Source organism: Streptomyces sp. NPDC031340 (assembly GCF_055569945.1).
Genome location: NZ_JBVIIE010000058.1, coordinates 1 through 53,259, shown reverse-complemented (window position 1 = coordinate 53,259; position 53,259 = coordinate 1). Strand labels below are relative to the sequence as shown.

The following is a 53,259-nucleotide window of genomic DNA, read 5'->3' as shown; positions in this document are numbered from 1 at the left end:
CTGTCCTCCCTCGCGGGCCCCCCCGTAGAAACCCCCCCCCCCCCCCCCCACACCCCCCTCCCCCCCCCCCCCCCCCCCCCCGGGGCCGAGGGTCAGCGGCCGGGGGTCAGGCGGTGGACGGTGTCCAGTCGCCCAGCCAGTCCGCCACCTCCTGGTCGGCGGCCTGCGCGTCGGTGAGCTGCGGCCGGTCGCCGCTCGCCGCGCCGGAGCCAGGGCCGCTGTTCTTGTACTCGGCGAACCGGTCGTCCTTCCAGGAGAAGCCGCTCATGTCGGTCCACGGGGCGGTCCTGATCGCGGCGCTCAGGACGGTGTCGCGGACCGTGGTCTGCGGGTCGAGGCTCGCGTCGCCGCCCGCGTGCCAGGGCCGGCCGAGGTAGAAGCTGCGGTCGGAGACGTCCCCGTTCACCGTGGACCCGGCGATGAGGATGCCCTTGCGGCCGGCGGCGGTGCTGGGCGCGGTGACATAGCCGGCGGAGGTGCCGTTCCAGCGCTTCTTCAGGGTGATGACCGACTTGTGGATGACGGCGGTGGCGCGGCCGAAGATGAAGTCGACGTTGCCGACCACGTAGGAGTTGGTCATGTAGACCCGGCCGAGCCTGTCCTTCGCCGCGGTGTCCAGCAGCAGCGTGTCCTGGTCGCCGCTGACCACGACCGAGTCCAGGAACACCTTGTCGGAGGCGGTGCGCAGGGCGACGGCCTGCTGGGCGATGTTCTGGTGGGACGCCTCGTCGAAGTCGTTGGTGATGCTGAGGTTGCGGGCCTGGAAGTCGTCGGCCTCGACGGCGACGGTGGCGCTGCCGGAGGTGCCGTAGGTGCCGGAGCCGTCGGGCTTCTGCGTTCCGGAGGCGTTGTCGTAGACGATGACGGTGTCCTTGCGGCTGGAGCCCGTCCCCTGGATGGTGACGTGCGGCTTGTTCGCGGGGACCTTCACCGTCTCGCGGTACGTGCCCGGCGCAACGGCGATGACCACGCGGGATGCGTTGTTCGCGGGGACGGCGTTCACGGCGGCCTGCACGGTGGTGTACTGCCCGCTGCCGTCCTTGGCGACGGTGAGCGTGGTCGTGGCGGCGGCGGTGGCGGTGGCCCGGATACCGGGCTGGGCTCCCTGGGCCAGGGCGCCGGCCGCGGTCAGGGCGAGGGGGAGTGCGACGGCGAGGACGTTTCCAGGACTGCGGTGCCGAACCATGCGGAACTCCGTTCCGTGCGGGGGATGGGGACCGCTGATGGGTCGTCACCCCGGCCGGAAAGGTTGCCGCACGGAGGCGACCGGGCCGCGCGCGCGGGGCGGCCCGGTCACGCCGCGCCGACCACGCCGCCCACCTCACGCCGCCCACCTCACGCCGCCCACCTCACGACGCGCCGGTCACGCCGACGCGGCCGGCCACCGCTCAGGGGGCCTCGGGCGGAGCCGTCGGCGCGCCCGGCAGCCGGACCCTCGCCACCGTGCCGCCGCCGTCCGCGCGGGACAGGGCGACCTCGCCGCCCGCCTGCTGGACCGTGCGGGCGACGATCGACAGGCCGAGGCCCGAACCGGGCAGCGCGCGGGCGCTCGGGGAGCGCCAGAAGCGGTCGAAGACGTGCGGGAGTTCGTCCTCCGGGATGCCGGGACCGTGGTCGCGGACGGTCAGCACGCCGCCGCCGAGCCGCACGTCGACCGTGCCGCCCTCGGGGCTGAACTTCACCGCGTTGTCGAGGATGTTGACGATCGCCCGCTCCAGGGCGGAGGGCTCCGCCATGACGTACCAGGGCTCCAGGTCGGCCGTGATCGTCAGCTCCGGCCCGCGCAGCCGCGCCCGGCGCAGGGCCGCCTCCACGGTGTCCCGCAGCGCCACCACCTGGACCCGCTCGCCCCGCTGCCCCTCCGACCGGGACAGCTCCTGAAGGTCGCCGATCAGCGAGGCCAGTTCCGTCATCTGCGCCTTCACGGACGCCAGCAGCGCCTTGCGGTCCGCCTCCGGGAGGGGGCGGCCCGTCTCCTCGCTGCGGGTGAGCAGCTCGATGTTGGTGCGCAGCGAGGTGAGCGGGGTGCGCAGCTCGTGGCCGGCGTCCGCGATGAGCTGCTGCTGCAGCTCGCGGGAGCTGGCCAGCGAGGAGGTCATGGTGTTGAACGAGCGGGACAGCCGGGCGATCTCGTCCTCGCGGTCGTCCTCCACCGGGATGCGGACCGTCAGGTCCTCGGTGCGGGCGACGTGTTCGACGGCCTCGGTGAGCTTGTCGACGGGCCGCAGCCCCGCACGGGCGACCGCGAGCCCGGCCGCCCCGGCGCCGAGCACGCCGACCCCGGAGACCAGCAGGAGGATCAGGGCGAGGTCGTTGAGGGTGTTCTGGGTGCTCTTCAGGGGGACGGCGGCGACGAACCCGACGCTGGGTCCGGTCTCCCCGCCGGCGGTCCTGGTGGGGCCCAGCGGGCGGACCATCACGCGCACCGCGTTGCCGTTCTCGTCGGTGCCGTCGCGGAAGTAGATCCGGCCGGTGTCGGCGTTCTTGATCTGCTCCTTGTCGGCCTGGGTGACCTTGACGGCCCCGGTGGAGTCGTCGGTGACGCAGACCTTCCCGGTCTCGGTGACCACCTGGGAGTAGTTGTTCCGGAAGAAGCCGGTGCCGTTCGGGGTGGTGGAGCAGTTGTTGAGGGCCAGTTCGGCCTGCGTGATCTGCTGCGGCCCCCGCATGCCCCGCTGCAGGTCCTGGTTGAGCTGCTCGTACAGCTTCCCCTGCACGATGAACCAGCACGTCACCGACACCGCCGCGACCGCGAACGCCACCGCCGCCGCGACCAGCAGCGCCAGCCGGGAGCGGATCGGCAGGGACCGGAACCGGCGGACGACCTTGCTCACTCCGCCCCGCCCTGCCGCAGCACGTACCCCACCCCGCGCACCGTGTGGACGAGCCGCGGCTCGCCGCCCGCCTCGGTCTTGCGGCGCAGGTACATGACGTAGACGTCCAGCGAGTTGGAGCTCGGCTCGAAGTCGAAGCCCCACACCGCCTTCAGGATCTGCTCGCGGGTGAGCACCTGGCGCGGGTGCGCCATGAACATCTCCAGCAGGGTGAACTCGGTGCGGGTCAGCTCCACCGGCCGCCCGCCCCGGGTGACCTCCCGGGTGGCGAGATCCATCCGCAGGTCGGCGAAGGTCAGCGCCTCGTCCTCCTGGTCGGCGCCGGCGGCCGCGGCGTAGGAACTGCGCCGCAGCAGGGCGCGGACACGGGCGAACAGCTCGTCCAGCTCGAACGGCTTGACCAGGTAGTCGTCGGCTCCGGCGTCCAGCCCGGTCACCCGGTCGCCCACGGTGTCCCGGGCCGTCAGCATCAGGATCGGCGTCGTGTCGCCCGCGCCGCGGATGCGCCGGGCGGCGGTGAGGCCGTCCATGCGGGGCATCTGGATGTCCAGCACGATCAGGTCGGGCCGGCAGGCCGTGGCCTTCTCCAGCGCGTCGGCGCCGTCCACGGCGACCTCGGTGCCGTACCCCTCGAAGGCGAGGCTGCGCTGGAGTGCTTCGCGCACCGCCGGCTCGTCGTCGACGATCAGGATGCGCTGGGGTTCACGGTCGCCATCGGCGGGGCTCATGGGCTCGGATTCCTCGGGTGCGGTGGAACGACGGGAGCTGGACGCCTTCAGCGTCGCATGTTTCCCGGCCGGCGCGGAAAGGGCGGAGCGCGGGCGGAGCGCGGCCGGGATCAGCCGCGGGCGCCGCTGCGGCGCCGGGCGCGCGCGGCGCCGGCGCGGCGGCCGGCGGCCGGGGCGACGGCCATCTCGGGCGCCCGGACGGCCGGCGCGTGGAGGTCGTACGCCACCTCGAGGGCCAGGGTGAAGTCGGCGGCGCCGGTGCCGGCGCCCGGGTGCGGAACCTGCTTGATCATGACGTGCTCCCTCACTACGAACGGTGCCGGCCGGTGAGCGCCGGCCGGCGGGCGGTGTCAGACGGAGCCGCCGGCCCGCAGCGTGGCCAGGTCGGACTTGACGGTGTTGATCGGGATGGCGAAGCCGAGGCCGACGCTGCCGGCGCTTGACGAGGACGACTGGGAACTGGCCGAGTACATCGCGGAGTTGATGCCGACGATGGTGCCGTTCATGTCGATCAGGGCGCCGCCGGAGTTGCCGGGGTTGAGCGAGGCGTCCGTCTGGATCGCCTTGTACGTCGTCGTGGACGAGCCGGTGTCGCCGTTGAACTGCCGGCCGCCGAACTCGAACGGCCACTGCCCGTTGCCGCCGCCCTGGCTCTGACTCTGGCTCTCGTCGGTGGAGACGGTCACGTCACGGTTCAGGGCCGAGACGATGCCGCTGGTGACGGTGCCGGTCAGGCCCTCGGGGGAGCCGATCGCCACGACCGTGTCGCCGACGCTGACGCCGCTGGAGTCGCCCAGGGTGGCCGCCGTGAGGCCGGCGGCGTCCCGCAGCTTGATCAGGGCGAGGTCCTTCTTGCTGTCGGTGCCGACGACCTGCGCGGTGTACGACTTGCCGTCGCTGGTCTTGACCTTGATCGAGGAAGCCCCCGAGATGACGTGGTTGTTGGTGAGGATCTCGCCGTCGCTGGTGATGATCACGCCGGAGCCGGTCGACTCCCCGGAGCTCGAGGTGGCGTTGATCTCGACGATGCTCGGGCTGACCGCGGCGGCGATCGCGGCGATGTCGCCCTTCTTGGCGGCGGGCACCACGCTGGTGCTGCTGGTGGTGGCCACGGTGTCGTTGCCGCCGGTCAGCTCCTGGATGCCGTAGGCGGTGCCGCCGCCGATGGCCGCGGCGACGATCGCCACGGCGGCCAGCAGGGCGACCGGCCCCCGGGCCCGCTTCTTCGGCGCGGGAGCGGGCCCGGGCTCGGTGGGTGCGGCAGACGCCGGGTACGCCCCGTGGGCCGCGTGCTCGCCAGGTCCGGCGGCCGGGGGTGCGTCGAGGAGGGCGGTGCCGCCGCCACCGGTGCCGCCGCCGGTGCCGCCGCCGGTGCCGTCGCCGCCGTACGAGCCGCCGGCTGTCGCGCCGGCTGTCGCGGCTGCCGGCGTGGTGGCCTGGCCCGGCCACACCGTGGTGCCGGGCTCGACGGTGACCGGCCGGACCGGCGGCTGCGCCGGCGGCGGCGGCCACTCGGGGTTCGCGGGCGAGGAGGCGTGCTGCTGGGGGTACGCGTGGCGTTCGCCCTGGTACGGGTCGTCGTACTCGCCGCCGCGGCGGATGCTCTCGGTCATGGAACGAGCTTGTCGCTCGACCATGAGAGCCCCCTGAGCGTCCGCTGAGAAGCCCGGCAGAACCTCGTATGCCCGATATAAAGACGCTTCTCGCGGCCCGGGGGACTCTCTCAGCAGGCTCTCAGAAAGCCACGCTCACTCATTCACGCGCAGCCGCAGGACCGCCGGACGACCAGCCGGGACGGGAACACCTTCAGCCGCTCGCGCCGCGACCCCGCGACCCGCAGCCCGTCGTCCAGCACCAGGTCCACGGCGGCCCGGGCCATCGCCGAGCGGTCCGAGGCGACCGTGGTCAGCGGCGGGTCGGCGAGCGCCGCCTCCTTGATGTCGTCGAAGCCGGCCACCGCCAGCTCGCCCGGCACGTCGATGCGCAGCTCGCGCGCCGCGCGCAGCACGCCGATCGCCTGGTCGTCGGTGGAGCAGAAGACCGCGGGCGGGCGCCGGGGCCCGGAGAGGATGTCCAGGGCGATCCGGTAGGCGTCGTAGCGGTTGTACGGTGCCTCGAACAGGCGGCCCTCGGTCGGCACGCCCGCTTCCTGCATCGCGCGCCGCCAGCCCTCGACGTGGTCGGAGACGGGGTCGCCGACGGCGGGGGTCTCGGCCGTGCCGCCGACGCACGCGACGTAGTCGTAGCCGTGTTCCAGCAGGTGGCGCACGGCGAGCTGGGCGCCACCCAGGTCGTCGGTGACGACGGCGACGTCGTCGATCGCCTCGGGCCGCTCGTGCAGCAGGACCACCCGGGCGTCCCACGCCTCGATCTCGGCGGCGGCGAGGTCGTTGAGCGCGTGGCTGACCAGGATCAGGCCGGAGACCCGCATCCCGAGGAACGCCCGCAGATAGTGGACCTCGCGCTCGCTGACGTAGTCGGTGTTGCCGACCAGTACCATCTTCCCGCGCTCGGAGGCGGCCTGCTCGACCGCGTGCGCCATCTCCCCGAAGAAGGGCTGGCGCGCGTCCGGGATGATCAGCCCTATGAGGTCCGTGCGCCGGGACGCCATCGCCTGGGCGACCCGGTCGGGCCGGTACCCCAGCTCCTTGATGGCGGCGAGAACACGCTCGCGCGTGGCCGGGGCGACCGGCCGGGGTCCGTTGTTGATGACATAGCTGACGACGGCAGTGGACGTCCCTGCCAGCCGTGCTACGTCGTCCCGAGTCACCTTGGCCACTCGCGGAGTCTACGCGGAGAGACCGGGACCGGGCAGGGCGAGAAGGCGCTGAGCCGGGCTTTTGCGGGCCCGTTCGGCGCTTCCGGTGCGGGAGCTGTGCCCTGCCCGGGCGTCCGCTATGCCTCCGCCCGGACCTCCACGGCGTCCAGCGCCGCCGTCTCGTCCGTTTCTTCCGTCTTTGACCGCTCCGCCCGGGCCTTGGCCTCCTCGGCGGCCCGGTCGACCTTCTCCGGGGTAACGAATCGATAACCGACGTTCCGGACGGTCCCGATCAGCGATTCGTGCTCGGGTCCGAGCTTGGCGCGCAGGCGCCGTACGTGCACGTCGACCGTGCGGGTGCCGCCGAAGTAGTCGTAGCCCCACACCTCCTGGAGGAGCTGGGCGCGGGTGAAGACGCGGCCCGGGTGCTGGGCGAGGTACTTCAGGAGTTCGAACTCCTTGAAGGTCAGGTCCAGGACCCGGCCCTTGAGCTTGGCGGAGTAGGTCGCCTCGTCGACCGACAGGTCGCCGTTGCGGATCTCCATGGGCGAGTCGTCGTTGACGATCTGCTGGCGGCCCATGGCCAGCCGGAGCCGGGCCTCGACCTCGGCCGGCCCGGCGGTGTCCAGCAGGACGTCGTCGATGCCCCAGTCCGCGGTGACGGCGGCGAGGCCGCCCTCGGTGACCACCAGGACGAGCGGACAGCCCGGCCCGGTGGACCGCAGCAACTGGCACAGGCTGCGCACCTGTGGGAGATCGCGGCGGCCGTCGACGAGGATGACGTCGGCGCCCGGGGTGTCGACGAGAGCGGGTCCCTCCGCGGGGGCGACGCGCACGTTGTGCAGCAGCAGGCCGAGGGCGGGAAGCACCTCCGCCGACGGCTGGAGGGCATTGGTCAGGAGCAGCAGAGAACTCATACGTCTGGTTCCTCCTCGGTCCCTGCGAGGACGTTTGCGGTGCGGAACTGCTCTGCGATCCCGGGGCCCGTACACCGCGGTCACCTGTGGATTCCCGCTTCGTATACAACGCTTCCGAAAGCACAAAAGGACCCGGGGGCTACGCTGCCCGAGTCCTCTGTCCAGCAGAATAGCCCACATGAACACCGGTCCGGCAGGTCATGTGGCGCGATCCACCCTTGGTCCGCATTCCGAGACGGGCAGACGGGAACCTTTGCGTACGTTTCTGCACACGGTCGACGGGATTGCCATCGATTCCGTATACGATCCGGCCGCCGTCGTATACGACGCCTCCCGGCCGTCCGCCGGTGACCTGGTGTTCGTGGTGGCGCACGGCTTCACCGGCGACGCGGACCGGCCGCACGTGCGGCGGGTGGCCGCGGCCCTGGCCCGCCACGGCGCCGTCGTCACCTTCTCCTTCCGCGGCCACGGCGCCTCCGGCGGCCGCTCCACGGTCGGCGACCGCGAGGTGCTCGACCTGGCGGCGGCGGTGGAGTGGGCGCGCGAGCTCGGGCACACCCGCGTGGTGACCGTCGGCTTCTCCATGGGCGGCTCGGTGGTGCTGCGGCACGCGGCGCTGCACGGGGGGACGGACGCGGTGGTCTCCGTCAGCGCGCCCGCCCGCTGGTACTACCGGGGCACCGCCCCGATGCGCCGCCTGCACTGGCTGGTGACCCGCCCCGCGGGCCGTCTGGTGAGCCGCTACGGCCTGCGCACCCGCATCCACCACCGCGACTGGGACCCGGTCCCGCTGTCCCCGGTGGAGGCGGCGGCGAAGATTCCCCCGACGCCGCTGCTGATCGTGCACGGCGACCGGGACGGCTACTTCCCCCTCGACCACCCGCGCACGCTGGCCGCGGCCGCCGGCGACGACGCCGAGCTCTGGGTGGAGCACGGCATGGGCCACGCCGAGAACGCGGCCGGCGACGAACTGCTGTCCCGCATCGGGGACTGGGCGGTCGCCCGGGCGGGCTAGCCTGAGGTGTCCACCGCCGACTGATTGAGGAACGGATGCCAAAGGTCACGGTGCGCTACTGGGCCGCCGCGAAGGCCGCGGCCGGGGTCGCCGAGGAACCGTACGAGGCTCAGACGCTGGCCGGGGCGCTCGACGCCGTGCGCGGGCGACACCCCGGCGAACTCACCCGCGTGCTGCGGCGATGCTCGTTCCTCGTCGACGGTGATCCCGTAGGCACCCGCGATCATGAGACGGTACGGCTGGCCGACGGCGGCACGGTCGAGGTGCTCCCGCCGTTCGCAGGAGGGTGACGATGACCGACCAGCAGCCGTACGACCCCGGGTACCAGGGGTACGACCCGTACCAGCAGGGTCAGCAGCCGCATGCGCAGCCGCAGCAGCAGCCGCAGGCTTGGCCCGGGCAGCAGGGGTACCAGGGCGCCGCCGGGTACGAGGACCCGGACGCGCTGCAGTACACGCAGCAGTGGCAGGGGCAGACCTGGGAGACCCAGCTGCAGCCGCCCGTCGCCGCGGTGGACGCGGCCGAGACGGCGTACCTGCCCCCGCAGGCGCCCGACGGGCACCCGCCGCACCACCCGGCGCCCCAGGACCGGGCAGCGGCCGGGTACGGCTATCAGCAGCACCAGGCCCATGCCCAGGCTCCGGCGTGGGACCGTCAGCCGCAGCCGCAGCCGCAGCCGCAGCCGCAGCCGCAGCCGCAGCCGCAGCCGCAGGCCGCCCAGCCCGTCGGCCTGGCCGGACCCGCTGGCCACGCCGGACCCGCCGCGCCCGAGCCGGAGGGCGCCCCCGGCTACGGTCCCGCCACCCTCGCCGGCAACTCCCGCATCACGGACGCCCAGCGCGCCCGCCTGGAGGGCCGCTCCCCGGTCATCGAGCCCGGCGGGCAGCCGGCCGCGCTGACGGCGCTGCTGGGGCTGCTGCTGTCGGGAACGGCGGCGATCGGCTCCTACGCCCTCCTCGTCCCGCTCGTCGCCCTGCAGGCGGTCACCGCGGCGGGCTGGTTCCGGCTCAACGGCATGTGGCCGGCCCGGCAGGGCATCGCGCTGGCGTTCCTCGGCGCGCTGGTCGCGGACGCGGCGCTGCTCGCGGCGGGCCGCGAGCACGGCCCGGCCACGATACTCGGCACCATCGGCGTGTGGGTGCTGCTCTCCCTGGTGCTGCAGCTGCGCTCGCACGCGGACCCCGACGAGCGGATGTACGGCCTGATGGCGACCGTCGTCTCGGCGGCGCTGTCCATCCTGGCGGCCGGTTACCTCGCGGCCGGTGCGGACGCGGTGTCCGTCGGGGCGGCCGCGGTCGCGGTGGCCGTGCTGGCCCGCGCCCTGCCGCTGCCCACGCCGGTGTCGGTGGCCGTCTCGCTGCTGGCGGCGGCGGGCGCGGGCATCGCGGCCGGCGCGATCACGGACCTGGGCGCGAAGGGTGCCCTGCTGGGCGCGGGCGCCGCGGCGTGCGCGCTGATCGGGCACCGGGTGGCGAGCTACGACTACCCGTCGCGCTTCGTCCACTTCACGGCGGGCGTCGCCCTGCCGCTGACGGCGGCGGCGCCGGTGGTTTATGTGCTCGGACGGGCGCTGGGGTAGCGCCGCCCCCCTTGTCACAGCTGATCCACAATTGGCGGGCGCGCGCCCGTCCCAGGGTTAGTCTCGCGCCAGACGGCCATCCGGGTCGTCGGTGACCGGCCTGGTGGATGACCGCCGAAGTGGGGGAAACACACGGTATGCGCGCCCTGCGAATACTTCTGATCGTCGTCGTGATCCTGGGCGGCCTGTTCGTGCTCGTGGACCGGGTGGCGGTCTACTTCGCCGAGAACGAGGCGGCGGACAAGCTCAGGACCACCGAGAACCTGGCCTCCACCCCGGACGTTTCCATCAACGGCTTCCCGTTCCTCACCCAGGTGGCGTCCGGGGAGCTGGACGACGTCCAGGTCGGCATCAAGGGCTACCAGGCGGACACCGGCTCCACCGCCGCCGGCGCCCCGAAGACGATCCGCGTCGACGACATCGACGCCCACATGAAGGGCGTGCGGTTCTCCGGCGACTACAGCTCCGCCACCGCGGCCACCGCCACCGGCACCGCCCTGGTCTCCTACGACGAGCTGCTGAAGGCGGCCAAGTCCGAGCCGACGCAGATCATCCCGGGCATCACCGCCCAGGTCGTCGGGCTGTCCGACGGCGGCAACGGCAAGATCAAGGTCGAGGTCAAGGTGCGGGCGGCCGGTGCGGAGCAGACGTACCCGGTGCTCAGTTCGGTGACCGTGGAGGGCTCCACGGTCAAGGTGCACGCCGACTCGCTGCCCAAGCTGGTGGTGCAGCTCGCCGAGTCCCGCATCCGCGCGATAACCGACTTCCAGCAGACGATAGACCAGCTGCCCGGCGACGTCAGGCTCGACAAGGTCGAGGCGGCGAAGGATGGCGTGGAGATCACCGTGAAGGGTTCGAACGTCAAGCTCGCGGGGTAGTGACGCGGGGCCTCGCGCGGCCGGAACGCGGGGCCTCGCGCGGCGGAACGCTGGACCTCGCGGGGACGGGACGAGCGACCATGCGGACCCACGCCGTCCGAAGGGCGAGACGCGGCCGTCCGCCGCACGGCCGCGACGGCGGACGCACCGGGTCGAAGGCCGTACGGCGGCCGCCCCGGCGCCGGTCCGCCCCGACAGTAATCTCACATCCCGGACGATGACGTCTCATCATGCGACACGCCGGTGACATGTCCCGCAGTCCGTCCCTACGATCGTCACCATGAAGCGACAGGCGGATCTCACGAAGCGGCGGGCAGTAGACCTGTGCCGCGTCGCCGCCATGCTCTGTCGCACCTTCTGAGCGGAGAGCCCAGACCTCCGCGTTCCCCCGCCCTGTGTCCAGGGCATCCGTGCGCCGCCGCCGCGACGAAGCGGGCGTGCGCACGCCTTGCAACCCGTACTTGCACTCGCACTCGCACGCCCCGCCGCAACTGCCCCGGAGGAGACACATGAGCCGCAGCGACGTCCTGGTAGACGCCGACTGGCTGCAGGACCACCTGGACGACCCGACGATCGCCATCGTCGAGGTCGACGAGGACACGTCCGCCTACGAGAAGAACCACATCAAGAACGCGATCCGGATCGACTGGACCCAGGACCTCCAGGACCCGGTCCGCCGTGACTTCGTCGACCAGGAGGGCTTCGAGAAGCTCCTGTCGGAGAAGGGCATCGCCAACGACCACACGGTCGTCCTCTACGGCGGCAACAACAACTGGTTCGCCTCGTACGCCTACTGGTACTTCAAGCTGTACGGCCACGAGAACGTCAAGCTCCTCGACGGCGGCCGCAAGAAGTGGGAGCTGGACGCCCGCGAGCTGGTCGACGGCTCCGAGGTGCCCGAGCGCGCGAAGACCGAGTACCAGGCCAAGCCGCAGGACGCCTCCATCCGCGCCTTCCGCGACGACGTCGTGGCCGCGATCGGCACGCAGAACCTGGTCGACGTGCGTTCGCCCGACGAGTTCTCCGGCAAGCTGCTCGCCCCGGCCCACCTGCCGCAGGAGCAGTCGCAGCGCCCGGGCCACGTCCCGAGCGCCCGCAACATCCCGTGGTCGAAGAACGCCAACGACGACGGCACGTTCAAGTCGGACGACGAGCTGAAGGCCCTCTACACCGACGAGAACGTGGACCTCGCCAAGGACACGATCGCCTACTGCCGCATCGGCGAGCGCTCGGCCCTGACCTGGTTCGTCCTGCACGAGCTGCTCGGCGTCCAGAACGTCAAGAACTACGACGGCTCCTGGACCGAGTACGGCTCCCTCGTCGGCGTGCCGATCGAGCTCGGCGCCGCCAAGTAGGACCGCCCCCTTTCAACCGCCCCCCTTTCAAGACCTCTGGAGAAGCACATGTGTGGAGCGAAGGCCGGCGGCCCGGACGCCTCGACGATCAAGCCCGGTGAGACCACCATCCAGGGCCAGGTGACCCGCGACGGCGAGCCCGTGACGGGCTACGTCCGCCTCCTGGACTCGACCGGCGAGTTCACCGCGGAGGTCCCCACCTCCGCCACCGGACAGTTCCGCTTCTACGCGGCCGAGGGCACCTGGACCGTCCGTGCCCTGGTGCCCGGCGGCACCGCCGACCGCACGGTCGTCGCCCAGCAGGGCGGCCTGGCGGAGGTCGCGATCGCGGTCTGACACCGCGCGCCGGAGCTGGGGCCGCACCCCTCGGGTTGGACGCCTGGGTGCGGCCCTTCGGCGTGTCCGGAGCCGTGTCCGGACCTACCCTGGAGACATGTACGCGCGCCGACGGCACGTCTACTTCGCGATGATGGGCATCTGCGTCGCGCTGTTCGTCCTGGCCTGGGGCGTCGTCCGCATCTGGTCCGTCCCGGCGGCCGTGGCGATGTGCGTGGTGGCGATGGTCATCCCCCCGGTCGCCGCGATGGTCGCCAACCGCCGCGGCCCGGAGGACCGCTGGTGGGACGACCCGTCCGGCGACCCCACGTCGGACGAGTGGTGGGACGAGCTGGACGGCAAGAAGCGTCCGCGGTGACGGCCGGTCCGGCGGCTCAGTAGACGAGCGCCTGCGTCTCGTCCGCCAGGGCCTCCTGGACGAAGACCTGGGCGCCCGCGATGCGCACGCCCTCGATGACGTCCCGCTCCGTGATGTCCCGGCGGGCCGCGCACTGCGTGCACAGCGTGACCTTGCCGCCCGCGAGCAGGGAGTCGAGCAGGTCGGGCAGCGGGGCGGCGTGCGGCAGTTCGAACTCGGCGGCCCGGCCCGGCAGGGCGAACCACGCCGACTCACCGGTCAGCCACAGGGAGACGTCGACGCCGCTGGCCACGGCCACCGCCGCCACCGTGAACGCCTGCGAGCAGCGTTCGGGGGCGTCGGCCCCCGCCGTCACCTTGATCACGAGTTTCTTCGCCATGGCCGAATCGTAATCAACGCCCCCACAACTCGAGCCGCGGGTCATGAGTCTCCTGTGAGCACGCACGCATGTGGCATGCGCGCTTCACGTTTCTTGTGGGGGACGTCTTGGAAGTACCCGAAGAGGGACCCGACGCGCCGGTTGCCCCGGTCGCGTCCGCAGTGCCCGGGCTGCCCGGCGTGCCAGGTGACGCGGACCCGGGTGCGCCCGGCGACGCGGACCCGGGTGCGCCCCGGCCTCGCCGCCGTCGCCGCCGTACGGCCCTGCTGATCGCGGGCGCCGCGCTGCTCGGCGTCGTCGCCGGCGCCTGCACCGGCTACCTGATCCAGGCCGACCGCGAGCCCACCGCGCTGCCGTCCCTGTCGCAGCCGGAGCTCGCGCAGGCCGGGGGGCCCGCCCCCGAGCCGCTGCCGGCCTCGCTGGACCGCCGCCTGAAGACGGAGGGCGACCTGCGGAAGCTGCTGCTGAAGAAGCCGCGCGGCGCCAAGGACTCCGAGTGGCTGGCCCGGTCCGACGGCTGGCTGGACGCGGCCGACTACGCCGAGGAATTCCAGAAGCCGGCCGCCGAGTTCGGCAAGCTCATCGGCGACGAGTTCCGCCGCGCCGCCGTCACCGGCTGGCGGAGCGGCTACCAGGCCGTCGAGATCCGGCTGGTTCAGTTCCGGCAGGAGGAGAACCCCGCGGCCTTCGACTCCGTCGAGGACCACCAGTTCTGGGCGGAGAACAAGGACGACGTCGACAGCAGCTGGCCGGTGCCCGGCACGGGCGGAGGCATGGCGTACTCCCACGCCCGGCCGGAGACCCAGGTGGGCTCCGTGTCGCTGTACATGGCGGAGGCGCACGCCGTCCGCGGTGACATCGCCATGGAGATCTGGGTGTACGACACCCGGCCGATCCCGAAGGCGAAGATCCTGGACCTGGCCGAGCGGCAGATGGAGCGGCTGTGAGCGACAACCAGTACCGGCCGGACGCCGAAGCGACCCCGTCCGAGCCCGCCTCGATCGAGCCCGCCCCGTCCGGAGGCCCCGGACCCGACTCCGCCCTGGTCGAGCCTGCCCCGGCCGAGCCTGCCCTGGTCGAGCCTGCCTCGGCGGAGCCTGCCCTGGTCGAGCCTGCCTCGGCGGAGTCCGCTTCGACGGGGCCCGTCGGCGCCGGTTCCGCCCCGGCCGGGGACGTTCCGGCCGAGGGCGCCGTGCTGCCCGGCCCGCTCGCCGGGAAGGCCCGTCGGCGTGGCCGGATCGCCGCCGTCGCCGGGGCCGTCCTGCTGGCCGCGGCCGTCGTCGCCGGCGTCGGGTACACCGTCGTCACCGTCGAGGACGCCGACCGGGACGCGGGCGCCCCCGTGTGGAAGTTCCCGAAGACGAAGCCCGCGGACACCGAGACGGCGGACGCCGAGGGGCTCGCCGGGATGCTCGTGCCCTACGGCGCGGACGGCTGGAGCCGCGGCCCCGACATCGGCGAGTTCGGCTCCGACACGCAGCTGGGCGGCGCCCGGGCCACGGCCCTGCGCAAGGAGTGGCTGAGCGGACTGCCGCGCTCCCAGCGCCGGGAACTGGAGCGGCGGATCGACAAGCAGCGCATCCAGGGCATGGCGATGCGCAGCTACGTAAGCACCGACGAGAGCGCCTCCGTCTACACCAGCCGGGCGTCCACCGTGAGCATCCAGCTCGTGCAGATGGACAACAAGGCGGCCCTGCGCGACGTCGCGGAGTTCCAGAACGGGCTCCTCGACGCCCTCGGCGTCTTCCGCGACGGCCCGCACGTCGAGGGCCACAAGAACGCCCGCTGCTTCCTGTCGCCCCAGGACAAGGAAGAGAAGCTCGACACGATGTACTGCTCCGCCTACCAGGGAGACGTCCTGGTCACCCTCAGCGCGGACGGCGCCAGGCCACTGCAGGCCCGCGGGGTGGCGAGGCTGCTGAAGGAACAGCTGGACCGCATCGCCGAGCCGGGGAAGGCCGTATGAGCGACCAGACCGAGCCCACCGAGCCCACCGAGCAGACGGAACAGACGGAACAGACGGAACAGACGGAACAGACGGAAGTGACCGAGCAGCCGGACGCCACCGAGCAGGCCGAGAAAGCCCAGCAGTCCGAGCAGTCCGAGCAGTCCGAGCAGGCCGAGCAGGCCGGACCGGCCGGACCGGCCGAGCCGCTGCCGCCCCTCACCGCGCCGCCCACGGCGCCCGCGCCGGAAACGCCGCCCCTCCCCGCACCCCCCGTGCCGCCGGCGCCCCGCAAGGACCGCCGTGTGCTGCGGGCCGTGCTGCGCTGGACCGCCGCCGTCGCCGTGTTCGCGGTGGCCGGGGCGGGAACGGCGTACGGGATCACGTCGATGGAGCGGACGGACGTACCGGGTCTGGCGACCGCGTCCGACGGGCGCTGGGACTACCCCACGCTGACCAGGCCGCCGCTGCCGTCCGGCAGCCCGGGACCGCTCGCCCCTTCGAACAAGGCCGGCGCGCACTACGCCGACCTGCGCGCCCTGGTGCTGCCCGCGCCGAAGGGGGCGACCGAGGACCCGGAGCTGCGCGGGAAGGACGGCTGGCTGGCGACCGGCGACTTCCTCGCGGAGTACGCCGAGAAGGAGGACCGCGCCCAGCTGCGGCGGAAGCTCGTCGACCACGCCCTGCGGCACATCGCGGCCCGCGGCTGGACCACCCCGGACGGCACCAGCACCCGGATCTACCTGCTCCACTTCGGCACGGCAGCCGTCGTGGACGACCTGGTGGGCGACGACGTAGCCCCCTACAGCGCCCCCGGCTTCCGGGTGCGCGGAGCGGACGCGTCCGCCTTCGACGAGGACTTCCCGGGGACGGCCCAGGTCGAGGGCGTCGAGCGCAGGTCCTACGTCGAGCACGCGCCCTACGGCGCCGAGCAGGTCCGGCAGGCCTACCTGTCCGCCGGGGACGTCCTCGCGGTGATCGTGCAGTCCGGGAAGGGCGGCGCGAAGGCGGTGCCGTTCCAGCAGACGGTCACCCTGCAGAGCCAGCTGCTCGGCTGAGCCCCGCGACGGCGTACCTCACGACGGGAGCCGGGGCCCGGCCGCGTAAGCTGGGCTCCGGTCCGTCTGTGCCGCCACCCCGGCTCGTCCCAAGGAGCACCTCGTGCTTGAGGCATTCTACGAAGCCCTGCTGATCCTGGTCTGCGTCGGCGTCCTCGCCTTCGCCGGTCTGACCGTGAAGAAGCTGTACCAGGGCCAGCGCTGACCCACGTCTAGGAACTCCTCATGATCGAGATCCCGTCCGACCTCCACAAGGACCTCGTCCCCCTCGCCTTCCTGCTCGGCAACTGGGCCGGCGCGGGCGTGCACGACTTCCCCGGCTCCGAGAAGTGCAACTTCGGGCAGGAGGTCACCTTCACGCACGACGGCAGGGACTTCCTGGAGTACCACTCCCGCACCTGGGTGCTGGACAACGACGGGAACAAGGTCCGTCCCCTGGAGTCCGAGTCCGGCTTCTGGCGCGTCGACGCCGGCCGCAAGGTCGAGGTCACGATGACCCGCGACGACGGCGTCATCGAGATCTGGTACGGCGAGCTGGCCGCCCAGAAGCCGCAGATCGACCTGGTCACGGACGCGGTGGCGCGCACGGCGGCCTCCCGCCCCTACAGCGGCGGCAAGCGCCTGTACGGCTACGTCAAGAGCGACCTGATGTGGGTCGGCGAGAAGCAGACGCCCGACGTCGAGCTGCGCCCCTACATGTCGGCGCACCTGAAGAAGGTCGTCACCCCCGAGGAGGTCGAGCGCTGGGCCAAGGCCCTGCCCGACGATCTGCCCGACGACGGGATCGCCTTCTTCAAGTAGTCCTAGACTTTCCGGTGTGGTGAGCACCGACTGGAAGAGCGACCTGAGGCAGCGCGGCTACCGGCTGACGCCGCAGCGCCAGCTTGTCCTCGAAGCAGTGGACACCCTGGAGCACGCGACCCCCGACGACATCCTCATCGAGGTGAGGAAGACGGCGTCGGGGGTCAACATTTCCACCGTCTACCGCACCCTGGAGCTGCTGGAGGAGCTGGGGCTGGTCTCGCACGCCCACCTCGGGCACGGGGCGCCCACCTACCACCTCGCCGACCGCCACCACCACATCCACCTGGTCTGCCGCGACTGCCAGAACGTCATCGAGGCGGACGTCCAGGTGGCGGCCGAGTTCACCGCGAAGCTCCGGCGGGAGTTCGGCTTCGAGACGGACATGAAGCACTTCGCGATCTTCGGCCGCTGCAAGGACTGCTCCCTGAAGGGTTCAACTACCAAGTCGTAGGCTTGTGTCCATGAAAAGCCCCCTGCTGTCCCTGCCCGGCGCCGTCCCCGCCGAGGGTGTGGACGAAGGCGTCGCCGCCCACTACGGCGACCTGTTCCGCGAGCAGCGCGCCCTCGCCGACGGCACCGGCTTCGTCGACCTCTCCCACCGCGGCGTCGTCACCGTCACCGGCGAGGACCGGCTGAGCTGGCTGCACCTGCTGCTCACCCAGCACGTCAGCGACCTGCCGCCCGGCCGGGCCACCGAGGCGCTGGTCCTGTCCGCGCACGGCCACATCGAGCACGCGCTCTACCTGGTGGACGACGGCACGACGGTCTGGGCCCACGTCGAGCCCGGCACTCAGGAGGCGCTGATCGCGTACCTGGAGTCGATGAAGTTCTTCTACCGGGTCGAGGTCGCCGACCGCACGGACGAGTTCGCGGTCGTCCACCTGCCGGCCGGCTCGATCGCCGAGGTGCCGGAGGGCGCCGTCGTGCGCGAGACCCCGTACGGCCGTGACCTGTTCCTGCCCCGCGCCGACCTGGAGTCCTACGCCGCGCAGGCCGGCCCGCCGGCCGGGATCCTCGCCCACGAGGCGCTGCGCGTCGAGCAGCACCGCCCGCGCCTCGGCTTCGAGACCGACCACCGTACGATCCCGCACGAGCTGGGCTGGATCGGCACCGCGGTGCACCTGCAGAAGGGCTGCTACCGCGGTCAGGAGACGGTCGCCCGCGTGCAGAACCTCGGCAAGCCCCCGCGCCGCCTGGTCTTCCTGCACCTGGACGGCAGCGAGGTCCACCTGCCGCCGCACGGCACCGAGATCCGGCTCGCGGACGAGGGCCCCGACGGCCGGAAGATCGGCTTCGTGACCACGTCCGCCCGCCACCACGAGCTGGGCCCGGTCGCGCTGGCCCTGGTCAAGCGGAACGTCCCGCTGGACGCCCGGCTGGTGGCGGGGGACACGGCGGCCGCCCAGGAGACGGTCGTGGAGCCGTAGACCCGTGGGGACCGGCGGCCCCGCAGTCCTCGCCGGTCCCCTCGGATCAGATGTCCAGCAGGACGGTGAACGGGCCGTCGTTCGTCAGCGACACCCGCATCCGCGCGCCGAAGCGGCCCGTCGCCACCGTCGCGCCCAGCGCGCGCAGCTGGGCGACCACCTCGTCGACCAGCGGCTCGGCGACGTCGCCGGGGGCGGCCGCGTTCCAGGTGGGGCGGCGGCCCTTGCGGGCGTCCCCGTACAGGGTGAACTGGCTGATCACCAGGAGCGGGGCGTCGATGTCGCTGCACGACTTCTCGTCGTGCAGCATCCGGATGGACCACAGCTTGCGGGCGAGCTGGGCCGCCTTCTCCTTGGTGTCCTCGTGCGTCACGCCGACCAGGACGCACAGTCCCTCGCCGGTGATCTCCCCGACCGTCTCGCCGTCCACGACGACGCTCGCGCCGTCCACCCTCTGCACCACTGCACGCATGGGCCCCATGATGCCGTGCGGCCCTGAGCGGCCCGCACCGGGCTTCCGGGCGGCTTCGGAAAGCTTCTCGGGGGACCTGTTTCTGACCTCAACCACCTCATGTGGGGCCGATCGGGGGCACTCGGTCACATAGCGGCCACTCGGGGTGGCACGATGCTCCCACACGCCGGTCGAGGGGACGGTAGAGGCACATGAGAACTCCGAGTACCGGGCAGCCGTCCGGGCCCGTCGCGCTGACCGACGCGACGGGCCCCGGCACGCTCCGGCCGCCCGCGCAACGCACCGACAGTCCGGGTCCGTTCCTGCCCGCCGCCGCGGAGCACGACCTGACCGTGCTCAGCCTGCCCGAGCTGCGCGCCCTGCGCCGGGACGCGCAGCGCGACGAGGCCGACCTCAGCTACGTACGGCGGCTGCTGCAGGGCCGGGTCGACATCCTGCGGGCGGAGCTGGCCCGCCGGTCCCCCGCGGGCGCGGGCTCCGTCGTCGAGCGGCTGTCCGAGATCCTCGCCGACGGCCCCGCCCGGCACCGTTCCTCGGCCCGCCACGTGACGCTGGGCACGCCGCACGGCGAGGAGTACCGGCGGCTGGCCGCCGACATGCTCGCCGAGGTCGAGCTGTCGGACCTGGGCGCGCGCACGGACCAGGAGCTGCAGACCGCGATGCGGCGGCTGGATCGCTACGAGCAGCAGGTCTCCCGGCGACGGCAACTGCTGCAGCGCACCGCGGACGACTGCGGCGGCGAGATCGCCCGCCGGTACCGCGAGGGGGAGGCCCAGGTGGACGACCTGCTGACGTGAGGGCGGACCCGCTCGACGGCGCGCCCCAGGACGTGCTCAGGGCGTGCTCAGACACGTACTCAGGGACCCCCTCAAGGCCCCGTTCAAGGTCCCGCGGGGCGAAATCCGCGCGACACCTCCGCCGCCGTACCCCTACCGTGCTGCCATGAGCCGAGCCGCCGACATCGACGTGCGCCCCGTCACCGAGGCCGAGTACCCCGAGTGGCTGCGTGCCGTGCGGGGCGGGTTCCTGCTGGGGCCGACCCTCTCCGAGGACGAACTCGAGGCACGCGCCACCCAGTTCGAGCCCGGCCGTTACCTGGGCGCCTTCGACGGGGACCGCTGCGTGGCGACCTTCCGGTCCTTCACGCAGGAGGTCACGGCGGTCGGCGGCGCCCCGGTGCGGGCCGACGCGGTCTCCGCGGTCACCGTCACCGCCACCCACCGCCGCCGCGGCCTGCTCACCCGGATGATGACCCAGGACCTCGCGGCCGCCAAGGAGCGCGGGGACGTGGTCGCCACCCTGATCGCCGCCGAGTACCGGATCTACGGCCGCTTCGGCTTCGGCCCCGCCGTCCACGAGACCCACTGGACGGTCGACGTCCCGCGGGCCGGCCTCGACGCCCGCGGGCCCGTCTGCGCGGACGGCGGCCGCGTCGACCTGGTGGACGGCGAAGAGGTGCGCAAGCTCGGCCCCGAGCTGCACGAGCGGGTGCGCCGCGCCACGCCGGGCGCCGTCAGCCGCAGCGACTGGTGGTGGCAGCTCAACACGGGCGCCGTGCGCGTCGACCCGAAGTGGACCGAGCCGTTCTGGGCGGTCCACCGCGCGGCCGACGGCACGGTCGAGGGCCTCCTGGCGTACGAGGTGGACGACCGGTGGGGCGACGCCAAGCAGCCGCTGAACACGGCGAGCGTACGGTCCCTGATCGCGTCGACCCCGGCCGCCGAGCGCGCCCTGTGGCACTACCTCTGCTCGATCGACTGGGTCACACAGGTCAAGAGCGGCTCCCGGGCCCCCGACGACCTGCTCCCGCTCCTGCTGCCCGACCCGAGGGCCGCCCGCATCACTACGCACGCGGACTGGCTGTGGGTGCGCATCCTGGACGTGGAACGCGCGCTCCGGGCGCGGACGTACGAGGGGACCGGCTCGCTGGTGCTGGAGGTGATCGACCGCGCCGGCCTCACCGGCGGCCGTTACCGGCTGGAGGCGTCCGCGGCGGGCGCGTCCTGCACGCCCACCCGCGACCCGGCCGAACTGACGCTGGACGTCGCCGAGCTGGCGACCCTGTGGCTGGGCGACGAGTCGGCGGTGCGGCTGGCGGCGCTGGGCCGGGTGCGGGAAGAACGAGCGGGCGCCGCCCTGGTGGCCGACGCCCTGCTGCGTACGTCCAGGCGACCGTGGTGCCCGGACATGTTCTGAGGCTCCTTTCGCCGGCGACGGTGGACTCATCCGTAGCGTGCTCTTCAGTTGTGGCTGTGCTGTTGAGTTGTGGCTGTGCGGGTGCAGCTTCCGCTGCTGTTCGGTTGTCGGTGTTCGGTTGTGACGGTGCCGTCGTGCGGGCCGACCGAGCTCCCGGCTCCCCTCCGGAAGGGAGCGCGGTCAACCGGATCCGTGGCGGCCGAGCCGGTGCGGCGCGGCCGGGACCGTCCGGACGGGGCGTGATCCTCGTGACGCGGTGTCCCGGAATCCTTGGCCAACAGTCCGGAAGCTTGACCATGTTGCTCAAGTTGGCGACCAACTTGTCTTCAGTTATCTCCGCTTGGAAGCGTCTCATAACCACCTTCGCATGAACTGCCGCAAGATGGCGGGAAGTTGTAGTGTTCTTGTGTGGACCCGAAACACGCCTCAGCCAATGGGCGGGAAAGGTCACAGCGGCCACAGAAGACACACCGTGAAGTGGCCGACGAGTTGCGTGCCCGCATCCGCTCGGGCCGGCTCCGCGCGGGTCAGCGCATGCCCACGCAGGCGAAACTGGCCGACGAGTTCGGCGTCGAACGCGGCGCCGTACGCCAGGCCCTGCGCATCCTGCAGTCGGAGCACCTGCTGACCAACGTCTCCAAGGGCGCTCCGGCCACTGTCGCCCCGGATCCGGGCCTCACCAGGGCCCTGACCGGCCCCGCGGCACTGCCGATGCCCACGACGGTGGCCCTGGCCCCGCGCATCGCGGCCGCCTTCGCCGCCCCGCACGTCGAGATCGACGCACTGTGCCTGACCTCGGTGTCCCTCACCCTCGCCATCGGCGAGCCGCTGCGCCGGATCCACGCCGGACAGCTGAAACCGGCCAAGGTCGACGTACGGGTGCTGCTGCCCAGCCGCGACATCGACCTGGCCTTCCCGACCCCGGTGGACCCCTCCGCCGACGGCCGGCTCCAGCGCCGCTGGCTGGCCCAGCGCAACGCCCAGGGACAGGTGCTGAAGCACAACCTGCTGGCCCTGCGCTCCACCCACGGCATCGACGTGCGCGTCGCCTTCCGCGCGCTGCCCTTCACCCCGCCGGTGAAGCTGTACCTGCTCAACGGCGCCGAGGCGCTGTTCGCGTACTACACGCTCACCCGGCGCGAGGCGGAGATCGACCAGGAACACCTGGAGATGTACGACGCCGAGGGCACGCAGTCCATGCTGTTCGCCTTCGAGCAGGGCAGCGGCCTGCGCGACACGACGTTCGTCGAGCAGTCGCACCTGTGGTTCAACGCACTGTGGGAGACGATCAGCTCGGAGCTGCTGCTCACGGGCTGACGTCTCCCACGGACGGCCGTACCGGGCGCTTCTCTCACAGGGCGGGCCCCGCGACCAGCAGGGCGAGCAGTACCGCCCCGACGGAGCTGACGGCCGGGTTCTTCGCCTTGATCCCCGTGGTGAGCAGGAGCAGGCCGACGACGCCGACGGCGCCGTACTTCAAGGTGACGAGCTGCTCGAAGCCGACGACGAGGACCGCCGACAGGAGGGCGAGGGCAGGCATGGTGGTTCCCCCTTCAGGCGTGGGCAGGACGGGCGTGGGGGTGCGAGGCGGATGAAGTCGGACGGACGGGGAAGCAACGGGAAGCAATCCCTCCGCCAACTCAACCAAGTTGGTAACCAACTCTGCCTATGTTGTCCCCACTTGGCAGCCAGTCATAAACAACTTTCAAACAACTCCCCGTAGATGGACCTGAGTTGTACCGTTTGGTCGTGACACAGGAGAACGTGGCGGAGAACGTGGCGGAGAACGTGGCGGAGAACGTGGCAGTGAACGGCGACAGGAAGCTCTCCCCGCAGGAGATCGCCGGCATCCTCCGGGACCGGATCCGCAGCGGTGACCTGAAGGCGGGGGACCGCCTGCCCACCCAGGCGGAGCTCGCGGTCGAGTTCGGCGTGGAGCGGGGCACCGTGCGCCAGGCCCTCCGGGCACTCCAGGAGGACGGCCTCCTCAGCAACGTCAGCAAGGGCAGCCCGCCGAGGATCGCGGAACCGGCGCCCGACCGGAGCGAACCCCAGCCCACGATGGTGGGGCTGGCCCCGCGCCTCGCCGAGGCCTTCTCGGCCCCGCGGGTCCGGGTGGACGCCGCCTGCCTCACGGCGGAGACGCTCATGCTGGCCCTGAGCGAGCCGGTCCGGCTGATCCACGAGGGCCGGATCCGCCCCGAGTCGATCGACGTACGCATCCTGCTGCCCAGCCGCAAGATCGACCTCGCCTTCCCGGTGCCGGTGGAGGGCCGCGGCGAGGACGACGCCGTGCACCAGCGCTGGCTCGCCCAGCGCAACGCGCAGGTGCAGGTCCTGCGGCACAACCTGTGGACGCTGCGCTCCTCGCACGGCATCGACGTGCACGTGACCTTCCGCGCGCTGCCCTTCACCCCGCCGGTGAAGCTGTACCTGCTCAACGGTACCGAGGCGCTGATCGCCTACTACATGATCACCAGGCGGGAGGAGGAGTGGGACAGCGGCACCCTGGAGATGTACGACGCCCTGGGCGGCAAGTCGCTGCTGTTCTCCTTCGAACAGCGCGCCGGCCGGCGGGACGCCGCGTTCGTCGAGCAGTCCCAGAAGTGGTTCGACGCCCTCTGGGAAACCATCACGACGGACCTGACACTCTCCTAGTGACTTCTGATACGGCGCACACCGAACCGGTGACGGCGGAGGCGGAGAACCTGCGCGAGCTGATCACCGAGGCCCGCTTCGTCCTGTTCGACTTCGACGGCCCCGTCTGCCGTCTGTTCGCGGGGCACACGGCGGAACGCGTGGCCAAGGAACTGGTGGACTGGCTCGAGCGGCAGGGGCTGAGAGGGCTGCTGACGGAGGAGGAACGGGTCCACCCCGACCCGATGGCCGTCCTGTACGCCGTCAACGGGAGACATCCGCACAGCGACCTGGTGACCGAGCTGGAGGAACGTCTCACCCAGCAGGAGCTGAAGGCGGTCGGCTCCGCCATGCCGACGGCCTACGCGGACCCGCTGATACGCACCTGGACCGCCGTGGGCGCCAGGCTGGCGGTCGCCACCAACAACTCGCCCCGCACGGTGGCCGAGTACCTCGCCGGCCGCGGCCTGGCCGACTGCTTCGCCCCGCACGTCTACGGACGCACCGGCGAGCTCGACCTCCTCAAGCCCCACCCGCACTGCCTCAACCGGGCGCTGAACGCCATGGGCGCCGCCCCCTCCACCGCCCTCATGATCGGCGACGCCCCCACGGACCTGCTGGCCGCCGAGCGGGCGGGAGTACCGTTCCTCGGCTACGCGCGCAATCCGTACAAGGAGAAGCAACTGAGGGCCGCGGGCGCCCGAACCGTCGTGTCCTCCCTGGAACCCGTACTACGAGCCCTGCGCGGTTAGGGCCTGTCCGGCGGATCATGCCGGAGACGCGGGGTCTGGCACGCCCATCTGCGGCGTTGTCGTCGGTTGTCGATGCTCCGCATCGACGCCCTCCTCCGCCGTGCAGCTGAACGCACCAGACCCCGCTCACCTGGGTTGGAAGGCGCCGCCGGTTTCCTCCGACCTGATCCGCCGGACAGGCCCTAGGCCTGAGTCATCAGGAGCACGAAGACCACGGCACCGGCCGACAGGCAGGCGGTGTTGCGCGCGCGGAAGCCGGCGCCCAGCAGAAACAGGCACAGGACCCCGAGGGGCCCGAACCGCGACGTCAGCAGCTGCTCGGCGCCCAGTGCCAGCACGGTGCCCACCAGTTGGAAGAAGACCACGGGACCCCACCCCTCTCACTTCTCTTCACTTCTCTGACAACCGATCAACAACCGTTCCAATTGGACTGGTTGCTTTGAATTGGATGTGCCCTGGCTGCGTGATCCCTTAACTGCCTTTCACATCTCGCCCACATGGCCGTCCAATCCGGCCGCCAATGTGACCGAAAGCGTTTTGCTCCGCGCTCGAAGAGGTACGGTCGCGGTGTGAGCACAGGGCGTGGCGACAGCGGGGCGAAGGGCTCCAGCTCCCTTCTGGAGGACTTGCGTGCCCGTATCGCCGACGGCACCTACGCCCTGGGCGGCCTCCTGCCGACGCAGCGGGAGCTGGCCGACGAGTTCGGGATCTCGCGCGACACCGTGCAGCGGGTGCTGCGGGAGCTGAAGAACGAAGGCTGGATCGAATCCCGCCAGGGCAGCGGCTCACGGGTCGTCAAGAGCCCCATACACTCCGGCAGGGAGCCACAGACGGCGCCACGGCTGCGGGCGGCGCTCGGGCCGTTCATCGCCCGGGCCTTCGCCCAGCCGGTCGTCCGGCTGGACGTCTTCACCCTGACGTCCGAGAGCCTGGACGCGCACGTCCGGCTGCAGGCCGAGCGCATCCGCACCGGGGAGATCGCCACCCCCGAACGCATCGAACTGCGCATGCTGCTGCCCTCCGAGACGCTGGAACTGCCGTATCCGCGCGCCATGACACCGGCCGGGGGCGGGACCGCGGCGGAGGAGCCGGCCGCGCTCCAGGAGCGCATCCACGAGCGGCTGCGCGGCATCACCCGGCGGCACACCACGTCGTTGCGGTCGGCGCTGCGGGACCTCGAGACGGAGGGCGTGGTGCCGTCCGTCGACGTGCAGGTCCGGCAGGTCCCGCTGGTCCCCGCCTTCAAGCTGTACCTGCGCCGGGGCGCGGAGGCGCTGTTCGGGCCCTACGAGGTGGTCGAGCGCCCGATCCTGCTCGACGACGGGACCGAGATCGGCGCCCTGGACGTCCTGGGTCTGGGCTCGACGCTGACGCGCCACGTGAACGACGAGGGGGACCCCAACTCCACCGGGTCCGTCTTCATGGAGAGCATGCAGGCCTGGTTCGACTCCTGCTGGGAGCGGCTCGCCGCCGCGCCGTGAGCCGCCGGCGTTCGCGGGAGCGGGGCCGGCGGCACGCCGCTGCCCGGTCTCACCGTGCCCAGGCACCTCACAAGTCGACGTGGTTGGTCATCCTCACGGCTCCCGGGGCACTACAGTGTGCGCACCCCGTCGCGACGCAGGGACATCGGTGCGTCGTAGAGCCATTCAGGAGTGATCTTTGGGCGGTCCACCCAGGACGTCCGCTCTGGTGCGTGACGCGGCGTTCGACCGCCTTGTGTCGTACGCCACGGCACAGGGCGAGGCCAGCCGAGGCCACCACAACCTCAACCACGTGGTGCGGCCCCCCGGGGACGTCTTGGCGATGTTCCCCGCCCTGGCAGGACACGACCGGGTGACCGTCAGGCGGCGGATCCGGACGGCGCTGCCCGTGGTGATCAGGACCTGGCAGGACGAGGCGGAGATCCTCGGCGCGGTGCACGGCGTGCTCCCGCACGTTCCGCAGTGCCTGGTCAAGCTGGGGGACGTGACCGTCCTGAGCTACGTACAGGGCGTGCCCCTGTCCACCATCTGCCGTAACGGCAAGCCGGTGGAACCGCATCTGGTGGCCGCCCTCGCGGGCTTGCTGGCGGACATGACGCAGGTGCGCAGAAAGGATCTGCCACCGCTGCCGCAGTCCTGGCCCCGCACCAGCCGGGACAGCCGGGCCTTCCTGCGGGCCCTGGCACAGGCCACGGAGGAGCAGGTCAGTCAGCCCAATTGGGCGGAGTTCGGCGGCCTCTTCGCCATGCTGGGCATCAGGGAGGACGCCATGGCGCGCTTCGCCGAACGCGTCCCGGCGCTGATCAGCCGCCCGTTCAGTCTGCTTCACACCGACCTGCACCGTGACAACGTCATCTTTTCGTACGACGGCGACCCGCCCCTGATCTGCGTGGACTGGGAGCTGGCCACCTACGGCGACCCGGTGCACGACCTGGCCACACACATCGTGCGCATGCGGTACCCGCGCGAGCAGCGGCAGGAAGTCGTCGACGCGTGGGTCGAGGCCATGGGGCGGCGGCGGCTCAAGGCGGTCAACGGTGCCAAGCGGGATCTGCGCCACTACGTGGCCTTCGAACACGCGCAGTCCGTCTACCCCGACGTGATGCGCGCGGTGACCTCGCTGGGCGACAAGTTCGACCAACGGGATCTGGACGCCGCGACGCACGCGGTACACCGCGCGCTGAAGGTGGCGGCCGAGCCCCTGCATCTGAAGAGCGTGCCGGACGAGAAGGCGATCGAGGGAATCCTCGTCCGCTGGAACACGTCGCACGGCAAGCGGCACAGCCGGGCCAGGGGCGCGATGGCGATCCCCTGCTGGCGCGATCCACGGGTCCCGGAGAGTCACAGGTTCCCTGCCTGGGCGGTCAGGGAGGCGCTTTTCGAGGAGGGCGCCGCGCCCGCGAACCATGTGTTCAAGGGGACCGCGCACCTCAGTACCGCGGTACGGGTGCGGGGCATTCCGTTCCCGGTCATGGTGCGGCGGAAAGTGGGCACGGCCCATCCGCGCGAGCGGCGCTTCCTGAACGAGCACGCCGTGCTCGGGGCGATCGAGAAGTCCGGGGTGTCGGTGAACGCCCCGCGCGTGCTGGCACTGGGCACGAGCCATCGTCACCGGGACCAGTTCACCATCCACACCTTCGAGGGGCCGCAGGGCGAGATCCGGCCGCCGGACCATCCGGTGGACGGCCTGCGGCCGCACGAGGCGGACGACCTCGTCGACCAGCTTCGCGAGCTGACCTCGGTCGACTGCTGCGAGCTGGGCCCGGAGACCCTCGGACAGGATTTCTACCAGGGGCTGCGTGCAGAGCTGCTGCGCATGGTGGCCGAACTGCCCAAGGAGACGCTGGCGCTGGCCAGGGAGCTGGGACTGCCGGGGAACATCGTCCGCCTCGGGGAGATCCTCGACCGGCACCTGCCCACTCCCCGCAGGGCCGTCCTGCTGCACGGCGACCTCAACCCGTGGAACCTGATCCGCCGTCCGGCCGGTATGGGGCTCACCCTGATCGACTGGGAAATGGCCATAGTGGGTGACCCGCTCTACGACCTGGTCCGGCACATCCACCTCACGCCGACGCTCCCGGACATCCGGGAGCGCCTCTTCGTCCGCTGGTCCCGGTTGCTGCCGGAGGAGTGCACGAAGGGCTGGCGCGACGACTGGCGGGTGTACCGCTGGATCGAGACCGTCCGTTCGGCCTACGTGGACCTGGACCGCCTTGTCACGGGCGACGGCCTCGACGCCCCCAACGTCCGGCGGGCCGTGGACACCTACGCCATGACCCTGAAGTCGGCGACCGCGGTGCTCGGGCTCAAGGACCGGGCTACGACCAATCCCTATCTTGCCCTTGCCCTGCCGCGTGCCGGCCATGAAGAGGCGCCGGCGTACGGGGCATCCATGGAGGCGTGACGCATCGCGCCGGACTCCCTGAAGCCCGTGGCAAGTGCCCTTCCGGCCGGAGGCGGACGGCGCGCCGTCCGCCTCCGGCCGCGCCCGGCGTCACCGTAGGCTCCCCTCATGAGCGAGATCGGTCTGCGGGAGCGCAAGAAGCGGCGGATGTACAAGGACGTCTCCGACATCGCCGTCCGGCTGTTCCTGGAGCGTGGCTTCGACGCGGTGTCGGTCGCCGAGGTGGCCGCCGCCGCCGAGATCTCCAAGCCGACGCTCTTCCGGTACTTCCCGGTCAAGGAGGATCTCGTCCTGCACCGCATCGCCGACCACGAGGGCGAGGCCGCCCGGGTGGTCGCCGAGGGGCCCACGCCCCTCGGCGCGCTGCGGCGGCACTTCCTCGACGGGCTCGACCGGCGCGACCCCGTGACCGGGCTGAACGACGAGCCCGAGGTGCTCGCCTTCCACACGCTGCTGTACCGGACCCCCGCCCTGGTCGCCCGGCTGTACGGCCACCTGGAGCGGTCCGAGGCCGCGCTCGCCCAGGCGCTCGGCGGCGGACTCGACGCGCGGCTCGCCGCCGGGCAGATCGTCGCCGTGCAGCGCGTCCTCGCCCTGGAGAACTGGCGGCGCGTGGCAGCGGGCGAGCGGGTGGCGGACGTGCACCCGGACGCCGTCCGCGCGGCGGAGCGGGCGTTCGGGATGCTCGCGGCAGGGCTGCCGCACCTCACGTGACTGACGCTCAGTAAAAAATGTGACCCGGTTACGTTATTGGCGTTAGGCTCGTCCGCATGACGTCAGCCGACCCCGCCTCCGACCCCTCCGTCCACGACCTCCGTCACGAACGCGCGCACCACGACCGCTGCCGCGCCGCCCGCGCCGCCATGGCCGACGGCGCCCAGGAGCACGTCGTCACCGGCGCGGACGTCTCCGCCTCGGGCGCCGACGCCGAGGTGCTCGGACGCGGACTGCGCGGCCGGGCCAGGGAACTGCGCGAGCTGCCTGAGGGGCCCCTGTTCTTCGGACGGCTGGACTTCGCGGACGTTCCGGAGACGGCGGGCGTTCCCGAGACCGTCGGCGTTCCTGAGGCGGCCGGCGTTCCGGCCACCGCGGACACCTCCGAGCCGTCGGCCCGTACCCCCGAGTCGCCCCGTGGGCACGCCGGGCAGCGGTATCACATCGGGCGGATGCGGATCAGTGAGCACCCGGCGGTCCCGCCCCTCGTCGTCGACTGGCGCGCGCCCGTCGCCCGCGCCTTCTACCAGGCGAGCGTCCGCGACCCGCAGGGCGTCGCGCTGCGCAGGAGGTTCGGCTGGGCGCCGGGGAGCAAGGGGGACTCCGCCGACCTGACCGGGCTGGAGGACGAGCGTCTCGACCGCCCGGGCGCGCGGGAGCCGTCGTTCAGCGGCATCGTCGCCCGCGAGATCGAGCGGCCCCGCGTCGGCCCCATGCGGGACATCGCCGCGACCATCCAGCCCGAGCAGGACGACCTCGTGCGGGAGGACCTCGCGCGGTCCGTGTGCGTGCAGGGAGCTCCGGGCACCGGCAAGACCGCCGTCGGGCTGCACCGGGCCGCCTACCTGCTCTACACCCACCCCCAGCGCCTCCGGCGCGGCGGACTGCTCATCCTCGGTCCCCACCGCACCTTCCTGTCGTACATCTCCGAGGTGCTGCCCGCCCTCGGCGAGACGGGGGTGCGGCAGTCGACGCTGCGGGAGGAGATCGCCGCCCACCCGGTCACCGCGGCCGACGACGAGCGCACCGCCGTCCTCAAGCACGACGCGCGGATGGCGCTGGTGCTGCGCCGGGCGTTGTACGCGCGGGTGGGCGGCACCGGCCCCGACCCCCTCGCCGCGGCCGGCTCCCTCGCTGCCGCCGGCTCCCTCGTCGTGGCCGATTCCCTCGTCGTGGCCGACGGCTCGTACCGGTGGCGGGTGGCGGCCGACGAGGTCGCGCGGATCGTCGACGGCGTGCGGGCCGAGGAGCCGCCGTACGAGGCCGGCCGGGAGCGGGTGCGGACGCGGATCGTGCGGTGCGTCCAGGCGCAGGCCGAGCGACGCGCCGGGCCCCGGCCGGACAGCTGGGTGCGGAAGATCTCGCGGGCCGTCGGCGGGCACGTCGACGCCGTGTGGCCGCGGGTCCGGCCCGAGGAGGTGGTCGCCGGGCTGCTCGGTGACGCGGACGCGTTGCGTGCCGCGGCCGACGGGCTGCTGGACGCCGGGGAACAGGCCGCCCTGCGGTGGGCGAAGCCGCCGCGGTCGTGGCGGTCCGCGCGCTGGTCGGCGGCCGACCTCGTCCTCCTCGACGAGGTCGCCGGGCTCCTCGCGCATCCCGAGGGGTACGGCCATGTCGTCGTCGACGAGGCGCAGGACCTGTCCCCGATGGAGTGCCGGGCCGTCGCCCGGCGCGCGTCCTTCGGCTCGCTGACCGTCCTCGGCGACCTGGCCCAGGGCACCACGCCGTGGGCCGCCCGGTCCTGGGCCGCTACCCTGCGCCACCTGGGGAAACCCGACGCGGTCGTGGTGCCGCTCACGACCGGGTTCCGGGTTCCCGCAGATGTCGTCGCGCTCGCCAACCGGCTGCTGCCGCGCCTCGGCGTCGACGTTCCGGCGGGCCGGTCGCTGCGCCGGGACGGGGAGTTGCGGATGCGGGAGGCGGGCGGGGACCTGCCGGGTGCGGTCGTGTCCGCCGTACGGGACGCCCTCGGCCATGAGGGCTCCATCGGCGTCGTCGCGGCCGACGCGGACGTGCCCCGGGTGCGCGAGGCGCTGGACGCGGCCGGGATCGCGGCGGCGGGACCGGACGCGGCGGAGGTGGCCGACGTGGCGGACGCGGCGGGGGCATCGGGCGCACGGGTGAGCGTGGTGCCGGCGTCCACCGTCAAGGGACTGGAGTACGACCACGTCGTCGCCGTCGAACCGGCGGCCATCGCGGAGGCCGAGGGACGCGGGCTGCACCGGCTGTACGTGGTGCTGACCCGGGCGGTGTCACGGCTGGAGGTGGTGCACGGGCGGCCACTGCCGTTCTGAGCGCGGACAGCGGCCGCCCGCCGTTGCTCAGCCGTCGAGCAGTGGAATCAACTCCCTTTCCTCGTAAGCCAGATGGGCCTCGAGTTCCCGGGTGAGGCGCTCGACCTCCGCGCTCGCCGCCGCCGGGTCCGCGTCGGCGGCGCTCACGGCCCGCCGCAGTTCCCCGACGAGCGCCGCGATCCGCTCGTGCTCCTCGCGCAGGCGCGCGAGCACCGGGCGGGACCCCGGGTGGCGTTCGGCGAGGAGCGGGAACATGCCCAGGTCCTCGCCGGCATGGTGGTGCTGCAGGCCCCGGCAGAGGGTGAGGCAGTTGACCCGCAACTGCGCGCCGAGCGTCCCGCTGCCCCGGCCGGCGTTCATCTCCTCGCGGATCAGTGCCAGTTCGCGGCGGAAGGCGTCGTGGACGACCTTGACGGCCTCGCCGGGCGTGGCGGCGTCGACGCCGGGCGGGCCGCCGTCCGTGGTCGCGTACAGCGCGACCACCGGGATCACCCGCTCCGCCTTCTCCTGGTACGCCGCCCAGCCCGCGTCGGCCTGTACCGCCCGCGCCCAGGCGCGGTCCCGTTCCGCGCCCTCCAGCACGACGGCGCGTGCCTCGTAGGTGAACGCGCCGCCCTCGACGGTGGCGCGGGGGTGGGCGAGGAGGTTGCGGTACCAGTCCGGGTGCCGGGCGGAGCCGCCGGCCGAGGCGATCACCAGGACGCGGTCGCCGCCGTCGGGGAGGTAGCCGAGCGGGGTGGTGTGCCGGGCGCCGGTGCGGGCGCCGGTGGTGGTCAGCAGAAGCAGGCGGGCCTTCTCGAAGTAGCCGCCGACGCGGCCGCGACGGGCCCGGAACTCGTCGATGACCTGTTGGTTGAAGTCGTTGGGCACGGTGTCGTGGTCTTCTTTCTCTGTCGCTGGAATCCCTGGCGTTCGGTGAGGGGAAAAAGCGGAGAGAAAGAGGCGGGCTCCTGGCCCGCCCCGGCCTCACTCAGAGGCCGGGCACCCAACTCGCTCGCGGCACACGGCCGACCCGGCAGTCATGGCAGGCACGGTAGCGCCCGCCCGCCACCCGCCGCCAACGGTTTCGCCGTCGCCCCGCTTCGGCGATCCTGTCTTCGATGCTGCTCTTCCTCGACGTCGACGGCACGCTGATCCCGTTCGGCGGGCCGGCGCCGTACCCGGTGTACGCCTCCCGCCGCGTGCCGCCGCGCCTCGCCGCCTCGCACCCGCTGCTCAGCCGCGTCGACCCGGCACTCGGCCCGAAACTGGCCGCGCTGGGCTGCGCGCTGGTGTGGGCCACGACCTGGGAGGACGACGCCAACGAGTGCCTCGCGCCCTGGCTCGGCCTGCCCCCGCTGCCACTGGTGACCTGGCCGGACGAGCCCCCGGACGCCGTACCCGGCGATGCGTACCACGGCCACGACGGTCCGGCGTACGGCCACGACGTGCCGGTGCACGGCGACCACGGGCCGGTGTACCGGAACGACGGGCGGCCGGCCGTGTCGCCGCACTGGAAGACCCGGCCCCTCGTCGCCTGGGCGGCCGGCCGCCCCTTCGTGTGGCTGGACGACGAACTCACCGAAGCCGACCGCGCCTGGGTGGCCGCCCACCATCCCGCGCCGGCCCTGCTGCACCGCGTCGACCACCGTCACGGCCTCACCGACCGGGACTTCGCGGCCGTCGAGGCGTGGCTCGGAGGCGCCGGAGAGGTCAGAAGTCGTACACCGACCAGTCGGTGAGGGTGCGGTAGCCGAGGCGCTGGTACAGGGCGTTGCTGGTGGGGTTGGACCGGTCCGCGAACAGCACGACGTCCCTGGCGCCCGCGGCCAGTGCGGCCCGGCTCACCTCCGCAGACACCGCGCCCGCGTAGCCGCGGCCGCGCAGGTGGGCCGGGGTGTAGACGATGTCCACCTGGATCTGGCCGCCGATCAGCGGGTTGCTGCCCGCGATGGAGACGGGGGTGCCGTCGGGGGTCTCCCAGAGGGTGTAGCGCTTGTCGGCGAAGCGGCTGCCGGCCCACGAGCCGGCGTCCAGGGAGACGGGCTCCCCGACGGCCTTGGCGAACTCGCCGCACCAGAAGATGGCTTCGTCGAGGTCCTGCTCGCCCAGGACGCGCGCCCGGCCCGCCGGCATCGGATCCGGCGGGGTGAGCGTGCCGAGGCGGTACAGACGGACCTGCGTGTCGCGGAGTCTCGGCGTGGCCCCGGTGCGCCGTTGCCAGGCCTCGGCGAAAGCGGTGGCGGTGTCGTGGTCCGCGCTGACGCCGGCGGGCGGTTGTCCGAGGGCGGCCAGGCGGGCGGCGAGGGAGTCGGCCTGCTCGGGCGAGAGCGGGGAGAGGCCGAGACGGCGGGGCGGGAGGCGGTAGAAGGTGCCGTGCACCTCGCCCGCCCGCTCCAGTGAGCCGAAGAGGGGAGCTTCGGCGCCGAAGGACTCCGCCCCGCGCTTTCGCACTCTCTCGGCCCAGGTCAGCTGCATGATGTGCGGTCCGGGCCGCGAGCGCAGGAAGTCTCCCGCTCGGGCGAGGAAGTCGTCGACGTCTTCGGTGAGGTGCCAGTCGTCCGGGCGCATGCTTCATGCTCCCCGGACGGCCCGGCATTCATGACTGCGGGCCGTCGAGGAATCCACCTGATTGACCGGGCCCGCCGCTGCTCGTGATGATCGGCCCAGGCCACCTGGGCGGCAACCCGTCCGGCGCCTTCGCGGGGCGCGGACCCCGGCGGAGGCACGGACGGGTGCCGACCCGAGCAACGGAAGGATTCCGCCTAGTGTCCGCTTCCCTTTCTGCCTCCGACCGGGCCGTCGCGCTGCTGCGCGAACTCGGCGCCGGTGACGTCGCTCATCCGGGCGGCACTCTTCTCGTGCACCTCCAGCGCGTCCGGGAACAACTCGCCGCTTGGGGCGCCCGCCCCGCCCTCCGACTGGCGGGCCTGTGCCATGCGTTCTACGGCACCGACGGCTTCCCCGCCGCCCTCCTGCCCCTGGACCGCCGCGCCGAACTCGCCGCGGTGATCGGCGCGGAGGCCGAAGCGCTCGTGTACCTCTACGCCTCGTGCGACCGCGAGGCCACCTACCCGGGGCTCGCGGACGCCGACGGGGCCTTCCACGACCGGTTCACCGGGCACGACCTTGTCCCCGAGCCGCGGCTGCGCCGGGACTTCGCCGAACTGACCGCCGCCAACGAACTCGATCTCGCCCGCGTCGACCCGTCCTTCCGGGAGAAATGGGGAGCCGAACTCCTCGCCCTGTTCACCCGCCTCCGCCCCCTGCTGAGCGAACCGGCCTGGTCCGCCTGCCGCACCGTACTCGCCCCGGGCAGCAGCCCGGAGCAGCCGGCCTGAGCGTCCTGCGGCGCCTGCGGGGTTGCGTCAGCGCGCTGCGAGGTGTGCGAGCAGTTCGGCGGCGGGCTTCGGGCGGACGAGCCAGCGCAGGTGACTGCCCTCGAGTGTCCGGACGTCGAAGGGGTTGTCGGGTGTGAGCGCGTCGGCTTCGCGGATCATGCGGTCCTGCATGGCGAGCGGAATGCTGGCATCGGCGGCCAGGCGCACATAGGTCTTGGGTATCCGGCCCCAGGTCGCGGCCTGCGCCCGGTCGGCGGACGTACCGACGTCCAGATTCTCATCGGGCTGGAAGGTGTTCAGGAAGGTCCGGAACTCGTCATCGGTGAGGTCGGCGGCGAACGCTCGCTTGAACGCGGCGAGTGCCGCCGGATCGGCGGTGCGGAAGTTGGTCCGGAGGAAACCGAGTTCGGCGGGGTTTCCGACGAGCGTGACGGCGAAGGCTCCCGCGTCGACCTCCGCCATCTCCGGCTGGGCGTAGTAGTCGCTCACGTCCAGATCGACGGGGCACCAGGCGGAGACGTAAACGATCCGGTCGATCAGCTCGGGCCGGGCGTTGGCGACGGCGGTGGCCGTGATGCCGCCTCTGCTGTGGGCGACGAGGATGACGGGCCCGTTCCGCTTGGCCCGTTCGAGGACTTCGATCACGCGGGCGGCGTTGTCGGCGAGCGTGACTCCCTTGATGTTCCCCGGTTCTGCGGCGAGGGCGTCGAGATCCTGGGGAGCCTGGTAGGCCGCGGGGAAGGTCGCCTCGAATCCGTGCCCCGGAAGGTCGACCGCGACCGAGCGGTGCCCGAGTAAGGCGAGCTCGGCCTGCAGCGGCGCGAACGAGAACGAATTGGCGAAGGCCCCGTGAACAAGAACGAAGGTCGGCAGCTTCTGCATGCCTCAGCCTCCAACAGAACGATCTACGCGGCAAGGTGCTGCTGTGGCAGGAGCCCGGCACGGCTTACGACCGATGCCCTGCCGGCCAGTACGACACCTGTCGTGCTCAGCCCCACGTGATCGCCGCGACCGCCACGACACCGGGGTGTACTCCTGCAAGCAGGTTGCTTGCAATAGTTAGCGCGTGGGTGCACAGTGGAGACATGGCATCGCTCAACGTCGGCAATCTCGGTGAGTACCTGCGCGAGCAGCGGCGCAACGCGCAGCTGTCGCTCAGGCAGCTCGCCGACGCCGCCGGGGTGTCGAATCCGTACCTGAGCCAGATCGAGCGCGGACTGCGCAAGCCGAGCGCGGAGGTGCTGCAGCAGGTCGCCAAGGCGCTGCGGATCTCCGCCGAGACGCTGTACGTGCGGGCCGGCATCCTCGACGCCGACCGGGACCGGGACGAGGTGGAGACGCGCGCCGTCATCCTCGCCGATCCCACGCTGAACGAGCGGCAGAAGCAGGTGCTGCTCCAGATCTACGAGTCCTTCCGCAAGGAGAACGGATTCGGGATAACCACGGCGGACGCGGCGGTCGGGCCGGATGGGCCGGACGACGCGGACCGGGCCGGCAGGGCGGCCGGCACCGCGGTGAGCGACACCGGCGAAGACGGCGGCACCGCCGCACGCCGTGCCCGCCAGGGCGACGGCGACGGGCCCGGCGAGCGCCGTCCCCGCACGACGCCCCGCACGACCGGCGGTCGCACGTCCGCCGCGCGCCGTACCGCCCGCCCGTCCGACGGCAGCGACGCCGACCCGCAGCAGACAGCCGGCTGATCATGACCGAGCAGCGAGACCGACCGGTCGGCCGACCGATCGCGGGAACCGAAACCCTCAGCCGAAAGCGATTCGGGAGAACCAGCATCATGGCCATCACTGACGACCTGCGTAAGACATTCAGCGACCCCACGCCGCTCTACTTCGCCGCCGGCACCGCCGACATCGCCTTCCAGAAGGCCAAGAAGGTTCCCGCGCTGGTGGAGCAGCTGCGCGCCGAGGCGCCGGCCCGCATCGAGGCCGTCCGCAACACCGACCCCAAGGCGGTCCAGGAGAAGGCCGCCGCGCGCGCCAAGGAGGCGCAGGCCCGCGTCAAGGAGCGGCAGGAGACCCTCCAGGCCAAGGTCAACGAGTTCCTCAACACCATCGACGGTGACGTCAAGAAGCTCGGCGCCACGCTCGACGCCGACCTGAAGAAGCTCGGCGAGGCCGCCCAGGACATCGCCCTGCGCGGTGTGGGCGTCGCCGCCGAGTACGCCGTGAAGGCCCGCGAGACCTACGAGAAGGTCGCCGAGCACGGCGAGCAGACCGTGCGGACCTGGCGCGGCGAGGCCGCCGAGGGCATCGAGAACGTGGCCGAGGAGGTCGAGGAGCTGGCGGTCGCCGTCGAGCCCAAGCCCGAGCCCGCCGCGGTGAAGCAGGAGGCCGCGCCGGCCGAGGTCAAGCTCGCCGCGGTCGAGTCCGAGCCCGCCGCGGACAACAAGCCCGCCGCCGTCAAGAAGGCGCCGGCCCGCAAGCCGGCCACCGCGAAGAAGACGATCCCGCCCGTCAAGTGACACGGGCGAGCGGAACGACTCCGGACGGGCCGGGCACTTACCGAGTGCCCGGCCCGTTCTGCGGGTAGCGGAGTCGCGGGAGCGGGTACGGTGACCGCGTAGGGACGAGCCGAGTCTGGTGGTGGACGTAGTGCTGATGCAGGGCTTCGCAGGGTTCATGTGGCTGCTGAGCATGGCCCTGATCCTTTTCAGCGGCTTCGCGCTGATCGACGCCGCCACGCGCCGCGAGGACGCCTACCGCGCGGCCGACAAGAAGACGAAGCCCTTCTGGCTGATCGTCCTCGGGCTCGCCTTCGTGGTGAACCTGATCTTCAACATCCTGTCGTTCCTGCCGATCATCGGCCTGATCGCGACCATCGTGTACATGGTCGACGTACGGCCCGCCCTGCGCGGCATGTCCGGCGGGGGCCGCAGCAGCCGCCGCGGCTCCAGCAGCGACGGACCGTACGGCCCGTACAACGGCGGGCGCTGACCCCGTCGGATCGGCTCTCCGCACGGCACTCCGGCACCCCGGCACCCCGACACCGGGTCCCGCGGCAGGCGGCCCCGGGACCGCGTCGCGCAGGCGGCTACGGCGTCCGGTCCAGCAGCAGTACGGCCACGTCGTCCGTCAGTTCGCCGCCGTTGAGGTCGCGCACCTCGTTCACCGCGGCCCGCAGCAGTTCCTCGCCGCTGAGGCCCTCGGCGAGCTGCCGGCGCACCAGTTCCACCATGCCGTCCTGGCCGAGCCGCTCTCCGCTCTCGCCGATGCGGCCCTCGATCAGGCCGTCGGTGTAGAGCATCAGACTCCACTCGGCACCCAGCTCCACCTGCATCCGCGGCCAGCGCGCGCCCGGCAGCAGGCCGAGCGCGGGACCGTTGTTCTCCTGCGGCAGCAGCCTCGCCGGGTGGCCGGGGTGGGCGATCAGCGGGGCCGGGTGCCCGGCCAGGCACAGGCCGGCGCGGCGGCCGTCGGGGGCGATGTCCACCGTGCACAGCGTCGCGAAGATCTCGTCGTCGGAGCGCTCGTGCTCCAGCACCTGCTGCAGCGTGCCGAGCAGTTCGTCGCCGCACAGGCCCGCCAGCGTCAGTGCCCGCCAGGCGATGCGCAGTTCCACGCCGAGCGCGGCCTCGTCCGGGCCGTGGCCGCAGACGTCGCCGATCATGGCGTGCACGGTGCCGTCCGGGGTGCGGACGACGTCGTAGAAGTCACCGCCGAGCAGGGCGCGGGAGCGGCCCGGGCGGTAGCGGGCGGCGAACCGCAGGGGCGAGCCCTCCAGCAGCGGGGTGGGCAGCAGCCCGCGCTCCAGGCGCCGGTTCTCCTGGGCGCGCAGCTTGCCCTCGGCGAGCCGCCGCTCGGCGGTGTCGGAACGCTTCCGCTCGACGGCGTACCGGATCGCCCGGCTCAGCAGCCGGCCGTCCAGCTCGTCGCGGAAGAGGTAGTCCTGGGCGCCCACGCGCACCGCCTCGGTGCCGCGCTCGGCGTCGCCGGACGCGGTGAGCGCGAGGACGGCGTGCCGGGGCGCGAGCCGCAGCACGTGCCGGAGGACGGCGAGCTCGTCCTCGTCGTCGGAGCGGCCCGGGGCGGACAGCGAGAGGTCGAGCAGGATGCAGTGCACGTCGTCGGTCAGCAGCCGCTCGGCCTCGGTGAGGTTGCGGGCGGTGCGCACGCGGATCGGCTTGCCCGCCGAGTCTTGCAGTTCGGGCACGACCGGCGAACCGCCGGGATCGTCCTCGATCAGCAGCAGCGTCAGATGGGTGGGCGTGGCGCCGTTCGTGTCGACCGTGACTTCCTTCGGCGGTGCCGACGTTTCCTTGGAGGAGCCGCCGCCTGGGGACGCGGCCTGCGCCTGACCACTCTCCACGGCCGGGATCGCTCTCTGCCGCGGTACGGGTACGGGCATCGTGCTGGGTTCCTTCCCTCCCCCCGAGGGCACGGCAGGGCGAGGGGCTCGGCCTACCGACGGGGACCATAGCGGGTGTCGGCGCCGCAGCGGAATGGTGCGGGCCACGTCCTTCGGCGGGTGGCCACTGTCATATGCCGCGATCCCTACCGCAGTTGGACAGGCGGGCCGTGACGGCGGAATGACGAACGTCACGTCCGCGCGGGGTTTGGCCGCGCACCCGCGTGGGCTGCGTCACATGGCCCGGCTCACGCGTCCGGCCGCACCACCCCGAGGATCGGCATCGACCCGGCGCCCGCGAGCGTCACCGTCCGCCCCGGGCGCGGGGCGTGCACGATCGCGCCGTCGCCCACGTACATCCCGACGTGGCTGGCGTCGTCGAAGTAGATGATCAGGTCGCCGGGGCGCATGTCCTTGACGTCGACGTGCTCGAGCTGCTTCCACTGCTCCTGCGAGGTGCGCGGGATCGGGTGTCCGGCGTCCGCCCAGGCCTGCGAGGTCAGTCCCGAGCAGTCGTAGGCGTCCGGGCCCTCGGCGCCCCACACGTACGGCTTGCCGATCTGCGCGGCGGCGAACTTCACCGCCTTCTTGCCCTGTTCGGAGGCCTTTCCGTTGATCTCGTCGAGGATGCCGGAGTCCAGCCAGGCGGTCTGCGCCTGGTAGGCGGCCTGCCGCTCCAGCTTCGCCAGGCGTTCCTTCTCCTGCTTCTCCAGCTGCGACTCGAGCTCCTCGGCCGCCGCGATCTGCTGCTTGATCTTCTTGCGGGCCGCGGCCTTGGCCTTGCGGTGGCTCTCCAGCTTCTTCCACTGGGCGGAGGCGTCCTCGGCGTACTGCTTCAAGTCCTGCTGGGTGCGGGTCATCTCGCGCAGCAGGCCCTTGGTCGCGCGCTGGCCCTGCAGCACCCGGCCGGTGCCGTCGAGGAAGTCCTGGGGGTCGTCGCTGAGCAGCAGCTGGGCCTCGTCGGGCAGACCGTTGGTGCGGTACTGGGCGGCGGCCGCGGCGCCAGCGCGCCGCTTCAGCTCGTCGAGCTTCCGCTGGCCCTCGACGATCTTCTTCGCCAGCTCGACGATCTCGGCGGACTGCTTCTCGGCCTTCTCCTCGGCCGCGTTGTACGCGTCCGTGGCGACCGCCGCGTCGTGGTACAGCTTGTCGAGCTTCTTGCGGACGGCCTCGAGGTCCTTGTTCGACACGGGGGCCGGGGACGCGGTGGCCGAGGCCGAGGGGGATGCCGAGGGGGTCGGGGCCGGGCCCGGACTCGCCAGCGCGGTGCCCGGTGCCGCCAGGACGGTGACCGCGCAGACCACGGTGACGGCGGTCGCGATCAGGCCGTGCTTGCCCGGTGCCATCGCCATGCCTCTGTTCCCCCAACCTGATTAACCGTCAGTAACTTGCGACGCCTGGGGGATCGTGCCATGCCCGCGCGCAAAACGACAGAGGCCGTCGGACGTGGGACTTCCCTTCTTTGTCTCCCCTGATGGCGATCTCCCCGCCTTTGTGACGAACGACTCACCCGCACCGTTCCCGACAGGCCGAAAGGTCTGCGGCAGTTCACCCGGCCGGGGCACTCCGCCGGGAGTTCCGGCGGTCCGTTTTCGCGGATGCCTCGGTGGTGCCGTTTCCGCAGGTGCCGGGGCGGGCCGTTCCCTCCGGCTTCCCGGGCACGTCATCCCCGCGGGCGGGCCGTCCCGCAGGGCCCCGGCACGTCATTCCTCGGGTGTCGCGCCGGTTCGCCGGTGCGCGCGCGGGCGTTCAGCCGAGCGGCGGGCGTTCACCCGCGCGGCGAGCCTTCACCCGCGCGGGGCCAACGCCCGCCACGCCACCGTCACTTCGCCCTGGCGCCACCGCGCCGGCCCGTCCGTCACCGGCCAGTCGGCCGCGAGGGCGCGCACCGCGCGGATCCAGCGCTGCCGGGCGCCGTAGGAGGCGTACGGCGCGGCGGCCGCCCAGGCGCGGTCGAAGTCGCGCAGGAAGGCGTGCACCGGCTCGCCGGGCACATTGCGGTGGATGAGCGCCTTCGGCAGCCGCTCGGCGAGGTCCGAGGGCCGCTCCAGGGAGCCCAGCCGGGTGGCGAACGTGACCGTGCGCGGCCCTTCGGGGCCCAGCGCGACCCACACGTGCCGGCGCCCGATCTCGTCGCAGGTGCCCTCGACCAGCAGCCCGCCCGGCGCGAGCCGCCCGCGCAGGCGCTCCCAGACCGCGGCGACCTCGCCCTCGTCGTACTGGCGCAGCACGTTGGCGGCGCGGACCAGCAGCGGCCGCCGGGGGAGGGGGATCTCGAACCCGCCGTGCCGGAAGACCAGCCCGTCGCGCTCGTACGGCTGGGCCGCCGCGACCCGGGCCGGGTCGATCTCGATGCCGGCCACGCGCACGCGCGGAGCGACGGCACGCAGCCGGTGCAGCAGCTCGACGGCCGTCCAGGGCGCGGCCCCGTACCCCAGGTCGACGGCGACCGGATCGGCGGCGCGGCGCAGCTCGGCCCCGTGCACGGCCGCGATCCAGCGGTCCATGCGGCGCAGCCGGTTGGGGTTGGTCGTCCCGCGCGTGACCGTGCCCACGACGGGGGCGCCCCCGCCCGGGCGAAGCCGAGAGCGAGGGAGGGCGGCGGCGCGGGATGTCATGCCTACGAGGGTATGCGCGCCGCGCGGGCGCCGGGCCGGCCGTGCGGGCACCGGACCGCGCGAGTGCTGGGCCCTGCGAGTGCCGGGCCGTGCGGGCACCGGACCGCGCGGAACTGCCCGCAGCCGGACGCCCGGCAGTCGGACGCCGGGCAGTCGGATGCCCGGCCAGGACAGGACGCGCCCCGCCGTCGAACGGTTGAGCGACTTCCGGTAACGCCTCGGCAAAGTTCGTTCCGCCCGGGATGGGAACCCGTTCCCCCGCTGTTGCACACCCTCGGAGGGCGCCCCACACCCTTCGACCGGCCTGCCCGTACAAGGAGGATCGCCACGTGAGCCAGTACGTCAGCAGGCTCGGGCGTCGCTCCCCGGCAACGCCCGCACGGCTCTGGCCGCACCGCCGCCCGCGCCGCGTCGCCATGCTCTCCGTGCACACCTCACCCCTCCACCAGCCGGGCACCGGCGACGCCGGCGGCATGAACGTCTACATCGTGGAGCTCGCGCAGCGGCTGGCCGCGATCAACGTAGAGGTCGAGATCTTCACCCGCGCGACCACCGCCGCGCTCCCGCCGGTCGTGGAACTGGCGCCGGGCGTCCTGGTGCGGCACGTCGACGCGGGCCCCTACGAGGGCCTGGCCAAGGAGGACCTGCCCGCCCAGCTGTGCGCCTTCACGCACGGCGTGATGCAGGCCTGGGCAGGCCACCGCCCCGGCTACTACGACCTCGTCCACTCCCACTACTGGCTCTCCGGCCACGTCGGCTGGCTCGCCGCCCAGCGCTGGGGCGCGCCCCTGGTGCACGCCATGCACACCATGGCCAAGGTCAAGAACGCCAACCTCGCCGACGGCGACACCCCCGAGCCCGCCGCCCGGGTCATCGGCGAGACCCAGATCGTCGCCGCCGCCGACCGGCTGATCGCGAACACCGCGGAGGAGGCCGACGAGCTGGTGGGGCACTACAGCGCGGACCCCGGCAAGGTCGCCGTCGTCCACCCCGGCGTGAACCTGGACCGCTTCCGCCCCGCCGACGGCCGCGCCGCCGCCCGCGCCCGCCTGGACCTTCCGCAGGACGCCCTGGTCCCCCTCTTCGCGGGCCGCATACAGCCGCTGAAGGCCCCCGACGTGCTGCTGCGCGCGGTGGGCGGGCTGCTCGACGAGCGTCCCGAACTGCGCTCCCGGATCGTCGTACCCGTCGTCGGCGGGCCCAGCGGCAGCGGCCTCGCCAAGCCGGAGGGCCTGCAGAAGCTGGCGTCCCGGCTGGGCATCGCGGACGTGGTCCGTTTCCACCCGCCCGTCCGGCAGGAGCAGCTCGCGGACTGGTTCCGGGCAGCCTCCGTGCTCGTCATGCCGTCCTACAGCGAGTCCTTCGGCCTGGTCGCCATAGAGGCGCAGGCGGCGGGCACGCCGGTGCTCGCGGCCGCCGTGGGCGGGCTGCCGGTCGCCGTGCGGGACGGCCACACCGGGTTCCTCGTACGCGGCCACGACCCGGCCGACTACGCGCGCGTGCTGCGCGACTTCGCCGACGACCCGCGGCTGTCGGACCGCATGGGCGCGGCCGCCGCCCGGCACGCGCAATCCTTCGGCTGGGACGCCGCGGCGGCCGCCACGGCGGACGTCTACACGGCGGCGATGCAGTCGCACCGGCGTCGCGTACGCTCCCACCATGGCTGATGCGGAGAAGGCAGGTCAGGTCATCGAGGGCGTCCTGAAGGAGGCCGAACTCGAGTGGGAGAGCCCCGCGCCGGGCTCCTACGTCGTCAAGCTCCCCGGCACGCGCAAGCTGTCCACCACGGTCTCCCTGCTCGTGGGCCGCCACTCGCTCTCCCTCAACGCCTTCGTGATCCGCCACCCCGACGAGAACGAGGCCGGCGTCCACCGCTGGCTGCTGGAGCGCAACCTCAAGCTGTACGGCGTCGGTTACGCCGTGGACCGCCTCGGCGACATCTACCTCACCGGCAAGCTGCCGCTGTCCGCCGTCACCCCCGACGAGGTGGACCGCCTGCTCGGCCAGGTCCTGGAGGCCGCCGACGGCAGCTTCAACACGCTGCTGGAACTGGGTTTCGCCTCCGCGATCCGCCGGGAGTACGAGTGGCGGGTGTCGCGGGGCGAGTCGACCCGCAACCTGGACGCCTTCGCACACCTCACCCGGCGTTCCGAGGGGTGACCCCGTCGGCTGTACAACCTCCTTGGGTCCGACGCGGTCTAGTCGCTGTCAGCCCTACCAGCAAGAAGAGGTTGTGCATGCGCACAGGCAGAACCGGCGCCGCGGCCGCCACCGTGCTCGCGGGAGCCCTCGCCTTCACGGCGTTCGCCGCGCCGGCCGCCCAGGCGGCGGACACCGGCATCACGGTGACCGACCTGGTCGTGAACAACGGCAAGCCCATCGTCGTGGGCATCAGCGAGGAGAAGTCCCCCGGCCTCAGCTTCCGCGTGACCTGGCCCGCCGGCTACACGCCCACCACCATGGACGCGAACCCCTACCTGTACCACGACACCACGGCCGCCAAGGGAGCCAACGAGGGCGGCATTTACCTCGGCGGCGTCACCCTCTACGACGACAGCCCGACCTCCGCGGACTGCGAGGGCGACCTGTACATCAACCCGCCCTACACGCTGGACTCCAACAATGACGCCACGTCCTGGAAGATCGCCGTCTCCGCGCGACTGTGGGACAAGACGGGCACCCAGCTCAAGGCGCACGAGTACCTGACCGGCTTCGGCAGCATCGCGGTCAAACGCGCCGCCCGGGCCACCGTCAACGCCTCGCCCGAGCCGGTCGCCAAGGGCAAGGCGATCACCGTGACGGGCCGGGCCACCCGCGCCGACTGGGTGAAGCACGCGTACGTCGGCTACGCCGACAAGCTGGCCAAGCTCCAGTTCCGCAAGGCGGGCACCAGCAGCTACCAGACCGTCAAGTACGTGCGGACCAACTCCACCGGCTACCTGAAGACCACGGTCACCGCGTCCGCCGACGGCTACTGGCGCTGGAGCTACGGCGAGACCTCGACGACGGGCAGCGCCACGGCCAAGTCCGACTACGTCGACGTCGTCTGAGCCCGGCTCATCCTCACGCCCGCGGGTGGGCCGCCGGTTCGTCGCCGCGCCGCCCGCGGGCATGCCGTCCGTACCGTCCCGGGGGCACCCCCACCAGTCTGCGGAAGTGCCGGGTGAGATGGGGCTGGTCGTAGAAGCCGGTCAGGACGGCGACCTCGCCCGGCGGGCGTCCGTCCAGGAGCAGCCGGCGGGCGCGGCCGACGCGGCGGGACATCAGGTACTGGTGCGGGGCGATGCCGTAGGCGGTGCTGAACGCCCGTACCAGGTGCGCGCGATGGGCGTGCAGGAGCGCGGCCGCCTCGTCGAGGGTGAGGCCCTGCACGACACGCTCGTCGAGGAGTTCGCGCAGCCGCCGGGCCAGGGCGGGGTCGCGGCGCGGGGGCTCGGGGCCGGCCCCGGGCCGCAGGTGCGCGCGCAGCCGGTCGCCGATCAGGGTCAGCCTGCTGTCCGCCTCGAGTTCGTCGCCGGGCCGGGCGAGGGCGGTGTGCAACTGGCCGACGCGTAGGCGCAGTACGGGGTCGCGCAGGTCGGGGGAGTCCACCGCCGGGCCGATCAGGTCCTCGCCCAGCCGGGAGCCGTCGAGGTACAGCACGCGCTTGCGGAAGCCGTGCGGGGTGGCCGGCGAGCCGTTGTGCGGGACGTGCGGCGGCAGCAGCGAGACCGTGTCGTGCGGGGTGCCGTGCTCGTGCCGGTCGAGGTCGTACCGTACGGCGCCGTCGTCCACGATGAGCAGCGTCCACGCCTCGTGGACGTGCATCGGGTAGGCGTACTCGGTGAAACGGGCGTGGAAGACCTCCACCACCCCCGGGATTTGGGGGCGCCAGGCGGTCACGTCACGCTCAGCGGCCATGCGACGAACGTACAAGACGGCGCCGCCGGGCGGTCGGCAGGCTCGGGGCATGAGCGACGCACCCATCCGGTTCGACACCAAGATCGCCGTCCTGCTGCGCGAGGACCTGGAGACCTGGCAGCGGCTGAACGTCACGGCGTTCCTGGTCAGCGGCCTCGGCACCATGGTCCCCGAGGTCGTCGGCGAGCCCTACGAGGACGGCGACGGCGTGCCCTACCTGCCGATGTTCCGCCAGCCCGTCCTGGTCTTCGAGGGGACGAAGGAGACGCTGACCGCGGCACACGCGCGTGCGCTGAGCCGGGCGCTGCCGCGGGCGGTCTTCACCGGCGACCTGTTCACGACGGGCAACGACCGCGACAACCGGGCGGCCGTCCGGGCCGTGCCCACGGCCGGACTGGACCTGGTGGGCCTGTCCGTGCACGGCCCGAAGAACGCGGTGGACAAGATCCTCAAGGGCGCCCGAATGCATCCGTGACGATCCTCAAGGGAGCCCGGATGCACCCCTGACGGCCCTCATGGTCCTCACGCGGCACCGGCCTCCGCCGGGGCCGCCGCCGGCTTCTCCACGGCGGGCTCCCGCGCCGGCATCCGCCGCATCAGGGCCCCGTACCCGAAGGCGGCCACCGTGCCGACCACCGCGCACAGGCCCCACAGCCACTCCGCCCCGAACCGGTCGATGACGAAGCCGGACATCAGCGGCGCGACGAGCGCGGCGACGGACCAGGACAGGGTGTACACGCCCTGGTAGCGGCCGCGTCCGTGCACCGGCGAGAGCCGTACGACCAGACCCGTCTGCGTCGGCGCGTTGATCATCTCGCCCAGCGTCCACACGCACACCGTGAGCGCGAGGACGCCGACCGATCCGGCGAAGGCGGTGAGCCCGAAGCCGTACCCGGCCAGCAGCGCCGACGCCACCAGCAGCCGCCGCGGGTCCCGGTGCTCGATGAACCGGGTCACCGGGATCTGCAGGGCGACGATCAGGATGCCGTTGACGGCGATCGCCATGCCGTAGTCGGCGGGCGTGAACCCGGCCTCGCCCATCGCCACCGGCAGGCCGATCGACCCCTGCTGGAAGATCACGGCGATCAGGAACGACAGGCCGACGACGGCCATGTAGCGCCCGTCGCGCAGGACGGCGCCGAGCCCGACGGTGTCCTCCCGCGCGGCCTTGGCCGTGCGCTCCGGCCGGGACTCGGGCAGCTTCAGGAACACCACCACCGCGCAGACCGCCGTCATGCCCGCCTCCAGCAGGAACCCGGCGCGATAGCTGACCTGGGCGATGAACCCGGCCGCCACCGAGGAGACGGCGAAGCCGAGGTTGATGGCCCAGTAGTTGAGGGAGAAGGCCCGCACCCGGTCCTCCGGCCGGACGATGTCGGCCATCATCGCCTGCACGGCGGGCCGCGAGGCGTTGCTCGTCATGCCCACCAGGAAGGCGACGGCGGCGATGGCCGCGGGGTCGTGCATGAAGCCCAGCAGCGCCACCGAGGCGGCGGTCGAGGCCTGGGCGATGAGCAGGGTGGGCCGCCGCCCGAGCCGGTCGGTCATCACACCGGCGGCGAGCGAGGAGACGACGCCGCCGAACCCGTGCAGGGAGGCGACGAGACCCGCGTACGAGGCGGAGTAACCGCGCTCCACGGTCAGGTACAGCGCCATGAACGTGGCGACGAAGGCGCCGAGCCGGTTGACGAGGGTGCTGGTCCACAGCCACCAGAAGGCGCGGGGGAGTCCGGAGACGGTTTCGCGGGCGGCGCGCCCCAGGCTGGCGAATGGCATGCGGATCCCCCACGACGGTGTTCTCATGTAAGCGGCCAACTCTGCGATCACAACTTACGAAGCCGTCGCCCTCCCCGGCCACTCGATTAACGGATCCCGTCAACTGTCCGGCTGCCGGGCGGGCCACGCATGCGCCCGAAAGCGTGGATTACGCTCTGGGGCATGGCCGACGCACCGTACAAGCTGATCCTCCTCCGCCACGGCGAGAGCGAGTGGAACGCGAAGAACCTGTTCACCGGCTGGGTGGACGTCAACCTCAACGAGAAGGGCGAGAAGGAGGCGGTCCGCGGCGGTGAGCTGCTCAAGGACGCCGGCCTGCTGCCCGACGTGGTGCACACGTCCCTCCAGAAGCGCGCGATCCGCACGGCGCAGCTGGCCCTGGAGGCCGCCGACCGCCACTGGATCCCGGTCCACCGCACCTGGCGCCTGAACGAGCGCCACTACGGCGCCCTCCAGGGCAAGGACAAGGCCCAGACGCTCGCCGAGTTCGGCGAGGAGCAGTTCATGCTGTGGCGCCGCTCCTACGACACCCCGCCGCCGCCGCTCGAGGACGGCACCGAGTGGTCCCAGTCGGACGACCCGCGCTACGCGACAATCCCGCCGGAGCTGCGCCCCCGCACCGAGTGCCTCAAGGACGTCGTCGTCCGCATGCTCCCCTACTGGTACGACGGCATCGTCCCCGACCTCCTGACCGGCCGCACGGTCCTGGTCGCGGCCCACGGCAACAGCCTCCGCGCCCTGGTCAAGCACCTCGACGGCATCTCGGACGCCGACATCGCGGGCCTGAACATCCCCACGGGCATCCCCCTCCTGTACGAACTCACCCCCGACTTCAAGCCGGTCACCCCGGGCGGCCGCTACCTCGACCCGGACGCGGCGGCAGCAGCGATCGAAGCGGTCAAGAACCAGGGCAAGAAGAAGTAACCGCCCAGGCGTAAGCCCCCTGCCTGCGGTTTGCCCGTGGGTAGGGGGCTTGTTCCTGCACTGGGCCGTCACCGGGCCGCGGTCACCCCGTCGGCCGGCACGCCGCACCCCGGTTCGGCGACCGACACCGGCCGCTGTGCACCCCCGAACGGGAGATCGCTGTCGCTTACGGCGGGACGCGGCCGGAGCGGCGGGCGTCTCGTGCCAGACGCGTGCCAGATCCTGTGGCAGATCACGGGTTACAGCGGGGAGTACTGGGGAGGAGTCACCAGCGCCGGACGCAGTTCGACGCAGGTCAGCGCAGCGATCGCTGCCAAGGAACCCCGAGCTTCCCATGCTGAGAGCACGAGTTCGATTCTCGTCACCTGCTCCACGCAGAACCCCCAGGCCGGTGGCCTGGGGGTTCTGCGTCGTCCGGACCAGTCGGCGGGCTCCGCACCACAACCGCACCATTAGCTCTCCGGCATTAGCTCTCCGGCGGCCCTTCGCAGTGGTGCGCGCGGTCGCCGGTGTGGGGCTTCGCCCCTTCGGCGCGTACGAGGTCGTCGAGCCCGGCGGCAACCTCCCGTCGCCGCTCCTCGTCGGAGTGCCGGTAGATCAGCGCCGCCTTCTCGGAGGACTGGCCGGCGCGCACCATCGTGTCGGGGAGGTGGTTTTGCCTGACGTGATCAAAATTGCGAGGCCGAACCATGCCGAAGACGTGGGCGCCCGCCCGACACGACAGCCAGACCACTATGGAAGATCAATCACCGAAGGTGACGATGTACACCGGGCTGTTGGAGCTGCCCTCGTTGTGCACCACCGGACAGGACGTCTTCTGCTTGCTGTCCTCGGTCTTGACCTGGATTCCACAGAAGGGCGAATCGTCCCAGTTGAGGGTGTTGATGTTGCTGAGCACGGGGATGTTGTCTCCCCCGTTACCGGTGTCCGCGCTGGCCCCGCCGATGCCGGCGAAGAGGATTCCGCAGGTGGCTGCGGCCACCGCAGCAATCTTCTGGACGTTCCTCATATGTCCTCCTCCACTGCTCTGCCCCAGGTCGGGCAGACACATGGAGAACGATGCGCAAAGAGGATCAGCGCGTAACGTCAGTCATGCTTTGATCACTCCTACGGCCGTACGAACCAGGCCCGTCCGCCTCTCCGCTTCGTGATCCCCCGAAGGCGCACCTCAGTGAGCCGAGATCACGTCTGTGAGCCGGTGGGCGCCTACGCGTGACACACGCCGTGGTTGACCATCTGGGTGTGGCGTGAGACCACCGGGCGCGCGCTCTTGGCCAGCGACTTCACCAGCGGGTTGGTACCCGAGGCGATCTCCTTGTCGATGAGCGCGAGGGTCTGCACGTGGGCGGGGTACTGGGCCTTGAGCCACGCGGCATCGTACGCGGACGTCCCGGCGAGGGACTTGAGGGCGGCAGTTTGCCTCAGCTGCGCACTCGTCTGCCCGGACGGCAGTGCCACGCCGAGTTCTGCCGCGGTCTTGACGACGCCGGCATCAAGGGCTCTGTGGTCGCGGATGAAGTCGGCGCCGACCCGCTTGACGCAGGCGGTGGTCGCGGCGCTCTGAGCCTGCTGACCGGTCGTGATCTCCCACAGGTTTCCCTGGTGGGCCGCGGTCAGGAGCTGCCTGTCCAGGGTGGAGACCGCCGACGACGAGAACGACGAGGACGACGAGGACGCGAGAGCCGGCAGCGACGTGGCACCCATGACGCACAGGGTGGTGGCGCATACGGCGGCGAAACGGGCACGGGACCGAGTCGTGTACACGAGTCCTCCACGGGTCGCACGCAAGCCTCGACGAAGACCCCACCTTCATTGCTCGAAGCATGAGAAACCGTACCTATGCCATGGTTCACCCGGTTGAGTTCCTCGGCAACCGAGGACTCGGGCATCTCTATCAGCTTCGGTGGGTGGTCAAGCGTCGATCTTCGGCGGCCGACCCTACGACCTTCGACGCGCCCGCATCACCACATGGTTGAACGCAGGGGTGTCCGCACCCGAGGCGCCACAGCTAGCGCAGTCGGCGCAGAACCGGCGAATGGCCCGTGTGACGGCTGCAGCCGACAGGGCCGACCGCTGCTGCTCCCGACGCACCTCGGAGAACTGCACCATCCGTCTCATCGTGCTCCGTGACGGCGGCTCTGGAGCTGCACGGCAGAGTGTGATCAACGCGTGTCAGAAACTCGGAGTGTGCGGCGAGGGCATGGAGCGGTTCGGCACGGTCGCTCTGGACGTCCCGCCGACTGCCGACCTGGCCAAGGTGCAGAGGCTCCTCAGCCATGGAGTGGCCAAGGAATGGTGGGGGATCAGCGGCACGGGCGGCGACGATCCGGCGATGGGTGATCAGCAGACCGTGGTCCTCCTGACCACCGTTCGTGGTCGTGTTCTGCTCAGGCGTATCTCCTTCGGCGTGGGCGGAAGCGAGCCGGCTGCCCGCTCCCTGGCTGTGGTGTCTCCGGCCGCCCCCACCGGGCGGTGGCGGTCCGGTCGGAGGCGCCTGTGCCTGACTTCGGCGCTCGTGCATCCGAAGTCAGGAGGTCAGTGATCAGGGGCAGTAATCAGGTGGAAGTGACATGCGCACGGGAGCCGCTGAGCACGCCGCACCCCGGTTCGGCAACCGACACCGGCCGCTGTGCACCCCCGTACGGAAGATCGCTGCCGCTTACGCCGGGACACGGCCGGAGCGGCGGGCGTGAGCAACTGCCGATCTCGAACCAGACCACCTTTCCGCCCGGGGTCGGTCGGGAGCCCCAACTCTGGGCCAGGCTGTCGACCAACTGCAGTCCGCGCCCGCTCTCCTCGTCCGAGTTGGCCGGCGTCCGCTGCGGGAGGAGGCCGCCTTCCGCGTCCTCCGCCTCGAACCGCACACAGGTCCCGTCCCAGCTCACCGTGACCTGGCAGCCCTGCCCCGTGTGCACCACGGCGTTCGCGATCACCTCGCCGGCCAGCAGCTCCAGCGTCTCGACCGTGTCCTCAACCAGCGGCAGGTCCCAGTCACGGACGACCGCGACGACCCTGCGACGAGCGGAAGACACGGAGCCGACGTCGGACGGGACACGGAAGGACGAGGACTTCGGGGCGGGCGTTCGGAGCGTCATGGAGGGCGGACCTTCCTGGCGGAGTGCGTCGGAGTTCCACACAACCGCCCACAACGGTCAACGCCCAGAGCACAATGGACGCACCGATGCGGCATCCGTGCGTCATCACCACGTCTCACCTGGGAGTCGCCCAGCCGCACATCTCTGGCAGGGCAGGAGAAACGGGGGACAGCGTCATGGCACACCGCCGCAACGGCCTCGCACTGCGCCGCCGGACCGTGGGCCTCACCCAAGAGGCTCTCGCCGAGCACATGCGGGTGGACCGCTCCACCGTCACCCGCTGGGAATCAGGCCGCACCGCTCCGCAGCCCTGGATGCGTCCGCGGCTGGCCCGCCTTCTGCGCGTCGATGCCGAGGGTCTCAATGACCTGCTGACCGTGCGGTCGCCAGATGACACGCAGGGACAGGATGCCCTCGATCACGCGATACTTCACCCGGGCCGCATCGACCTGTCCGCCATCGCCGCACTTCGCACGCGCTTCGACGACTGCGCCGCTCGCTACGACCGTTTTCCTTCGGCCGGTCTCATCGCAGAAGCAGCGGCACAACTCAACCGCGTCGACCGGCTCGCCGCTGGCTCGGCCTGCGGGCGTGTGCAGAGGGAACTGCACGCTCTGCACGCCGACGCGTGCACTCTCATGGGGCAGTTGGTCTGGGACGCCTCCCAGCGCCGAGACCACACCACTGCCAAGACCTACTACGAGCAGAGCGCCGGTCTCGCCCGCCACCTACGTGACACCACTCTCGAAGCGCATGCCTTACTGCGCACCCGCTACGTCGCGCTGTACGGCGCACGCGACGCGCGGGCCGGGCTCGCGCTCGCGGAGCAAGCTGCCGAAACCGCCGAGCGCACGAGTCCCGCCCTGGCCGGGCTGGCGCTCCTGCACGTCGCCGAGGCACACGCCATGCTGCGGTCGGCCTCGGACTGCGAACGTGCTCTCGTCGGCGCGGAACGCCGACTGGCGCGTGCGGACGGCAGCGACGCCGCAGCCGACCTGGTGTCGCCCACCCAGTTCGGCCGTCTCGCAGGTTCCTGCTACCTCGCCCTCGGAGACCACCGACGGGCCGAGACCCTGCTGGCCGAGACGGAGGAACAGCTACGGGACAGGCGCAAGTCACGCGCGATCGTATTGGGGAACCTTACGCTCGCCCGTATCCGTCAACGCGACGTCGAGGCGGGAGTGGCCAGCCTCACCGAAGCCATCGCCGAGTTGGAGACCACACGCGGGGGCGGAGGCATGAACATCGTCTTCGGAGCCGCCCGCGAACTACGCCCCTGGCGACAGGAACCCCTCGTCGCAGAGGTCCACGACAGACTGTTCGGCTTGAGGCCCCGGCGCCACCAACCCAGCTCGACTCGTCTTCGGCGGTCACAGATCCGCGCCAGGGCCAGGTGACGGTCTCGTGTTTACGGTCGGCCGCCCGTCACCGCACCAGATGTGCACCGGATCGGGTTCTGGTCCACTTCTTGTGGTGTGGTGACGGGTTGTCACGAGGTAGGGGTGTGATGGTTCACCGCCGCGGCGACAGGCCACGGTGCCCGAAGCTTCGCAGTGGTCTCCCGAGGGGGATGGGGAGCAGGGCTGGGCGCACCGGACCCGCGTTTTGATGGGGGGTGCGTGGTCGTTGTGGTCGCTGCGGCCCGGGCAGGGTGCCGGGGCCGCAGTGAGGGCTTGCGGCGGCGGGTGTTACTGCTTGGCGGTGGGTTCCGTCTGCTGGTTGTAGATCTCCTGGCCCGCTGCGTTGTAGGCGTGGACGTAGGGGGTGGGGGAGGGGGAGTTCTCTTCGAGGCCGGAGATGGCCGCCGTGTAGACGAACGCGCCGTCTGCCATGAGGGCCGGGTACTGCGTCGGGTTGTCGCCGTAGCTGATGGTGATCTTGGCGACGTCGGGTGTGTAGTGTCCGGCGCCCAGTGAGAGGGTCTGTTCCCCGTCGGCCGGCTCGCT

At 72.0% G+C, this 53,259-nt stretch carries 56 protein-coding genes and 3 pseudogenes; 35 read left to right on the top strand and 24 right to left on the bottom strand.

Annotation, left to right across the window (positions count from 1 at the left end):
* Nucleotides 1-106 precede the first annotated feature (106 nt).
* The 7 genes and pseudogenes from ACZ5GT_RS33290 to ACZ5GT_RS33260 all read right to left on the bottom strand — a co-directional run.
* A pseudogene (locus ACZ5GT_RS33290) lies at nucleotides 107-1,081 on the bottom strand (pectinesterase family protein); the annotation flags it as partial.
* A 307-nt stretch (nucleotides 1,082-1,388) separates the two neighbouring features.
* Nucleotides 1,389-2,834, bottom strand: a complete 1,446-nt coding sequence (locus tag ACZ5GT_RS33285; protein ID WP_469033828.1) for a HAMP domain-containing sensor histidine kinase — start codon at nucleotides 2,832-2,834, stop codon at nucleotides 1,389-1,391.
* Nucleotides 2,831-3,562, bottom strand: coding sequence for a response regulator transcription factor (locus tag ACZ5GT_RS33280; protein WP_469033826.1), 732 nt, complete (start codon nucleotides 3,560-3,562; stop codon nucleotides 2,831-2,833). The genes ACZ5GT_RS33285 and ACZ5GT_RS33280 overlap by 4 nt, the downstream gene beginning before the upstream one ends.
* Nucleotides 3,563-3,672: 110 nt before the next feature.
* Complete coding sequence (locus tag ACZ5GT_RS33275; RefSeq protein ID WP_469033823.1) at nucleotides 3,673-3,855, bottom strand: hypothetical protein; 183 nt, start codon at nucleotides 3,853-3,855, stop codon at nucleotides 3,673-3,675.
* A gap of 57 nt (nucleotides 3,856-3,912) precedes the next feature.
* Nucleotides 3,913-5,175: a S1C family serine protease gene (locus ACZ5GT_RS33270; protein WP_469033819.1), complete on the bottom strand. Its 1,263-nt coding sequence runs from the start codon at nucleotides 5,173-5,175 to the stop codon at nucleotides 3,913-3,915.
* Nucleotides 5,176-5,318: 143 nt separating this feature from the next.
* Nucleotides 5,319-6,341, bottom strand: a complete 1,023-nt coding sequence (locus ACZ5GT_RS33265; protein ID WP_469033816.1) for a LacI family DNA-binding transcriptional regulator — start codon at nucleotides 6,339-6,341, stop codon at nucleotides 5,319-5,321.
* Nucleotides 6,342-6,457: 116 nt separating this feature from the next.
* Complete coding sequence (locus ACZ5GT_RS33260; protein ID WP_469033814.1) at nucleotides 6,458-7,237, bottom strand: winged helix-turn-helix transcriptional regulator; 780 nt, start codon at nucleotides 7,235-7,237, stop codon at nucleotides 6,458-6,460.
* Between the two features lie 178 nt (nucleotides 7,238-7,415).
* Between ACZ5GT_RS33260 and ACZ5GT_RS33255 the strand changes: the two genes are divergently transcribed.
* The 8 genes from ACZ5GT_RS33255 to ACZ5GT_RS33220 all read left to right on the top strand — a co-directional run bounded on the left by ACZ5GT_RS33255 (nucleotide 7,416) and on the right by ACZ5GT_RS33220 (nucleotide 12,758).
* Complete coding sequence (locus ACZ5GT_RS33255; RefSeq protein WP_469033811.1) at nucleotides 7,416-8,252, top strand: alpha/beta hydrolase; 837 nt, start codon at nucleotides 7,416-7,418, stop codon at nucleotides 8,250-8,252.
* A 35-nt stretch (nucleotides 8,253-8,287) separates the two neighbouring features.
* Entirely contained in the window at nucleotides 8,288-8,542 is a 255-nt protein-coding gene (locus ACZ5GT_RS33250; RefSeq protein ID WP_469033809.1) for a MoaD/ThiS family protein, read from the top strand.
* A 2-nt stretch (nucleotides 8,543-8,544) separates the two neighbouring features.
* Nucleotides 8,545-9,831: a hypothetical protein gene (locus ACZ5GT_RS33245; protein ID WP_469033807.1), complete on the top strand. Its 1,287-nt coding sequence runs from the start codon at nucleotides 8,545-8,547 to the stop codon at nucleotides 9,829-9,831.
* Nucleotides 9,832-9,968: 137 nt separating this feature from the next.
* Nucleotides 9,969-10,709 (top strand): LmeA family phospholipid-binding protein, encoded by a 741-nt coding sequence (locus ACZ5GT_RS33240; RefSeq protein WP_469033805.1) that lies wholly within the window; start codon nucleotides 9,969-9,971, stop codon nucleotides 10,707-10,709.
* A 280-nt stretch (nucleotides 10,710-10,989) separates the two neighbouring features.
* Entirely contained in the window at nucleotides 10,990-11,070 is an 81-nt protein-coding gene (locus tag ACZ5GT_RS33235; protein ID WP_350310325.1) for a putative leader peptide, read from the top strand.
* Between the two features lie 148 nt (nucleotides 11,071-11,218).
* Nucleotides 11,219-12,064, top strand: coding sequence for a sulfurtransferase (locus ACZ5GT_RS33230; protein WP_469033802.1), 846 nt, complete (start codon nucleotides 11,219-11,221; stop codon nucleotides 12,062-12,064).
* Nucleotides 12,065-12,112: 48 nt separating this feature from the next.
* A complete protein-coding gene (locus tag ACZ5GT_RS33225) occupies nucleotides 12,113-12,400 on the top strand; it encodes a DUF1416 domain-containing protein (RefSeq protein ID WP_004986406.1) in 288 nt (95 codons plus the stop codon).
* Nucleotides 12,401-12,497: 97 nt separating this feature from the next.
* On the top strand, nucleotides 12,498-12,758 hold the full coding sequence (locus ACZ5GT_RS33220; protein ID WP_469033799.1) for a DUF3099 domain-containing protein: 261 nt from the start codon (nucleotides 12,498-12,500) through the stop codon (nucleotides 12,756-12,758).
* Between the two features lie 16 nt (nucleotides 12,759-12,774).
* Here ACZ5GT_RS33220 and ACZ5GT_RS33215 read toward each other — a convergent pair whose 3' ends face one another.
* Nucleotides 12,775-13,137 carry a DsrE family protein gene (locus tag ACZ5GT_RS33215; RefSeq protein WP_469033797.1) on the bottom strand — a complete coding sequence of 121 codons (363 nt, stop codon included), beginning with the start codon at nucleotides 13,135-13,137 and terminating at the stop codon, nucleotides 12,775-12,777.
* Nucleotides 13,138-13,316: 179 nt separating this feature from the next.
* Here ACZ5GT_RS33215 and ACZ5GT_RS33210 point away from each other — a divergent pair, with 179 nt between their 5' ends.
* From ACZ5GT_RS33210 to ygfZ, 6 genes are all read left to right on the top strand, one after another.
* Nucleotides 13,317-14,084: a hypothetical protein gene (locus ACZ5GT_RS33210; protein WP_469033795.1), complete on the top strand. Its 768-nt coding sequence runs from the start codon at nucleotides 13,317-13,319 to the stop codon at nucleotides 14,082-14,084.
* Nucleotides 14,081-15,103: a hypothetical protein gene (locus ACZ5GT_RS33205; RefSeq protein WP_469033793.1), complete on the top strand. Its 1,023-nt coding sequence runs from the start codon at nucleotides 14,081-14,083 to the stop codon at nucleotides 15,101-15,103. The genes ACZ5GT_RS33210 and ACZ5GT_RS33205 overlap by 4 nt, the downstream gene beginning before the upstream one ends.
* Nucleotides 15,100-16,140, top strand: a complete 1,041-nt coding sequence (locus tag ACZ5GT_RS33200) for a hypothetical protein (RefSeq protein ID WP_469033791.1) — start codon at nucleotides 15,100-15,102, stop codon at nucleotides 16,138-16,140. The genes ACZ5GT_RS33205 and ACZ5GT_RS33200 overlap by 4 nt, the downstream gene beginning before the upstream one ends.
* Before the next feature lie 225 nt (nucleotides 16,141-16,365).
* Nucleotides 16,366-16,941, top strand: coding sequence for a heme-binding beta-barrel domain-containing protein (locus ACZ5GT_RS33195; RefSeq protein ID WP_469033788.1), 576 nt, complete (start codon nucleotides 16,366-16,368; stop codon nucleotides 16,939-16,941).
* Between the two features lie 16 nt (nucleotides 16,942-16,957).
* A complete protein-coding gene (locus tag ACZ5GT_RS33190) occupies nucleotides 16,958-17,395 on the top strand; it encodes a Fur family transcriptional regulator (protein WP_469033786.1) in 438 nt (145 codons plus the stop codon).
* A gap of 10 nt (nucleotides 17,396-17,405) precedes the next feature.
* Nucleotides 17,406-18,371, top strand: a complete 966-nt coding sequence (gene ygfZ, locus ACZ5GT_RS33185) for a CAF17-like 4Fe-4S cluster assembly/insertion protein YgfZ (RefSeq protein ID WP_469033782.1) — start codon at nucleotides 17,406-17,408, stop codon at nucleotides 18,369-18,371.
* Nucleotides 18,372-18,417: 46 nt separating this feature from the next.
* On the opposite strand, the gene dtd is transcribed toward ygfZ, so the two are convergent.
* Nucleotides 18,418-18,843 carry a D-aminoacyl-tRNA deacylase gene (gene dtd, locus ACZ5GT_RS33180; protein ID WP_469033780.1) on the bottom strand — a complete coding sequence of 142 codons (426 nt, stop codon included), beginning with the start codon at nucleotides 18,841-18,843 and terminating at the stop codon, nucleotides 18,418-18,420.
* A gap of 191 nt (nucleotides 18,844-19,034) precedes the next feature.
* Here dtd and ACZ5GT_RS33175 point away from each other — a divergent pair, with 191 nt between their 5' ends.
* From ACZ5GT_RS33175 to ACZ5GT_RS33165, 3 genes are all read left to right on the top strand, one after another.
* Nucleotides 19,035-19,640, top strand: a complete 606-nt coding sequence (locus ACZ5GT_RS33175) for an RsiG family protein (RefSeq protein WP_469033778.1) — start codon at nucleotides 19,035-19,037, stop codon at nucleotides 19,638-19,640.
* Nucleotides 19,641-19,785: 145 nt separating this feature from the next.
* On the top strand, nucleotides 19,786-21,039 hold the full coding sequence (locus ACZ5GT_RS33170; protein WP_469033775.1) for a GNAT family N-acetyltransferase: 1,254 nt from the start codon (nucleotides 19,786-19,788) through the stop codon (nucleotides 21,037-21,039).
* A 408-nt stretch (nucleotides 21,040-21,447) separates the two neighbouring features.
* Entirely contained in the window at nucleotides 21,448-22,356 is a 909-nt protein-coding gene (locus ACZ5GT_RS33165) for a winged helix-turn-helix domain-containing protein (protein WP_469033773.1), read from the top strand.
* A 34-nt stretch (nucleotides 22,357-22,390) separates the two neighbouring features.
* Here ACZ5GT_RS33165 and ACZ5GT_RS33160 read toward each other — a convergent pair whose 3' ends face one another.
* Complete coding sequence (locus ACZ5GT_RS33160; protein ID WP_469033771.1) at nucleotides 22,391-22,579, bottom strand: hypothetical protein; 189 nt, start codon at nucleotides 22,577-22,579, stop codon at nucleotides 22,391-22,393.
* Nucleotides 22,580-22,788: 209 nt separating this feature from the next.
* Between ACZ5GT_RS33160 and ACZ5GT_RS33155 the strand changes: the two genes are divergently transcribed.
* Nucleotides 22,789-23,697: a GntR family transcriptional regulator gene (locus tag ACZ5GT_RS33155; protein WP_469033769.1), complete on the top strand. Its 909-nt coding sequence runs from the start codon at nucleotides 22,789-22,791 to the stop codon at nucleotides 23,695-23,697.
* Nucleotides 23,697-24,428: an HAD family hydrolase gene (locus ACZ5GT_RS33150; protein ID WP_469033767.1), complete on the top strand. Its 732-nt coding sequence runs from the start codon at nucleotides 23,697-23,699 to the stop codon at nucleotides 24,426-24,428. The genes ACZ5GT_RS33155 and ACZ5GT_RS33150 overlap by 1 nt, the downstream gene beginning before the upstream one ends.
* Nucleotides 24,429-24,610: 182 nt before the next feature.
* Here the strand turns inward: ACZ5GT_RS33150 and ACZ5GT_RS33145 are convergent, their stop codons facing one another.
* Nucleotides 24,611-24,793, bottom strand: coding sequence for a hypothetical protein (locus ACZ5GT_RS33145; protein WP_469033764.1), 183 nt, complete (start codon nucleotides 24,791-24,793; stop codon nucleotides 24,611-24,613).
* A gap of 204 nt (nucleotides 24,794-24,997) precedes the next feature.
* On the opposite strand from ACZ5GT_RS33145, the gene ACZ5GT_RS33140 reads away from it, so the two are divergent.
* From ACZ5GT_RS33140 to ACZ5GT_RS33125, 4 genes are all read left to right on the top strand, one after another.
* On the top strand, nucleotides 24,998-25,909 hold the full coding sequence (locus ACZ5GT_RS33140; RefSeq protein WP_469033762.1) for a GntR family transcriptional regulator: 912 nt from the start codon (nucleotides 24,998-25,000) through the stop codon (nucleotides 25,907-25,909).
* Between the two features lie 322 nt (nucleotides 25,910-26,231).
* Entirely contained in the window at nucleotides 26,232-28,313 is a 2,082-nt protein-coding gene (locus ACZ5GT_RS33135; protein ID WP_469033838.1) for a phosphotransferase, read from the top strand.
* Nucleotides 28,314-28,421: 108 nt separating this feature from the next.
* Nucleotides 28,422-29,027: a TetR/AcrR family transcriptional regulator gene (locus tag ACZ5GT_RS33130; protein ID WP_469033759.1), complete on the top strand. Its 606-nt coding sequence runs from the start codon at nucleotides 28,422-28,424 to the stop codon at nucleotides 29,025-29,027.
* A gap of 56 nt (nucleotides 29,028-29,083) precedes the next feature.
* Nucleotides 29,084-31,321 carry a HelD family protein gene (locus ACZ5GT_RS33125; RefSeq protein ID WP_469033757.1) on the top strand — a complete coding sequence of 746 codons (2,238 nt, stop codon included), beginning with the start codon at nucleotides 29,084-29,086 and terminating at the stop codon, nucleotides 31,319-31,321.
* A gap of 27 nt (nucleotides 31,322-31,348) precedes the next feature.
* Here the strand turns inward: ACZ5GT_RS33125 and ACZ5GT_RS33120 are convergent, their stop codons facing one another.
* Entirely contained in the window at nucleotides 31,349-32,191 is an 843-nt protein-coding gene (locus tag ACZ5GT_RS33120) for a nitroreductase/quinone reductase family protein (protein ID WP_469033755.1), read from the bottom strand.
* 230 nt (nucleotides 32,192-32,421) lie between these two features.
* On the opposite strand from ACZ5GT_RS33120, the gene ACZ5GT_RS33115 reads away from it, so the two are divergent.
* The gene (locus tag ACZ5GT_RS33115) at nucleotides 32,422-33,042 is read left to right on the top strand and encodes a hypothetical protein (protein WP_469033752.1); all 621 of its coding nucleotides are present in this window, start codon (nucleotides 32,422-32,424) and stop codon (nucleotides 33,040-33,042) included.
* On the opposite strand, the gene ACZ5GT_RS33110 is transcribed toward ACZ5GT_RS33115, so the two are convergent.
* Complete coding sequence (locus tag ACZ5GT_RS33110; RefSeq protein WP_469033750.1) at nucleotides 33,014-33,871, bottom strand: GNAT family N-acetyltransferase; 858 nt, start codon at nucleotides 33,869-33,871, stop codon at nucleotides 33,014-33,016. The two genes, ACZ5GT_RS33115 and ACZ5GT_RS33110, sit on opposite strands and share 29 nt — an antisense overlap.
* Nucleotides 33,872-34,068: 197 nt before the next feature.
* On the opposite strand from ACZ5GT_RS33110, the gene ACZ5GT_RS33105 reads away from it, so the two are divergent.
* Nucleotides 34,069-34,641 (top strand): DUF6817 domain-containing protein, encoded by a 573-nt coding sequence (locus ACZ5GT_RS33105; protein ID WP_469033747.1) that lies wholly within the window; start codon nucleotides 34,069-34,071, stop codon nucleotides 34,639-34,641.
* A 27-nt stretch (nucleotides 34,642-34,668) separates the two neighbouring features.
* On the opposite strand, the gene ACZ5GT_RS33100 is transcribed toward ACZ5GT_RS33105, so the two are convergent.
* Complete coding sequence (locus tag ACZ5GT_RS33100; protein WP_469033745.1) at nucleotides 34,669-35,523, bottom strand: alpha/beta hydrolase; 855 nt, start codon at nucleotides 35,521-35,523, stop codon at nucleotides 34,669-34,671.
* Nucleotides 35,524-35,726: 203 nt separating this feature from the next.
* Between ACZ5GT_RS33100 and ACZ5GT_RS33095 the strand changes: the two genes are divergently transcribed.
* The 3 genes from ACZ5GT_RS33095 (at nucleotide 35,727) to ACZ5GT_RS33085 (ending at nucleotide 37,589) form a co-directional block, all read left to right on the top strand.
* Nucleotides 35,727-36,341, top strand: a complete 615-nt coding sequence (locus tag ACZ5GT_RS33095) for a helix-turn-helix domain-containing protein (RefSeq protein WP_469033742.1) — start codon at nucleotides 35,727-35,729, stop codon at nucleotides 36,339-36,341.
* 89 nt (nucleotides 36,342-36,430) lie between these two features.
* Nucleotides 36,431-37,117 (top strand): hypothetical protein, encoded by a 687-nt coding sequence (locus ACZ5GT_RS33090; protein WP_469033740.1) that lies wholly within the window; start codon nucleotides 36,431-36,433, stop codon nucleotides 37,115-37,117.
* Between the two features lie 136 nt (nucleotides 37,118-37,253).
* On the top strand, nucleotides 37,254-37,589 hold the full coding sequence (locus ACZ5GT_RS33085) for a DUF2516 family protein (RefSeq protein ID WP_469033836.1): 336 nt from the start codon (nucleotides 37,254-37,256) through the stop codon (nucleotides 37,587-37,589).
* A gap of 97 nt (nucleotides 37,590-37,686) precedes the next feature.
* Here ACZ5GT_RS33085 and ACZ5GT_RS33080 read toward each other — a convergent pair whose 3' ends face one another.
* From ACZ5GT_RS33080 to ACZ5GT_RS33070, 3 genes are all read right to left on the bottom strand, one after another.
* Complete coding sequence (locus tag ACZ5GT_RS33080) at nucleotides 37,687-39,000, bottom strand: PP2C family protein-serine/threonine phosphatase (RefSeq protein WP_469033738.1); 1,314 nt, start codon at nucleotides 38,998-39,000, stop codon at nucleotides 37,687-37,689.
* A 248-nt stretch (nucleotides 39,001-39,248) separates the two neighbouring features.
* On the bottom strand, nucleotides 39,249-40,346 hold the full coding sequence (locus ACZ5GT_RS33075) for a C40 family peptidase (protein ID WP_469033834.1): 1,098 nt from the start codon (nucleotides 40,344-40,346) through the stop codon (nucleotides 39,249-39,251).
* A 441-nt stretch (nucleotides 40,347-40,787) separates the two neighbouring features.
* Nucleotides 40,788-41,555: a class I SAM-dependent methyltransferase gene (locus tag ACZ5GT_RS33070; protein ID WP_469033735.1), complete on the bottom strand. Its 768-nt coding sequence runs from the start codon at nucleotides 41,553-41,555 to the stop codon at nucleotides 40,788-40,790.
* 392 nt (nucleotides 41,556-41,947) lie between these two features.
* On the opposite strand from ACZ5GT_RS33070, the gene mshA reads away from it, so the two are divergent.
* From mshA to ACZ5GT_RS33055, 3 genes are all read left to right on the top strand, one after another.
* Entirely contained in the window at nucleotides 41,948-43,285 is a 1,338-nt protein-coding gene (gene mshA, locus ACZ5GT_RS33065) for a D-inositol-3-phosphate glycosyltransferase (protein WP_469033733.1), read from the top strand.
* Nucleotides 43,278-43,778, top strand: a complete 501-nt coding sequence (locus ACZ5GT_RS33060) for a type III secretion system chaperone family protein (RefSeq protein WP_469033732.1) — start codon at nucleotides 43,278-43,280, stop codon at nucleotides 43,776-43,778. The genes mshA and ACZ5GT_RS33060 overlap by 8 nt, the downstream gene beginning before the upstream one ends.
* Nucleotides 43,779-43,855: 77 nt before the next feature.
* Entirely contained in the window at nucleotides 43,856-44,668 is an 813-nt protein-coding gene (locus ACZ5GT_RS33055; RefSeq protein ID WP_469033730.1) for a hypothetical protein, read from the top strand.
* Between the two features lie 13 nt (nucleotides 44,669-44,681).
* Here the strand turns inward: ACZ5GT_RS33055 and ACZ5GT_RS33050 are convergent, their stop codons facing one another.
* Complete coding sequence (locus tag ACZ5GT_RS33050; RefSeq protein ID WP_469033729.1) at nucleotides 44,682-45,518, bottom strand: AraC family transcriptional regulator; 837 nt, start codon at nucleotides 45,516-45,518, stop codon at nucleotides 44,682-44,684.
* Between ACZ5GT_RS33050 and ACZ5GT_RS33045 the strand changes: the two genes are divergently transcribed.
* The gene (locus tag ACZ5GT_RS33045; RefSeq protein WP_469033727.1) at nucleotides 45,517-45,993 is read left to right on the top strand and encodes a DUF2000 family protein; all 477 of its coding nucleotides are present in this window, start codon (nucleotides 45,517-45,519) and stop codon (nucleotides 45,991-45,993) included. The genes ACZ5GT_RS33050 and ACZ5GT_RS33045 overlap by 2 nt on opposite strands.
* 47 nt (nucleotides 45,994-46,040) lie before the next feature.
* Here the strand turns inward: ACZ5GT_RS33045 and ACZ5GT_RS33040 are convergent, their stop codons facing one another.
* The gene (locus ACZ5GT_RS33040) at nucleotides 46,041-47,294 is read right to left on the bottom strand and encodes an MDR family MFS transporter (RefSeq protein ID WP_469033725.1); all 1,254 of its coding nucleotides are present in this window, start codon (nucleotides 47,292-47,294) and stop codon (nucleotides 46,041-46,043) included.
* 162 nt (nucleotides 47,295-47,456) lie between these two features.
* Here ACZ5GT_RS33040 and ACZ5GT_RS33035 point away from each other — a divergent pair, with 162 nt between their 5' ends.
* Nucleotides 47,457-48,218: a phosphoglyceromutase gene (locus ACZ5GT_RS33035; protein WP_469033723.1), complete on the top strand. Its 762-nt coding sequence runs from the start codon at nucleotides 47,457-47,459 to the stop codon at nucleotides 48,216-48,218.
* Nucleotides 48,219-48,684: 466 nt separating this feature from the next.
* On the opposite strand, the pseudogene ACZ5GT_RS33030 reads toward ACZ5GT_RS33035, so the two are convergent.
* The 3 genes and pseudogenes from ACZ5GT_RS33030 to ACZ5GT_RS33020 form a co-directional block, all read right to left on the bottom strand.
* Nucleotides 48,685-48,867 (bottom strand): annotated as a pseudogene (locus ACZ5GT_RS33030) (hypothetical protein); the annotation flags it as partial.
* Nucleotides 48,868-48,960: 93 nt separating this feature from the next.
* A complete protein-coding gene (locus ACZ5GT_RS33025; protein ID WP_469033720.1) occupies nucleotides 48,961-49,227 on the bottom strand; it encodes a hypothetical protein in 267 nt (88 codons plus the stop codon).
* A 197-nt stretch (nucleotides 49,228-49,424) separates the two neighbouring features.
* Nucleotides 49,425-49,922 (bottom strand): DUF4142 domain-containing protein, encoded by a 498-nt coding sequence (locus ACZ5GT_RS33020; protein WP_469033718.1) that lies wholly within the window; start codon nucleotides 49,920-49,922, stop codon nucleotides 49,425-49,427.
* A gap of 340 nt (nucleotides 49,923-50,262) precedes the next feature.
* On the opposite strand from ACZ5GT_RS33020, the gene ACZ5GT_RS33015 reads away from it, so the two are divergent.
* On the top strand, nucleotides 50,263-50,760 hold the full coding sequence (locus ACZ5GT_RS33015; protein WP_469033717.1) for a DUF4265 domain-containing protein: 498 nt from the start codon (nucleotides 50,263-50,265) through the stop codon (nucleotides 50,758-50,760).
* 13 nt (nucleotides 50,761-50,773) lie between these two features.
* On the opposite strand, the gene ACZ5GT_RS33010 is transcribed toward ACZ5GT_RS33015, so the two are convergent.
* Complete coding sequence (locus ACZ5GT_RS33010) at nucleotides 50,774-51,313, bottom strand: ATP-binding protein (RefSeq protein ID WP_469033713.1); 540 nt, start codon at nucleotides 51,311-51,313, stop codon at nucleotides 50,774-50,776.
* Between the two features lie 176 nt (nucleotides 51,314-51,489).
* On the opposite strand from ACZ5GT_RS33010, the gene ACZ5GT_RS33005 reads away from it, so the two are divergent.
* Nucleotides 51,490-52,710 (top strand): helix-turn-helix domain-containing protein, encoded by a 1,221-nt coding sequence (locus ACZ5GT_RS33005; RefSeq protein WP_469033710.1) that lies wholly within the window; start codon nucleotides 51,490-51,492, stop codon nucleotides 52,708-52,710.
* A gap of 291 nt (nucleotides 52,711-53,001) precedes the next feature.
* Here ACZ5GT_RS33005 and ACZ5GT_RS33000 read toward each other — a convergent pair.
* Nucleotides 53,002-53,259: pseudogene (locus ACZ5GT_RS33000) on the bottom strand (hypothetical protein); the annotation flags it as partial.

Excerpts from the sequence above, each read along its gene's own strand:
- ACZ5GT_RS33280 (WP_469033826.1), bottom strand. The coding sequence starts at position 3,562 with ATGAGCCCCGCCGATGGCGACCGTGAACCCCAGCGCATCCTGATCGTC.
- ACZ5GT_RS33275 (WP_469033823.1), bottom strand. The coding sequence starts at position 3,855 with ATGATCAAGCAGGTTCCGCACCCGGGCGCCGGCACCGGCGCCGCCGAC.
- ACZ5GT_RS33270 (WP_469033819.1), bottom strand. The coding sequence starts at position 5,175 with ATGACCGAGAGCATCCGCCGCGGCGGCGAGTACGACGACCCGTACCAG.
- ACZ5GT_RS33260 (WP_469033814.1), bottom strand. The coding sequence starts at position 7,237 with ATGAGTTCTCTGCTGCTCCTGACCAATGCCCTCCAGCCGTCGGCGGAG.
- ACZ5GT_RS33255 (WP_469033811.1), top strand. The coding sequence starts at position 7,416 with ATGAACACCGGTCCGGCAGGTCATGTGGCGCGATCCACCCTTGGTCCG.
- ACZ5GT_RS33250 (WP_469033809.1), top strand. The coding sequence starts at position 8,288 with ATGCCAAAGGTCACGGTGCGCTACTGGGCCGCCGCGAAGGCCGCGGCC.
- ACZ5GT_RS33245 (WP_469033807.1), top strand. The coding sequence starts at position 8,545 with ATGACCGACCAGCAGCCGTACGACCCCGGGTACCAGGGGTACGACCCG.
- ACZ5GT_RS33240 (WP_469033805.1), top strand. The coding sequence starts at position 9,969 with ATGCGCGCCCTGCGAATACTTCTGATCGTCGTCGTGATCCTGGGCGGC.
- ACZ5GT_RS33235 (WP_350310325.1), top strand. The coding sequence starts at position 10,990 with ATGAAGCGACAGGCGGATCTCACGAAGCGGCGGGCAGTAGACCTGTGC.
- ACZ5GT_RS33230 (WP_469033802.1), top strand. The coding sequence starts at position 11,219 with ATGAGCCGCAGCGACGTCCTGGTAGACGCCGACTGGCTGCAGGACCAC.
- ACZ5GT_RS33225 (WP_004986406.1), top strand. The coding sequence starts at position 12,113 with ATGTGTGGAGCGAAGGCCGGCGGCCCGGACGCCTCGACGATCAAGCCC.
- ACZ5GT_RS33220 (WP_469033799.1), top strand. The coding sequence starts at position 12,498 with ATGTACGCGCGCCGACGGCACGTCTACTTCGCGATGATGGGCATCTGC.
- ACZ5GT_RS33215 (WP_469033797.1), bottom strand. The coding sequence starts at position 13,137 with ATGGCGAAGAAACTCGTGATCAAGGTGACGGCGGGGGCCGACGCCCCC.
- ACZ5GT_RS33200 (WP_469033791.1), top strand. The coding sequence starts at position 15,100 with ATGAGCGACCAGACCGAGCCCACCGAGCCCACCGAGCAGACGGAACAG.
- ACZ5GT_RS33195 (WP_469033788.1), top strand. The coding sequence starts at position 16,366 with ATGATCGAGATCCCGTCCGACCTCCACAAGGACCTCGTCCCCCTCGCC.
- ygfZ (WP_469033782.1), top strand. The coding sequence starts at position 17,406 with ATGAAAAGCCCCCTGCTGTCCCTGCCCGGCGCCGTCCCCGCCGAGGGT.
- dtd (WP_469033780.1), bottom strand. The coding sequence starts at position 18,843 with ATGCGTGCAGTGGTGCAGAGGGTGGACGGCGCGAGCGTCGTCGTGGAC.
- ACZ5GT_RS33175 (WP_469033778.1), top strand. The coding sequence starts at position 19,035 with ATGAGAACTCCGAGTACCGGGCAGCCGTCCGGGCCCGTCGCGCTGACC.
- ACZ5GT_RS33170 (WP_469033775.1), top strand. The coding sequence starts at position 19,786 with ATGAGCCGAGCCGCCGACATCGACGTGCGCCCCGTCACCGAGGCCGAG.
- ACZ5GT_RS33160 (WP_469033771.1), bottom strand. The coding sequence starts at position 22,579 with ATGCCTGCCCTCGCCCTCCTGTCGGCGGTCCTCGTCGTCGGCTTCGAG.
- ACZ5GT_RS33135 (WP_469033838.1), top strand. The coding sequence starts at position 26,232 with ATGTTCCCCGCCCTGGCAGGACACGACCGGGTGACCGTCAGGCGGCGG.
- ACZ5GT_RS33130 (WP_469033759.1), top strand. The coding sequence starts at position 28,422 with ATGAGCGAGATCGGTCTGCGGGAGCGCAAGAAGCGGCGGATGTACAAG.
- ACZ5GT_RS33125 (WP_469033757.1), top strand. The coding sequence starts at position 29,084 with ATGACGTCAGCCGACCCCGCCTCCGACCCCTCCGTCCACGACCTCCGT.
- ACZ5GT_RS33115 (WP_469033752.1), top strand. The coding sequence starts at position 32,422 with ATGCTGCTCTTCCTCGACGTCGACGGCACGCTGATCCCGTTCGGCGGG.
- ACZ5GT_RS33110 (WP_469033750.1), bottom strand. The coding sequence starts at position 33,871 with ATGCGCCCGGACGACTGGCACCTCACCGAAGACGTCGACGACTTCCTC.
- ACZ5GT_RS33100 (WP_469033745.1), bottom strand. The coding sequence starts at position 35,523 with ATGCAGAAGCTGCCGACCTTCGTTCTTGTTCACGGGGCCTTCGCCAAT.
- ACZ5GT_RS33095 (WP_469033742.1), top strand. The coding sequence starts at position 35,727 with ATGGCATCGCTCAACGTCGGCAATCTCGGTGAGTACCTGCGCGAGCAG.
- ACZ5GT_RS33090 (WP_469033740.1), top strand. The coding sequence starts at position 36,431 with ATGGCCATCACTGACGACCTGCGTAAGACATTCAGCGACCCCACGCCG.
- ACZ5GT_RS33085 (WP_469033836.1), top strand. The coding sequence starts at position 37,254 with ATGCAGGGCTTCGCAGGGTTCATGTGGCTGCTGAGCATGGCCCTGATC.
- ACZ5GT_RS33080 (WP_469033738.1), bottom strand. The coding sequence starts at position 39,000 with ATGCCCGTACCCGTACCGCGGCAGAGAGCGATCCCGGCCGTGGAGAGT.
- ACZ5GT_RS33075 (WP_469033834.1), bottom strand. The coding sequence starts at position 40,346 with ATGGCACCGGGCAAGCACGGCCTGATCGCGACCGCCGTCACCGTGGTC.
- ACZ5GT_RS33060 (WP_469033732.1), top strand. The coding sequence starts at position 43,278 with ATGGCTGATGCGGAGAAGGCAGGTCAGGTCATCGAGGGCGTCCTGAAG.
- ACZ5GT_RS33055 (WP_469033730.1), top strand. The coding sequence starts at position 43,856 with ATGCGCACAGGCAGAACCGGCGCCGCGGCCGCCACCGTGCTCGCGGGA.
- ACZ5GT_RS33045 (WP_469033727.1), top strand. The coding sequence starts at position 45,517 with ATGCGACGAACGTACAAGACGGCGCCGCCGGGCGGTCGGCAGGCTCGG.
- ACZ5GT_RS33050 (WP_469033729.1), bottom strand. The coding sequence starts at position 45,518 with ATGGCCGCTGAGCGTGACGTGACCGCCTGGCGCCCCCAAATCCCGGGG.
- ACZ5GT_RS33040 (WP_469033725.1), bottom strand. The coding sequence starts at position 47,294 with ATGCCATTCGCCAGCCTGGGGCGCGCCGCCCGCGAAACCGTCTCCGGA.
- ACZ5GT_RS33035 (WP_469033723.1), top strand. The coding sequence starts at position 47,457 with ATGGCCGACGCACCGTACAAGCTGATCCTCCTCCGCCACGGCGAGAGC.
- ACZ5GT_RS33025 (WP_469033720.1), bottom strand. The coding sequence starts at position 49,227 with ATGAGGAACGTCCAGAAGATTGCTGCGGTGGCCGCAGCCACCTGCGGA.
- ACZ5GT_RS33020 (WP_469033718.1), bottom strand. The coding sequence starts at position 49,922 with ATGGGTGCCACGTCGCTGCCGGCTCTCGCGTCCTCGTCGTCCTCGTCG.
- ACZ5GT_RS33010 (WP_469033713.1), bottom strand. The coding sequence starts at position 51,313 with ATGACGCTCCGAACGCCCGCCCCGAAGTCCTCGTCCTTCCGTGTCCCG.
- ACZ5GT_RS33005 (WP_469033710.1), top strand. The coding sequence starts at position 51,490 with ATGGCACACCGCCGCAACGGCCTCGCACTGCGCCGCCGGACCGTGGGC.